Genomic DNA, 57,671 nt, shown 5'->3' on the forward strand with positions numbered 1-57,671 from the left:
TGCCGTCGATAAGGTGACGATGGTCATCAGCCTGCACCAGATCGATTTTGCTTTGCGCTATTGCCAGCGTGTCGTGGCGATGAAGCAAGGCCACATCATTTTCGACGGGCCCCGCGACCAGTTCACGCGCCACAAGATCGTCGACGTCTATGGCAGCGATGCCGAAATGGGCCGCGTATGACCTGGCGCCCCACCCTGCAACGACTTCACTCCCCGCGATCTAGATGGAGAAAACCAGTGACGGGACTGACGATCAAGCGGCTCATCCTGAGCCTTGCCATCACCGGCATCAGCCTTGGCACTTCTTTCGGCACCGCTGCCGCACAGGATGCGCAGAAGCTGGAAAAGGATCCCGATGTCCTGAATTTCGGCATTATTTCCACTGAATCCTCGGAGAACCTGCGCGATCAATGGGAGCCCTTCCTGAAGGAAATGGAGCTGGCGACCGGCCTGCGCGTCAAGCCGTTCTTCTCGACCGACTATGCCGGCATCATCGAGGCGATGCGTTTCGCCAAAGTGCATATCGCCTGGATGGGCAACAAGGCTGCCATCGAAGCGGTGGACCGCGCCAATGCCGAAGTCTTCGCCAAGCTCACCCGCAAGGACGGCAGCGACGGTTATTACTCCTACATCCTCACCAATGCCGACAATAGTGGCGCCAATTCGCTGGGCGATATGTTCAAGCAATGCGGCACCGGCCTCAATTTCGGCATCGGCGATCCCAATTCCACCTCCGGCACGCTGGTGCCGACCTATTACGTCTTTGCCCAGAACAAGATCGATCCGCGCAGTTGCTTCAAGACGGTGCGTGCAGGCAGCCATGAAGCCAATTTCGCCGCCGTTGCCAATAAGCTGGTCGATTACGCCACCAATAACAGCGAAGAGCTGAACCGCGTGAAAGCCAATGATCCGGCACTGGCGAAGAAGGTCAAGGTCATCTGGACCTCGCCCGCCATTGCCAATGATCCGATCCTCTATCGCAGGGATCTGAGCCCCGATCTCAAGGACAAGATCCACGCCTTCTTCCTCAGCTTCGGCCACATCGGCACACCCAGCGAGATTGCCAAGGCGCGCGAGATCCTGGCCAAGATGAATGACGGCTATGGTCCCTTCACGGATTCCAACAACACCCAGCTTTACGAGACCAGGGAACTCAATCTCTTCACCAAGAAGCTGGCGGTGCAGAATGATGGCGGCCTCAGCGACAGCGAAAAATCAACCAAGCTCGCCGATCTCGACAAGCAGCTCGCCACCTTGAAGCTTCTGGAAACCCAAACACACTGAGGCTGCCATGATGAGCCAGGCCCGGGAAATGGGGGAAATCAGTCGGCAGGAGAATAACGTCGCGGAAAAGCGGCGTTGGCCGGTCTATTTCATTTGGGGCGCAGTCCTTGTCCTGCATGCCTGGGCCTGGCGCGGCACCGAAATGAATCCGGTGGCGCTGATCGAATATAGCGGCAACATGGCAAGCTTCGCCGCCGGCTTCTTCCCGCCCGATTTCCACAATCTGTCCCGCACCCTTCACGAAATGCTCATCACCTGCCAGATCGCCCTCTGGGGCACGACGCTGGCGGTCCTGACATCGGCACCACTAGCCTTTCTTACCGCCGGCAATGTGGCGCCCTGGTGGGTCGTCCAACCGGTGCGGCGATGCATGGATGCCTTGCGCGCGATCAACGAGATGGTCTTCGCCATGCTCTTCGTCGTGGCGGTGGGTCTTGGTCCCTTCGCCGGCGTTCTGGCTTTGTGGCTGCATACGACAGGCGTTTGCGTGAAGCTGTTCTCCGAAGCGGTCGAAACCGCCGATCCGCGGCCGGTGGAAGCGATCCGCATGGCCGGCGGCGGCTTCATCGCCCGGGCCTTGCATGGCCTGCTGCCCCAGGTCATGCCGCATTGGATCTCGCTCTCCCTCTATCGCTTCGAATCCAATGTGCGATCGGCGACGGTGATCGGCATCGTCGGCGCCGGCGGCGTCGGCGACCTCCTCTGGGAGTATATCCGCAGCTTCGATTACGGCCGCACCGCCGGCGTCATCGCCGTCATCGTCCTGGTCGTCTGCGCCATCGATGTCCTGTCACAGCAATTGCGCCGGCGCATCGTCTGACCGGCGGCGCTGCGCCAGCCGCTGTCGCACCGCGCCAACCTTTGCAACAACTCGCTTGTCACCCTCGGACTCGATCCGAGGGTTGTCCACCGGAGAGACTGATGCAAAGACACTCGTTCAGCGCCGGGTTCATCGTCCTCATCTGACATCCTACGGGGCCTCAACCGTGGACCCTTGGATCAAACCCGAGAGTGACAACCTTGTTTGTTGCGGGTGCCGTGCGACGAACTTCAACAGAGTCGATAGAAGCCTCGCTTAACCTATCGACAAGGTAAATTCGTTACGTTATAACATTACATATGAAAGATAGACTCAGCTCTTCCGGCCGCGCCTCGTTCGGCTCCCCTTTGATGCTCGGCGTTCGAGAGCGGCTTGCCGCTGCGGCCTTGTTGATCCTTGGGCTCTGGAGCGCAGTCGGCCTGGCTTTGGGATGGTGGGGTTGAGGCATGACACCAGATTCCAATCCCGCCGCGGCAGCTGTGCCGGCGCACGCGCCACCGATATCGGCGGGCCTCCTCACTTTCGACAATCTGACCATCGGCTATGACCGGCATCCGGCCGTCCATCATCTCTCCGGCAGTTTCCGCCCCGGCAGCCTGACGGCAATTGCCGGGCCGAACGGGGCCGGCAAGACCACCTTGCTGAAAACGGTTACCGGCCTGTTGCGGCCTATCCATGGCGAAGTGCGCTTAACGGCAATCTCCCGCCGTGACATCGCTTATCTGCCGCAACAGGCGGAGATCGATCGCAGCTTTCCGATCTCCGTCGCCGATGCGGTGGCGATGGGTCACTGGCGAAAGATCGGCGCCTTCGGCGGCATCACCGGGGCACTCATGCGCCAGACCCGCCTCGCCTTGAGCGCCGTTGGTCTGCAAGGCTTCGACAAGCGACCAGTGGGCAGCCTGTCGGTCGGTCAGTTTCAACGCATGCTGTTCGCCCGCCTGCTGCTGCAGGAAGCGAAGCTGATCATTCTCGACGAGCCCTTCGCCGCCATCGATGCCAAGACCACGAATGACCTGCTCGGCTTGGTCCTGCGCTGGCAAGGCGAAGGACGCACCGTCATCGCCGTCCTGCATGACCTGGAGCAGATCCGCGGCTTCTTTCCAGAAACGCTGTTGCTGGCGCGCGAGCCGATCGGCTGGGGGCCCACGGCGGAGATCCTGACCCCTGATAATCTGGGCAGGGCGCGCGCCATGATCGAGGCCTGGGACGAACAGGCGGAGTGGTGCCGCCGATGACTCACCTGCGCGATTTCCTCTTCGGCCCCTTCATCGACTTCGCCTTCATGCGCCAGGCCCTCGTCGCCTGCCTCGCTTTGGCGCTCGGTGCGGGTCCGGTCGGCGTTTTCCTCATTCTGCGGCGCATGAGCCTGGTGGGTGATGCCATGTCCCATGCGGTCCTGCCGGGTGCCGCCATCGGCTTCGTCATTGCAGGCCTGTCGCTGGTGGCGATGGGGATCGGCGGCTTGATCGCCGGCCTATTGGTGGCGCTACTCTCCGGCCTCATCTCGCGCTACACCGCTTTGCGCGAGGATGCCAGTTTCGCAGCTTTCTATCTCATGTCTCTCGCCCTCGGCGTGCTGATCGTCTCGACCCATGGCAGCAATGTCGATCTCATTCACGTGCTGTTCGGCACCATCCTGGCGGTCGACAAGGCTGCCTTGATCGTCATCGCCACGGTCACCAGCCTGACCATTCTCTGTTTCGCCGTGATCTACCGGCCCTTGGTGATGGAGTGCTTCGATCCCGGCTTCCTGCGCGCGGCGGGTCGTTGGGGCGCTATCTGCCATGGGATTTTCCTGGTCATGCTGGTTGCTAATCTGGTGACCGGTTTCCAGGCGCTTGGCACATTGATGTCGGTCGGCTTGATGATGCTGCCGGCCGCCGCCGCGAAATTCTGGGCGCGCGATGTCTGGTCGCTGATGCTGACGGCTGCCGCCATTGCTCTCGCCTCGGCCTATTGCGGCCTGCTGATCTCCTATCACGCCGGCATCGCTTCCGGTCCCGCCATCATCCTGGTCGCCGGCGGCACCTATCTCGTCTCCCTCCTCTTCGGCCGCGCCGACAGCCTGCGCAGCCGCTATCTCCGCAGCGCACATCTCACAGCCTGATTGAAAGGATCATCATGCGTCTCTCCTTCGGGTCGACATCCGTCGCCTTGGGGCTTCTGCTCCTCGCCCCTCCCGCCATGGCCGCCGACCAGCTGAAGGTCGTCACTAGCTTCACCATCCTGCAGGACATGGTGAAGGAGATCGGCAGCAATCATGTCGAGGCCAGCACCTTGGTCGGCACCGATAGCGATCCGCATGCCTTCGAACCGACGCCGAACGATGCCAAGAATCTGGCCGCTGCCGATCTCGTCATCGTCAGCGGACGCGGCCTGGAAGGCTGGATGGATCGACTGATCATGGCTTCCGGCTATAAGGGCCCGATCGTGATCGCCAGCACCGGCGTGCCGGAGCGCACGATGGTCGATGAAGAAGGCGAAGATAGTGGTGAACCCGGCAAGGTGATCCCCGATCCGCATGCCTGGAACAGCGTGCCCAATGGCAAGATCTATGCGACGAATATCATCGCCGCTTTGAGCAAGGCCGATCCTGCCGATGCCGCTTATTATCAAAAGGCCGGCGAGAAATATCTGCAGCAGTTGACCGATCTCGACAACTGGGTGCGCCAGGAATTCGCCACCATTCCGAAGGACGAGCGCAAACTCATCACCTCGCATGACGCGCTGGGTTATTTTGCCGATGCCTATGGCCTGCAATTCCTGGCGCCCGCCGGTCTCAGCACAGAAAGCGAGGCATCGGCCCAGGATGTCGCCAAGCTGATCCAGCAGATCAAGGCGGAAAAGATCAAAGCCGTCTTCGTCGAGAATTCCATGAACCAGTTACTGGTCAAACAGATTGCCGATGAAACCGGGGCGAAGATCGGCGGCACGCTCTATGTCGAATCGCTCTCCAAGGGCGATGGGCCGGCGCCGACCTATGTGAAGATGGTCCGGCACAATGTCACGTTGATGGTCGCGGCCCTGCACGGGCAATAAGCCGCGCCCCCACGCGGCGCCGTCGGAGGTCATATCGCCAGGCCTCGATCCTCGGCGTTGCCGCTTGGCGGTGGATCGGCCCATCATCCGATCCACCGCCATCCTATTCCGTCGCGAAGATACGGATGCCGGCCACTGACGCCTCTCTGTCTCGCTCCTGACCGGCTTCCCCAGCAGCGGCGTCATCACCATCATCGATGCGGCAACGGGTTGAAGACGTTAGAACGGCATGCCGAGGCAGCAAAACAAAGTGCCGTCGCCGGCCGCCTGCTGCTCAGCAAGATCAATCTTGCCGGCAAAACGCCGCCGCCGAGACTGAGGAATAAAGGCAGTCATCGCCGAGCTGCCTACGGGGGCCTTGTTTTCGATAGAATCAAGCTGCCTGGGCGCTCACCGCCTATGCGGGTCGATCCCGGCGGCCTCGGCCGAGACCGCCGCCAGCATGGCCGACATGCCGTCCACCGAAAGGAAGGCGTGCGGCGCCACGCCCTGTCCCGCCAGGATGTCGCGGGGTTCGCGATAAGCGATGCGGACCTGGCCTTCGGCTGTTTCATAGACCAAGGCGCGCAACGGCAGGTCGAGGCCCAGCGTCTGGTGCGCCTGCATCAGAGGCGTGCCGGCCTTAGCCCCGCCGAACGTCACCACCGTCGTGCGGCCAAGCGTAAGGCCTGCGCCCTGCGCATTGGCGGCATGGTCGACCATGCCGAACACCTCGACCTGCCTGTGCTTCACGCTGGCGACCAGCGCATTCAGCGTGTCCTCGAAAGGGCGGGAGGAAACGACGACGACCAAGCCTTCAGACATGTGTCACCTCATCGCAGCGGTGCAGGTGCCGGGATTGAGTCCGGCGACACCTCTTTGTCAATATCCAGCTCGCGAGGCTGCGTGCCAATTTACTGCCGCCTGGATTGCGCCATGGCAGCCAGCTACGCCTTTGCCGATGGCGGCGCGGCTATACTGTCTATAGTCCTTCGTACACTAGCTTTGTGAAGAATTTCGAATCGATCACAAATCTTCCCCATTTATCGTCGAAGGCCGCGGTCGGCCGCGCCGCTATGACATCATCCAGGGATTTCCCTTGTGACTTCAGTGCAACGACCTTATCGCGCACCGTGACCAGCATATCGCGAAATTCGATCAGTTGGGCGCGGTTGCCGACCGGCCCATGACCAGGAACCAGGATTGTTTTATCTGTGGAGCGTTCGATAGCCTTGTTGGCCCAGGCGATGGCCGAATTGACGCTGCCGCCGTCTTCGTTGTCGATGAACGGATAGTTCCCGTTCCAGAACGTGTCGCCGAGGGCCATTACATCGGCCTTTTCGAAATACACCAACACATCGCCGTCGGTATGGCCGGGGCCGAAATGCTCTACCTTTATGGAATCGCCCGCAAAGGCGAAGTCCCTCTCATTTTCCACGATGATCGTCGGGCGCGCGCCGGCCGGAACGGGAGCAAACGTCCAATTCCAATCATCGACGTGGGTGGTCTGAGAAAGATGCTTCAGCGTATTTCTCTGAGCAACGATTGTGGCGCCGGCTGCATGCATCCACTCGTTTCCGTCGGTATGATCCCAGTGCCAATGGGTGTTTACGACGTATTTCAGCGGTGATGGACCGATCTTATTGAGAGCCGCCTGCAACTTTTCTTCCGACGGCTTAATGCCGGCATCGACGAGGAACTTGCCCTCGCTTCCGGACAAAACCACGATGTTAGCCCCGGATCCCATCAGGACATTGATGTTGTCGCGCAAGGGCACGGTGACGATGTCGCCCTTGGCGCGCTCCAGATATCGCGTGCCAGCTCCGGTATGGAAATAGTCTCCTTTTACTGGCCCCGTGGCGGTTGCCGTGGCGACATATCCAAAAGCAAGAAAAGCTGAGCACAGGAATACGGCAGTCGATGGAATCCAAGGCAGGTCTATTGGCATGATCCGGATATCCTCCCCCGCACATATTAGTCAGCTGTGAAATAGGCTCGGCGCTGTCTCACGTAAAACGGAGTGTTTCGCGCTTAACCGCAATTAAGCAGTCTATTTCGCACCTTTGATGGTGACAAGATAGGCGACGATTGCATCGACGTCTTTGGCGTCGACGGGCGCCTTGTAGGTCATGCGCATCTTGTTGACCTCAGCCTGCCATTGCGCCTTCGATAGCGCCGGCTGATTAAGCACCATGCTGGCGGAGTGACAGGCGAGGCAATTATTGTTGGCCGCATCCGCACCGGGTCTGTCCGGGAACATGCTGTCGTCGTCGGGCAGATTTACATTGACGGACTTCAGCGCCAATTTGTCCTCTGCCTTAGCGTAGAACGGCGCAAGGACGATGCCCGCGACGAGTGCCGTCAACAGCATCCTGTGTAACATGCTTTCCTCTTCAGGCGACCACGACGGCGGTCTGCTCGATGACGTTGCGCATGAACCCAGCCGGGTTCCAATTGGGCGTGTCGGGTTGGGTCTCGCCGCTGCTGCTGGTGCAGCGGGCCATCAGTACCTGTCCTCCCGCGACCGGTGGGGTGAAGGAGATCTGCCATTGGCGGAAGCTGTACTTGCCTTCGTCCTTGCCAAGCTGCGCCGGCTGCCAGCTCTTGCCGCCATCGCTGGAGAAATCAACCCGCGATACGCCTGCATCGCCACCGAACGCGATGCCCCGCACCAGCGTCGGGGCACCAGCCCGCAGCGTGTCGCCCGCCTTGATGTTCGTGATGAAAGACCGCGGGACCAAGCGGCTAATCGGCACGGACTTGAAGCCGGTCTCTCCAGGCTTGACGCTCGCATGCGGTGTGTCCGGAATCGTGTAGGCGGTCTTCATCCAATAGTTCGTATCCGGCTGGTCCAGCACCTCGATGTCGTTGAGCATCTTGACCCAATAGGTCGAGTACCAGCCCGGCACGATAAGGCGGAGCGGGAAACCGTTGAGCAGCGGCAACTGCTCACCGCCCATCGCATAAGCGAGCATCACCTCGCCGTCGCGCGCATGATCGATGGCAAGCGACTTCATGTAGTCCGGTGCATCCGCGACGACCGGCTCGTCCATCCCCTTGAAGCGGACCTGGAGGGCGCCCGCCTTTACCCCGGCGCGGTCGAGCACGTCCTTCAGGCGGACGCCGGTCCAGCGTGCGTTTCCCATGGCGCCATGCGACCACTCTCCTCCGGGAACGCGCGGCTCGAAATAGCCGCGCGAGTTGCCGGAGCATTGATTGACCGCAACGAGTTCCACCTGCGGCAGGGCAAGAATCTCATCAAGGGAGAGCGACAGGCTCTTCTCGACGTGACCGTGCACCGCCAACCGGAAGGAACCGACGTCGATCTCCGTGGGAATGACCGCCCAGTGCCAGCGCACGAAAAACCGGTCGTTGGGTGTGAACACCGATTGATCGAACACGTCGAACGGCGTTTCGAGCAAAGGCGGGCGCGTGCGCTGAAGAATGAGCGCACCCTTTTCAGGAAAGGCCGTGGTAATCGGTCGTTCCTCCGGGCCCCCTGGCAGAGGAAGTTTGATCATCGCGTCGGCGAAAGCGGGCGCTGAGGCCAGCGCCAGAGTGGCAGCCCCGGCTCCTCCAAGAAACTGCCGCCGCGATGCGAGAGCGCGAAAGCAGAGCATCTTGTTCATGGCCGCATCTCCGACATAGCTCGAACTCCAAGCGGAAGGTACGCCATCTCTGGAGAAACCTCAATCTGACCATGAAAGCGATCGAAGCGATGAAAAGATGGAGGAGATATGATCGGCCCCAAGGTGGTTGCCTTCGATGGCGTGTTCGTCACCGTGCTGGATTGAACCCGAACTACATGGATCGCCTGTTCGAGGCCTTCTACACGACCCCGCCTAACGCCATGCGATATCGCCGCGTTTGAAATGTGGCCGCGCACCAGACTGGCAAGGGCTAGAGACTGGCAAGGGCTAAGCATGTAAATCGTTAAAATGATAAATAAATACCGACCCAAATAACGGCAAAGCGGCTTTCGTGTACAGAAACATTAACCTGGGGCGGTAATCGCCATAGTTGCAATCTTTCGTTAATCCTTGGCGGCTAACTCTAAACTCCGGCGTACAGTGTCGCCGGTGCCGAACATGATTTCGGGAAGCCGACCCACTGTGATCTTGAGCGATACGGGCTGGGGCCGGTCGACACGATGCATCATGTCACGACGTTTCACGATCCGACCTTGGTCGCCATCTCCGTCCTGATCGCGATCTGCGCCTCGTTCACCTCTCTACAGCTTGCCGAACGCATGGTTGCTTATCGGGAAAATGTTCGGCTGGCCTGGCTCTGCGCTGCCGCGATTGCCCTGGGCGGCGGCATCTGGGCGATGCATTTCGTCGGCATGATGGCTTTTCACAGCTCCGCGGGCATACTTTACGACGTCCAACTGACCCTCGGCTCCCTGCTCCTGGCCATTATTGCCGCCGGCATCAGCTATCGCATCGTGGTCAGCAATCCGGCGAGTTTCTGGCGACTTGGCATCGGTGGCGTGATCGCCGGATTTGGCGTCGCCGGCATGCATTACACCGGGATGGCGGCGATGATCACCACCAGCCGCATCCTCTACAATCCGTTGCTGGTCGGCTTATCGATCCTGATCGCCATGGCCGCTGCCACCGCCGCCCTCTGGCTCAGTTTCAATCTGCACGCCCTGTGGCACCGTGCAGTTGCGTCGCTGATCATGGCGGTGGCGATTGCCGGCATGCATTATACCGGCATGGCGGCGCTGACGATGACCGCGACGGACCGGGCGCCGCTTGCAATCGGCAGCGGTCTCGATCAGCCGATGCTGGCCGTGGTGATCACGTCCACCAGCCTGCTGATCCTGGTCTTTGGGCTGGGCAGTTCGATGTTTGACCGGCGCATGGCCGATCAGGTGGCGCAGAAGGCACTGATTCGCCAGCGCAGCGAAAGACGGCACCGCTCGTTGCTGCGCAACAGCACCGATATTATCCTGGTCCTCGATGGGGAAAACTGCATCCGCTACGACACGCCAGCGGCCGAGCGGATTCTCGGCTATCGCTCCGAGGTGTTGACCGGGCAGTCTTTCCTTGGCTTCGTCGACCCCCTGCATCAGGGCGATCTGCGCGAACAGCTCGCCAATCTTCGGCGCGGCGACAAAATCCAATGCGAGATTCCCATCGCCGATGCCGGCAGTAACCGGAAATGGCTGGAACTAACCGGCATCGATCTGACCGCCGATCCGGATGTCAACGGAATCGTGCTGAACCTGCATGACATCACCGACCGACGCCGGATCGCAGCCGAGCTGACTGCCGCAAAGGAAAAGGCGGAAACCGCCGACCAAAGCAAATCCGCTTTCCTGAAGAATATCAGTCATGAATTGCGCACACCGCTGAACGCCATCATCGGTTTTTCCGACCTGCTGGTGCAGCAGCCCTTCGGATCGCTGGGCGATCCGCAATATGTCGGCTTCGCGCGGGACATCAATGCCGGCGGCAAAAAGCTGTTGAGCGTCATCAATACGATCATCGACTTCACCAAGGCGGAAAGCGGGGACCATCGGGTTGAAAGCACATTGCTGGATCCGATCACCGAGATCCGCCTGTGCCTCCGCCTGGAAGAGGAAACCATCCAGGGCAAGACGCTGAGCATATTGATCGAACCGGAAATGGCGCCGCTCGCCCTCTTCGCCGACCGGCGCAAGCTCCGCCAGGTCCTGTTGGCGGTCCTTTCCAATGCCACAAAATTCGCGCCCGATAACGGCAAGATCGCCATCACGATCGAGAAAGAGCCGGATGGCGGCTGCACGATCGGCATCCAGGATAATGGCATCGGCATGACCGAGGCGGAAATCGCTATCGCTTTGCAGCCTTTCGCCCAGGTCGATAACAGCCTATCACGACGCCATGAGGGAACCGGCCTTGGTCTGCCCATGAGCCGCGCGCTGATGGAGCTGCATGGCGGACATTTGACAATCCAGAGCGGCCGCGGCGTCGGCACGCTGGTCCATCTGTTTTTCCCTGCCGAACGGGTGCGTGCGCCACTGCCCGTGACGCAACCCGTCGCCCTTATTGTCAATCAAGCCGCGTCGGGTTGACGGCCGGTTATTCGGCGGCCTTCGGTTGCTGGAACTGCAATTCCGCCAGGCGGGCATAGAGGCCGCCCTGCTTGATCAGTTCCGCATGGCTGCCGATGGCATCGATACGGCCATGGTCCATGACCACGATCCGGTCGGCCTTCAGCACTGTTGCCAGGCGGTGCGCGATAATGATGGTGCTGCGGTCGCGCATGATGTCGTCCAGCGCCCGTTGCACGACCAGCTCGGATTCGGCATCCAGTGCGCTGGTCGCTTCGTCGAGCAACAGCAATGAAGGATTGCGCAAAAGAGCGCGGGCGATGGCGATGCGCTGTCGCTGGCCTCCAGACAAGCGCAGACCGCGCTCGCCTAAATAAGTGTCGAAATCCTCCGGCAAGCGTTCGATGAATTCGGTTGCATAAGCGGCATCGGCGGCGGCGCGGACCTCGGCATCGCTGGCGTCGGGGCGGCCGTAACGGATATTTTCCCAGGCGTTCATGCCGAAAATCACCGGTTCCTGGGGCACCAGGCCGATCGCCCGGCGCAGTACGCCGGGATCCAAATCGCGCAGATCGCGACCATCGAAGGTGATGGTGCCAGCGGCCGGATCGTAGAAGCGCAGCAGCAACTGGAACATGGTCGACTTGCCGGCGCCGGAGGGCCCGACCAGCGCCACGGTTTCGCCCGGGGCCACCGAAAGGGAGAAATTGTCGAGCGCTGCCGTCTCAGGCCGCGACGGATAATGGAAGGTGACATTGTCAAAAGCGACGGCGCCGCGCGACGGCTGCATCAGGGGCTTCGGATTGGCTGGCGCGGCAATCGTCGGCTTGGTCGCCAATAATTCGAGGATGCGTTCCATCGCGCCGGCGGCGCGCTGCAGATCGCCAACGACCTCGCTGATCGAGCCGGCTGAGCCCGCCACTACCACGGCGTAGAAGACGAAAGCCGAGAGATCGCCGGCCGACATGCGTCCAGCCACCACATCCATCCCGCCGATACCGAGCACGGCGCTGATCGACCCGAAGACCAGGAGGATGACGATGGCCGTCAGCAGCGCCCGCGCCCGCACGCGGGAAACGGCCGCCCGGAAGGAATCTTCATTGCGGCTGCCGAAACGCTGGCGCTCGTAATCCTCATGGGCGAAGGCCTGAACCGTGCCGATGGCATAAAGCGCCTCGCTGGCCTCGGCACTGACGTCCGCCACCTTATCCTGGGACAAGCGGGAAAGACCGCGCACCTTCCGCCCGAAGAAGATGATCGGCACGATGACGATTGGCACGACCAGGAAGACCAGTCCGGTCAGTTTCGGGCTGGTGATAAACAGCAGGACCGCCCCGCCGAACAGCATCAGCGTGTTGCGCAGAGCGACCGAGATCGAGGATCCGACCACCGCCTGCAGCAAGGTGGTGTCTGTCGTCATGCGCGACAGCACCTCGCCCGTTCGGGTCGACTCGAAAAAACCGGGATCAAGGTTCAGCAGATGATTGAACATGGCACGGCGGATATCCGCGACGACCCGCTCTCCTACCCAGGAGACGAGATAGAAACGCGCATAGGTGCCGAGGGCCAGCAAAGCAGCGACGCCGAACAGCACCAGGACCGAATGTTCCAGCAGCGTCTGGTCACCGCCGCCGAAGCCGCGATCGATCAGATGCCGCAAGCCCTGGCCGAGCGCCAGCATGGTGCCGGCGGTAACGATCAGGGCGATGGTGGCGCCCAGCACCTGCCAGCGATAGGGCATGGTGAAGCGCACCAAATGGCTGAGTTGGCGCAGATTGCGCGATTTCGGGCGGTCGATCTGGCGGGCGTCGCGGATATTGGCCATGTCGTGGGGTCAGTCCTCGAGGTCGACGTCGCCGCCGGTGATTTCGCTGAGCTCGGCCGTCAGCAAGCCGTGTAAATTGTCCGGCCCCTCACCGGCCGACCGCGTGGAACGCCACAAGCCAGCACCTTCATCCCAGGCATAATGCCAGGCACCGCTGACTGGTGAGGACAACCAGATTTCCCGGTTCGGCCCGTGCTTATTCAGGAGATAGGTCCGGCCGTCGGACAGTCTGAGGGTCAGGATGCCGCCCTCGTAATCTGCGTCGATCAGATCGCCCAGTTCCTCGTCGATCCTGTCGAACAGGTCCTCCAGCACCGCCGAAGCCTGCCGCTCGAACGTCCCTTGATCCATCGTCCTCTTCCGCTTATCCGGCTCTTCCGGCAGGTCCAGCCCCGCCGGCGCCGATTTCGACAGGACCACTGCATAGACATCTTGCGTTTGCCTTGCAATCGCCGAAGAAATTTACGGCGACAAGCCCTAGCAAGCACCAAAACGACCGGGATACCGCGCAACCGGTCGATCTACTTCCAAAGTTTGCGCGGAGAAGCCTTTCAACTCAATAAGTTAAATATCAGAGGGACGAACGGCCACAGCCGTCCCAGGAAACTTCCCCGTTTTCCCGCAAGGACTTGCGCCCTGAGATGGGCTTGGGTATAACCCGCCCCGAGATTCGAGGAGTTCTATCATGAAGTCGAACATTCATCCCGATTACCACGAAATCAACGTGGTCATGACCGACGGCACGAAATACGTGACCCGCTCGACCTGGGGCAAGCCCGGCGACACCATGACGCTGGACATCGACCCGAAGTCGCATCCCGCCTGGACGGGCGTGCATCGCCTGCTCGATACGGGTGGTCAGTTGGCCAAGTTCAACAAGCGCTTCCAGGGCCTGTCCCTCAAGAAGTAAGCTTGATCGATCAGAAGCGGCGAAAGCCGATCGATACAGCCGCCCCTCACCGGGCGGCTGTTTGCTATTGCGCTTCCCGTTGCAACTGGGGGTTCGCGACCGTTCGCCTTGTAAATAACTCAATGGTTGTGTATCGTAACGATATACATCTATTGAGAGTGACAAAGCATGAACCGTCGTCTGTGGCAGATCGCACTCCTTTTGGGTGTTTCGCTCGTCTTAGTCGGCTGCACCTTCCGCGATTATCATGCAGAGAGATCCCGGGCAGCCTTGGAGAATATCTCCAACAAGCCGATCGCCGAGGCGATCAGATATTTGGGACCGCCGGACAGCACGATCACCGTTTCCGGCAAGACCTATTACTCGTGGAAGCATGACGACGGCTACACGACCCATGACTCGACGCCCGAATATGTGCCACTGACCTGCAAGCTCTCGCTGCGTGTGGGGCCGGACGATATCGTCGAAACGGCCGTCTTTCGCGGCAATCGGGGCGCCTGCGCCTTTTTCCTGGATTACCTACCGTAACAGGGCCGGAAGCTTCGTAGGGTGGCGCTCGCCGTGGCTCAATGCAGCTTGGGGCGTTCGCCGCTCACCCTGCCCTGCGGTTCCATCTCTGCCGCGCGGGCCGCTTGGATATCGAGGCGTGAAACCCGCTGATAGAGCGAGAGACTGCGCTGCAACAAACGACGCAGCTCATCCGGCAGATCCGGGTCTTCGTCGCTGATATCCTTGTTGCAGAGCGTATGGCCACCGAGGCGCCGCTCCGGCCGGGTCGCTTCCCACAAGGTCATTTCGCCGACATGCACGGCACGATGGGTCAAAAGCCAGGCCAAGACTTGGGTCAATCGGGCGACCAGCCGCATGGTCTCCATGCTGCTGACCAGGCCATGTTCTACAGGTCGGGATTTCGTTTCGCTTTCGGCGCGATCGATGAGGTAACGGCGCGACTCTGCCAGAAGAGCCATCGTTTCCATCATCGTCCGATCGAAAAATTCTACGGTCGCCATGCCCGTTCGTACCGATCCGGTTATCCCCGACGCCCCAGCCTAGGCCGAAACCCGACCACCCCGCATCACTAATACGTGTTAGCTCTTAACAAAAATTTGCCAGCCGGCGTGGCAGCGCTTTTCGCACGATATTTGCTCAAAATTTGATCGATAAGTTGCAAAGTTTCGCGCCGCCCTCCTGGCGAAATCGAACCCAACCAAGCGCTTGGACTCCCCCTTGAAACGGCGATCACTGCTGACCATCTGCACTCATGCCGGATGACCATGATGGTGCCGGCAACTAATCGAGGCAGACCATTTGGTGGCCTCATCTATCAACCATGTTGCTCAATGGAGAATGTGGCATGCGTAACTTCGACCTTACTCCCCTTTTCCGTTCCTCTGTCGGTTTCGATCGCCTTTCGCGCGTGATGGATAGTGCGTTGCGTATCGATGAATCGGCTCTTTCCTATCCGCCCTACAATATCGAGCGGACGGGCGAAGATACCTATCGCATCACCATGGCGGTCGCCGGTTTCTCTGATGCCGAGCTGACTGTGACTGCGCAGGAAAATTCGCTGTTGATCGTCGGCAAGCCGGCGAAGGAAGAAAAGGAACGCAGCTTCCTTTATCGTGGTATCGCCGGGCGCGCGTTCGAACGGCGTTTCGAACTGGCTGACCATATCCGCGTTGCGGGCGCCAGCCTGAACAACGGCCTGCTGCATGTGGAATTGGTTCGCGAAATTCCCGAGGCAATGAAGCCCCGGACCATCGCGATCACCAATGCCTCGCAGGACACTCCGAAGGCGCTCGACAAGGCCGCCTAAAAGCGGCCTGGTTATCGGACGACCCGATACAGTCGCCTGATTGATCGGCCCCATTATGGCTGATCACGTCTGATGCATGCCGGCCGGATAGCCTGCTATTCGGCCGGCAGTGTTTTGAATTAACGAATTCCGGCGACGAATCTCGACATAAGACATGGTCAAAATACGGAAGGCCGCTCGACCGGTTACGCCGGCGGCGGCCTTCTCTTTTATAAGCCTCAACCTGTCTAACTTGCCCTCAGGCTACAGAAAATTACGAGTGACTGTTTTTGGCGTCAAGCGGCAAAAAAATCCGCGCAAGCGACAAGCTGCATTCTTTATGCAACTTTTTGATACAGGCATGTGTGAAGATTGAGAAAATTTGGTCACCGAACTGTCAATAAAAAGCCGCCGAAACGATCCGGCGGCAAGTTAGACAGGGAGGCATGAAACTGGACCAACGGAACGGGCCCAGAGAGGAAAGATGCATTAACCATCTTTCCGAAGGCATATTAACACAGCGAGATGAACAGAGTGTTAATTCCGATGGTTTTTTTGCCTTTGCAGACCAGGTTCCTGGTTTTGCCATGGAAATCCGGCAATTTACAGGAACATATTGCTCAGCCATTCTTGAACAAGCCGGACGCCGCCGAGAGATGCGCCTTCTTGGCGGCGATTTTTTCTTCGACTCGCGTGATTTCCGCTTTCATTTCGGCAATGTAGCTTTCCAACTCCTCGACCGATAACGGGTCCAAATTGCGTAGCTGGGGTTTCTTCTTGCGTGGCTCCAGATCGTCCAAATCCATTCCCGCCTCCTCGACTCGATACATTTTAACTGTCGGTTGATCGGAGTTCAAAGTGATGCGGAAATCGACTAGACCAATCTCATCCCGTCCCGTTTAACCGAGGAGCGCGCCGTGACACTGCCCAGCCAGATGACTGCCATCGAAATCACGAAAGCCGGCGAGCCTGAGGTTCTTCAACCCGTTGCCCGGGCGGTGCCGATCCCGCAATCCGGCGAAGTCCTGATCAAGGTCGCGGCGGCCGGGATCAATCGCCCGGACGTCCTGCAGCGCCAGGGCAGCTATGCGCCACCTCCGGGTGCCTCGGATCTTCCGGGGCTGGAAGTGGCCGGCACGATCGTCGCCCTCGCTAGTGATCAGGCCAGCAGCAATGGCGCGACATGGAAGGTGGGCGATCAGGTCATGGCGCTGACACCGGGGGGCGGCTATGCCGAATACTGCGTTACCCCGGCTGCGCATTGCCTGCGCGTTCCGACGGGACTCGATATGGCGGCGGCGGCGGCCATCCCAGAGACTTTCTTTACGGTCTGGACCAACGTCTTCGAGCGGGCACGGCTTCAGTCCGGCGAGACTTTCCTGGTACATGGCGGTTCTTCCGGGATCGGGACGACCGCAATCCAGCTGGCGCATCAGTTCGGGGCCCGGGTCTTCACGACCGCCGGGAGTGACGATAAATGCCGCAGCTGCAAAGAATTAGGAGCTGATATTGCAATCAATTATAAAAGTGCGGACTTTGTCGAGGTGATCAAGAAAGAAACCGGCGGCGCGGGGATCGATGTGATTCTCGATATGGTAGGTGGCGATTACATCCCGCGAAACCTGAAATCCCTGGCGGTTGACGGGCGCTTGGTCCAGATCGCCTTTCTGCAAGGCAGCTCGGCCGAGATCAATCTGGCGCCGCTCATGGTCAAGCGCCAGACCATCACCGGGTCGACCCTGCGGCCCCGCTCCGTGGCGGATAAAGCGAAAATCGCCGCCGCCCTGTCCGAGAAGGTGCTGCCCCTGATCGATGCCGGCAAAGTGCGGCCGATCCTCTATAAGACCTTCCCCCTCCGCGAGGCTGCCGCGGCCCATCGGCTGATGGAAACCAGCGCCCATACCGGCAAAATCGTGTTAACTGTCTGACTGCGGAATCGCCGTTCGAATGCATAATCTCTTGCTTTAATTACAAGAGATTAGCCCTATATAAAGAGCTGAGGCGGCAGCATCCCATCGGGCTCTAAGTGATTGCCCGATTGGAACTTTCTCTTTGCAGGGAAAGGCCATTGATGGTAATTGGCGGGTGACTTTCGAGCAGGTTTCTCGATTACCGGCCGCCGGGTGCGCGCCGGCATTTTTATCGATTAGAGGATGGCCGAGGCAAGCCTTGGCCCGACTGCGGGGTGAGCCGAGCGCGGCTCCCCGCGGCCGAGAAGGAGGAATTCATGGCGCAACTTCTGATGCCGAAAGCCACGGCGGTATGGCTGGTGGAAAACACCGCTCTGACCTTCGAGCAGATCGGGGCCTTCTGCAATTTGCATCCGCTCGAAGTCCAGGGGATCGCCGATGGCGAAGTCGCGGTCGGCATCGTCGGCCTTGACCCGACCAGCAATGGCCAGTTGACCAAGGAAGAGATCGCCCGCTGCGAGGCGGACCCGGCAGGACGCCTCAACCTCGCGCGGGCCAGCATCCCCTTGCCCGTCACCCGGACCAAGGGGCCCCGCTACACGCCGATTTCCAAGCGGCAGGACAAGCCCGACGCCGTCGCCTGGCTGGTGCGCCACCACCCGGAACTGAGCGATGCGCAGATTTCCCGCTTGATCGGCACCACCAAGCAAACCATCGCGGCGGTGCGCGACCGCAGCCACTGGAACTCGGCCAATCTCCGGCCGCGCGATCCGGTGTTGCTGGGTCTCTGCTCGCAGACCGATCTGAACGCCGCGATCATCAAGGCGCGGAAGGCCGCCGGCAAGCCCGCGACCCTGGATCCGCTGCCGCCGGAAGACGACCACCACGTTCATCAGGAAGATGAGCACAGCACGAGCCGCCTGCCCGGCGGGTTCGATGTCAGCTTTTTGACCAACAAGAACTGAAGTTGGTGGCGCTCGCCGCAAGCGGCCGAGAACGCGCCTCCCTCTTTCAAAGATGAAATCAGCCACCGGACCGAAATCCGGTGGCTGATTTTTTAGCTTCAAGAAGAGAGCTAAGCCAATTGCTGGGCATTCAGCACTTCGGCATTGGTGAAGACGGTGACGGAATCGGCGCCATTGGTGAATGTATGTGCCGTGAGCCCGGCGACCGAAATGCCGGCGGCCACGGCCGTCGGTCCCAAGGTCGAATTCGCCGCCGCTGCACTCCAGCCGCCGGTGAGATCGACATTGAGGCGATCGGTACCGGTGCCGAGATCGGCCACGAATTGGTTATCGGCGGTATCGGAGAGAACATCGTTGAGGCTGAGCGTCACCGTGTCATTACTGCTGCCCGTCAGCACCCGCTCAACATTTACAAAGCCAGCGCCACGCATATCGAACGTGTCCGAGGTCGACCGGGCGGCGTCCACTGTGTCGAAGCCAACACCGCCATCGAAGGTATCGGCATTGTCCCATTTCAGCGTATCGTGGCCATCATCGCCGAAAAGCTGATCGATCCCCGCGCCGCCGGTCAGCGTATCATTGCCGCCACCGCCATGGAGCGTGTCGTCGCCATTATTGCCCTCCAGCGTATTGGCCGCCGCATTGCCCGTGATGGAATCCTTGAAGGCCGAACCGAGGACGGTTTCGATATCGATCAGCGTGTCATTGCCGTCGCCCGTCGCGGTTCCGGCGAGCAGATCGACTGTCACAGCAGCGGCGGCGCTATAATCAACCTTGTCGACACTCGACCCGCCATCCATGTGGTCGTCACCTAATCCGCCGATCAGGGTATCGCCGCTGCCGCCACCGAGAAGCGTGTCGTTGCCGTCGCCGCCCTCCAGCCTGTCCTGCCAGCCAGCACCATCGAGATGGTCATTTCCCTCACCACCTCTCAAAGTGTCATCCCCATTGTCGCCGACGACCTGATCATCAAGCTTGCCGCCATTGACGATGTCATTGCCTTCACCGCCCCGGAAGATCTGCAGTGGATCGAAGCCGGCCGCCGCCGCCGCTGCGGCATCGGTTGCCAGGGTTACCGTATCGTCGCCGGCTAGGCCGTTATATTGCGAGCCCGCCTGATAACTGCCGGCCGTGATCTGGTTGAAATTCACCGTGTCATTGCCTGCGGTGAAAAGCGGTCCTGTCGGTGCGGACAGAATTTGCACCGTCTCGGCATTGCTGAAAATCGTGACCGTATCAGTTCCGTTGGTGAAGGTGCGGGCCGTCATGCCGGAAACGGAGATGCCAGCAGCTACACCGGTCGGGCCCAGGGTTGAATTAGTCGTCGTCGCCGTCCAACCGCCGGCCGGGTCGATGTTCAACGTATCTGCCGCATTGCCGAGATCGACGACGAATTGGTGGTCTGCGGTCTGCGTCAACACTTTGCTGAGGCTGAGCGTCACCGTATCGGTCCCGTCCCCAGTGAGGATGCGTTCCAAATTTGCAAAGCCGGTGCCACGCAGATCGATCGTGTCGCTGCTGGACAAATTGGCATCGAGCGTATCGAAACCCGCACCACCATCGACGCTGTCAGCACTGTCCCATTTCAGGGTGTCATGGCCGGTATCGCCGAAAAGCTGATCGGTGCCACTGCCACCGGTCAATGTGTCATTGGCATCGCCACCGCGCAGAACATCATTGGCGCTGCCGCCATTGATCGTATCGTTTCCACCATCGCCATTGATCTGATCCGCCAGGCCGCCGCCGGTGATATTGTCCGTGCCGTCGCCGCCATGGAAAATCTGCGCCGGATCATAGCCGGCGGCGGTGGCCGCTGCGGCACTTGTCGGCAAGGTCACCGTGTCATTTCCGCCGAGCGCGTCATATTGCGTGCCAGCGAGATAGCTGCCGGCCGTGACCTGCGCGAAATTCACGCTGTCATTGCCGCTGGTGAATAAAGGCTGCGGCTGCTGTGATCCCGTGTCCCCCAACTTGATTTCGAAGAGCTGTCCATCCATGAACTGGTCGGTGGCGTAATCGGCGACCCAAAGGGACATGATTGACGGATCGTCATGCGTGTCGCTGCTGGGCGCCAGGACCAATCCCTTCGGCTTGACGCCGACACCACTGTTTACATTCCTGACGTCATCGAGCAGCGTAAGCCTGTCGAGGACGGTCTGGCCGTCCCGGGAGAGCACCAATATGTCATCGGATCGATGGCCGCAGACGTAAAACACGTTGCGGACTGGATCATAGGTAAAGCCTTCGGGATCACCGACGGCTAATGGCATTTGGATCCTGTTGATCACCGTGCCCGTCGTGGTCACTTCGACGATGGTACGGGGATGCAGGGTGCTCTGCTCGCCTTCGGACAGCAGAAGATGTCCGGTTACCGGATCGAAAACGATGTCCTCGACATCGTCCAATTCGATCGTCCTGGTCGAAAAGGACGAAATCAACACGCTGGGATTGCTGGGATTGACTTCAAAAACTTTACGGGCGCTATCGTCGCTGATGAAAAGGTGCCCGTTGAGGGGATTATAGGTGACACCGGTCGGCTCGGAACAGAAAGCGCGGAGACTGGCGGCGTGGTCGAAAGCACCTGTTTCCGACAGGAAAAATAGATTCTGCTGGCGGAAAAACGGCGACTCGTCGATTTCGGAATCCGACACCAGAAGCTGCCCTGTGCCCGGCGTCGCACCCGGTATCCAGGCCATACCGGCTGGATTGGCTGATGGAACAGCCCATTTGGTCGTATCGATGGTCTGAACGATCGAGGGGTCGAACGAGGGTGTCGCGAGGGCTGTTACGGTTGCCCCCGGTTGGGGTGCTGCGAGAGCGGCCAGGGTGGTGGTGTCGGTCTCACTGGAGCCGGCGCTGGGGGCGGTATTTTGCGCCCGTCCAGTTCCTTCATCGCCAAGATTGCCTCGATTAGCCGGTAGCAGGTCATCATCGGAGGCGGCATCTGCCAATTCGGCGCGCTTTTGCATGGCTGAAATAGACAAAGCCGGCGCACGCGCATGTGGATTTTCCGGGGGTGGCGAATTCGGCGCTGCAGCAAGCGAGGAGACTTTTGCCGCCTCGCTCTCGCTACCGGCCTCGCTGCCCGCGGCCTCGTGGCGGGCGGGCGGAGACGAGCGGACCGAAGCATGTGATATTTCTTCCTGGTCGTCCTTCTGCGGCGGCGGCACAGCCGCACCAGTCGTCTCCGGCGTGTCGTGCACCAATCCCCACATCTGTCCTAATCCAGCGCGGGGTTTGCTGTTATTTGCCGCTGTCATGTCGCTACCTCCTTTTCGAGAGAGCTGCGCAGCGGCGATGTGAGACCAATCGACCGTCGCTTGGAAACGCTCGCTGCAGCTGATGCCGGCGAAGGGGCGCGCGTTCGATCGTCTTCGCGCTTACTGGCGAAGAAAGGTCGGTGACAGCCAAAATGCCGTAAAGTTCCAAGCGCTATCCTTGCACGGATCAGCCGGCAGAATCGCCAGGAGTGGCGGCGGTGTCATCATCGAGACGGATGATGCGAAGAGATTTGATGCGCCTAAAGCGACCGGCTCCCTTCGCTTAGCCCTGGTCATTAACCCTGGTCACCAGCCACTATTTTCGATCTCCCACTATCATTCTTATTGCGCTGCAGGTGCATAGGCAGCGCCGAGCTGGCGTGCTACCAGGCGGGCATAAAGCCCCGCTTTGCTCATGAGGGCGATATGGGTGCCGATTTCGGCCACCCGGCCGCCATCAAGCACGATGATCAGATCGGCATCGCGAACGGTCGAGAGACGATGGGCGATAATGACTGTTGTCCGATCGGTTTGGAGTAGCGCCAGCGCCTGCCGCACCGCTTGTTCATTCACCGCATCGAGATGCGATGTCGCCTCGTCGAGGATGAGCACTGGCGCGTCTTTCAGGAAGGCGCGGGCAATGGCGACACGCTGGCGCTGTCCGCCGGAGAGACCAGTACCGCGCTCACCCACCTGGGTATCGAGTCCGTCCGGCAGCACTTGCACCAAATCGGTCAGCGAGGCATGAGCGATTGCCGCCTGCAACTCTGCCTCGCTCGCATCCGGCCGCGCGATCATGATGTTGTGCCGCAGGCTGTCATTGAAGAGATAGGTGTCCTGCGCCACGAGGGCCATGCGGTGGCGCAGATCGTCCAAGCGATAATCGCGCAGATCGGCGCCGTCCAGGGTGATGCGGCCGTCATCCGGATCCCAGAAACGCATTAGTAATTGCGCTATGGTCGTCTTGCCGGCACCCGAGGTTCCGACCAGCGCGGCGGTGCTACCTGCCGGAATCGTCACGCTGACCTCATGCAAGGCGGCCCGCGCCTGCCCTGGATAGGCGAAGGTGACCTGCTCCAGGGACAAGGTCGGCGCGGTTTTCCGACCGGTGCCAGTGCTGCTCATCGACTGCCCTGTTTGCTGGCCGTCCCGCACCGTCACCGGCTCGTTGAGCAGACCATAGATGCGCCGCGTCGCACCCAAGGTATCGGCGAGCTGGCGGCCGACCTGGGCAATTTCCGAGACCGGCAAGAAGGCCGCCATGGCGAGCAGGGTAAGCAGCGGCAGCCAGGCGGCATCGATCCCGCCTTGCGTGGACACGATCGCGCCGGTCACCACCACCGCCAGGCCTCCAAGACCCGTGAAGATTTCCAACAGGCTCGATTGCAGTGTGAGATCGCGGAAAAAAGGCAGGCGCAGGGCGATATGCCGGTCGGAGAGATCATCCAGCTTCCGGCCGTGGGCCGCTTCTTGCTGGAAGGTGACGATCTCGCCAAGCCCTTGCACACAATCCACCGCCACGGCGCCGAATTCACCTGCGGCTTCCCGTGCCGCCGAACCCAGGCGGTCGGTGCGCTTGCGCATCAGGAACGGACAAAGGCCGACCAGCAGTAGGAACGGTACCAGTGCGAGCGCAATCCACGGGCTCGCCACTGCCAGCACCGCCAGCACCACGGCCGGTACCAGGATGGCAACGAAAGCCGGCGCCACGGTATGGGCGAAGAAATACTCCACCAGCTCGATATCATTGGTGACAAGCGCCATCAGATCGCCGGTGCGACGCCGGACCAGATAGGCCGGCGCCAGGTCGTCGAGCTTGCGGAAGACCGCGATACGCATTTCCGCCAGCAGCCGGAAGGCCATGTCATGGGCGACCCAGGATTCCAGCCAATGCACCGCGCCGGATAAGGGCGCCAGCACAGCCAAGGCCCACAGCCAGGACGCATAATCCAGCCCGTTCTTCAAATCATAAACCACGAACGCACTGCAGACGCCGATGCCTATGAAGGCAATGACCCGTAGCACGCCGAAGATAAAGGTCAGGGCCAGCTTGCCCTTCCAGGGCATCGCCAGTTTCATCAGGGCGCCGGTGAGCTGCCACCAATTGAGGCCATCAGCCTTGAGGATGCCCTCGGTCACCTGCTTGATGCCGCCAGCGAGCAGCGCACTCTCGCCGCCAGCGGGGGCCGTGGGTTCGTCGGGCATCGCTTCAGCGACGGCATCGCCGGAGCGTACCTGCCCCGCCATCAATCGGGCATAGACGCCGCCGGCTTGCAACAGCGTTTCATGCCGGCCGCTTTCCACGACACGCCCGCCATCCAGCACCAGGATCCGGTGGCAATCGATGATGCTGGACAGGCGATGGGCGAGGACCAGCGTGGTGCGTCCCTGCATCAGCCGGTCCAAAGCCTGCTGGATCACCGCTTCATTCTCGGCATCGACGGCCGACAGAGCCTCATCCAGGACCAGGATCGGTGCGTCGCGGAGGATCGCGCGGGCGATGGCGACGCGCTGACGCTGGCCGCCGGAAAGCTTTATTCCCTTCTCGCCAATTACCGTACGATAACCCTGCGGCAAGCTGGCGACGAAGCCGTCGATATTGGCGGCCCGGGCGGCGGCCACGACATCCTCATGGCTGGCATCGGGACGCCCCATGCGGATGTTGTCTTCGATCGTGCCATGGAACAGGAAGGTATCCTGATTGACCACGGCGATCATGCCGCGGATCTGGTCGAATGAAAGCGTCCGGATATCCTTGCCGCCTAACCGGATCGTGCCTGCTTCCGGATCATAGAAACGCAGCAAGAGGCGCACGATCGAGGACTTGCCGCCACCGGAGGTGCCGACCAGGCCGATGCGTTCGCCGGGTGCGACGTCGAAATCCAGCCCGTCATGAATGATGCGCTTGGTTCCGGGATAGCGAAACCGCACCTGTTCGAAGCCGATGCTTGGCGCCAAGCCCATGGAGGATGTTGCGGGTGCTGCATCCCGGACCAGCGGCTCGGCATCGAAAATCTTGTAGATGCCTTGGGCCGCCGACATGCCGACCATGCCCTGATGCAGCACCGAACGCAGTTCCCGCATCGGCCGGTAGATCTCAACACCGAGCATGAGGATCACCAGCAAGGCCGGGAGCGACATGGCGCCGCCTTCGACACGGTAAGCACCCAGCGCCAGCGCCGCTGCCGCACCGCAGGCGATGGCGGAATCGGTGATGCCACGCGACAGCGAATTGGTCGCCAGGACCCAGAGCGTGCGCTTGTACAGATTCTGCGCTTCGACCTGCAATTTGTCAGCCCGCGCCTTGCTCTGGCCGAAGGCTTTCAGCGTGGCAAGCCCTTGAACGGAATCGAGGAATTCGGCAGCGAAATCGGCATAGGCATCCTGCCGTTTCATGGAATTGGCGGCGTCGTGACGATGCCATAAAGCCGGGGCAAACAAGGCGATCAGCGCGAAGACCAGCATCATGGCGGCCACCGGCAGATCGATCCAGGCGATCGCGGCGAAAATCAAAACCGGCGTCAGCAACGCGATCAGGAATTGCGGCAGGAACTGACCGAAATAAACTTCAAGCTGTTCGACACCGTCAATCAGCGACAGCGTCAGGGCGCCGGACCGTTGCTTCGCCACGGTGCCAGGGCCTAAAGCGGCGATCTTGTCATAGATGGCCCGGCGCAATTTCTTTTGTACCCACGCCGCTGTTTCATGCGCCGTCATGACGCGAAGATGTTCCGCGCCGCCGCGCAGGATCATCAGCGCGGCAATGCCAAGGACCGGCCAGAGGAGATCATGCAATCCGACACCGGCAAAGACGAGGCCGATCAGCCAGCCGAGCAGTGCCAGCCTGGCGACGCCGAGCCCTACCGAAACCAGCCCAGCCAAAACAGCCCCGAGGATGCGCAGCCGGGCACCGGCGGTGAAAATCCAGAGGCGCGGTTCGAAATGCATTTAAACTCTCCTGCTTCTTATGCTGGCAGAATAGCCTGAACAATATCGTTCGCCATTCGACAAATCAGAAAACCCACCGTACATTTTCGTTCATATGGAAAGGCTGGAGACAAAGCATGCAGGCCGATTGGGACGATCTCAGGGTGTTCTTGACCTTGGCGCGAGAGGGCAGCCTGACGGCGGCCGCCCGGAAGTTGGAGGTCAGCCACCCGACCATCGCCCGCCGGGTCAAGGCGCTGGAAATGGCAATCGGCGCCCGGCTATTCGACCGGCTGCCGGATCGCTTCGTCATCACCCCGGCGGGCGAAGGATTGCTGGCGGATGTGCAGTCAATGGAACGGGCGGCGGAATCCATTCATCGCCGCAGCGCCAATCTGGGCGATACGGCGCATGGGGTGGTGCGCCTCTCCGCCGGCGAGGCAATGACTGCCTTCCTCGCCCGCAGCCTGCCGCTCTTGCGCGACAATTTGCAATGCATCGAATTCGAACTGAACGCCAGCCATATGCTGGCCAACCTCTCGCGCCGGGAAGCGGATCTGCTGATCCGTGAACAGGTGCCCGATCTTGGCAGCATCGTCAGTCGCCGCCTCGGCCGGGCTGCCTATGCGATCTATGGCGCGGCGACCCTGCCTGCCGCGAAGGGAGAAGCCGCCGACGATCGGCTACGCGCAATGACCTGGATCGGCTTCGACGACGATCACGCTTACATGCCGGGCCAGGCCTGGATGCGCGACTTGCTTGATGGCAAAAAGCCGATCATCCGCGTCAATAACTGGCTGGTACTGCAGGAAGCCGTGCGGTCAGGAACAGGCGTCACAGTATTGCCCTGCTATCTTGGCGATGCCGATCCCGGCTTGCGCCGGATCGGCGGCGTTCTGGAGGATGTCGCCGCCGACCAGTTCCTGCTGGTGCATCGCGACCTGCGCTCCCTGCCCCGCATCCGGGCTGTGATGGATGCGGTCATTCGTCTCTTTCACGAACAACGCCCTGCGTTGGAAGGCAAAGCGCCAAAGGCCGCGCGCCGGCCAGGCAGCCGCGACGCTGCCTGACGCAGAGCCTGGCGGCCGCTACCATACTGCCTCCCCCTCCATCGCGATGGGCCCGCCTTCCGCTTGCGTGAAGCATCGCAGCGACTGCGCGGCAGGCTGGAGCCGCACATGAAACACCTGCCCGGCCGCCAGCGGCGCCAGACCCCGACAAGTGAAACGACGAGGCACGGAACGGCGGGTCGCTGCCGCCAGATTGAGCATCAGCGTTGCCTGCATCGGCCCGTGGACGAGCAGGCCGGGATAACCTTCACCCCCTGTTGCATAGGGATGATCGTAATGAACGCGATGGCCATTGAAGGTGACTGCCGAGTAGCGGAACAACATTGTCGGCGTCGGCGTGACCGTCCAACCATGCTCCAGTACATCGGGCGGAACGACTGCCTCGCCGGCGGTTGCGGGCGAGGCAGCGCCCTGCTCCTTCGACGGCGCCTCGCGGTAGACGATGTTCTGCAAGTCGGAGATCGCCAAGCCGCGTTCGGTCAGATAATCGATACGGACGCCAACAAAGCATAGCGGACCGCTGCGGCCATGCTTGAGATCGATGCCGGCGATGGTCAAACGGCGCCGGACGTGATCGCCCGGCCTTAGCTCACCGTGATAGTCGACGGTACCGCCAGCCCACATGCGCCGCGGCAAAGGTACGGGCGGTAGGAAGCTGCCTTTGGCGGGATGCCCATCGGGGCCCAGCTCATGCATCGGCGCGAGCAGCGGGGATAGACACCAATGGAAACCGAGCGGCACTTCCAGCTCCGGCAGATCCGCCAGGAACGGATCAAAAGTCACGCGATATTCGTCGAGCAGACGCGGCGTGACGATATCGACATCTTCACTCGATCTGCCGATCCACTCCTTGCAAGATTCTATATCGATCGCCGTCATCACATTGCCCTACAATGGCTGATGGCAGGAAGGATACCTATGTATGCGCGTGCCTGGCGGGCCGCGACGACATCAGTACCAGATGGCCGGCCACGGCCGCGGTTACGATGATACCGCCGATGAATGTCAGCGTATCGATTTTCTCACCGAAGAAAAGCCATACCCAGTAAGGCGATAAAGCGATCTCCAATGTGACGATCAAACCGCTCGTCGCCGCGCTGACATAGCGCGCTCCCTTGAGGAACAGCAGATAGGCCAGCACCATATTGCTGAAGCCATAGACAGTGACGACACCGATGTTCCAGGCATCGAGCCCCTTCGTGCTGGAAAAGGGCAGAAAGAGCAGGAAGGTGAAGAGCGCGCCCAGGATGGTGATTTCAAGTATTTTAAGACCGGGATACGCTTTCGAGAGAACGATGATGATGGCGAACGATATGGTCATCAGAAATGCCACCGCATCGCCCAAAAGCGTGCTCGACCCCGTCGCTCCGGCGACCGCGAGAACCACCCCGCATATCGATGCAAGAATGGCAATGGCGGTCATCCGCGGAATGGCCTCGCCCAACCAGAACTTGGCGATGAGCGCGGCCACGAAGGGACAGGTCGCATAGATCACGGAAACATGGGCGACGCTGGTCAAAAAGAGGCCGGCCGTTGTCGCGGCCTGGGCGACAATGCTGAGCAGGACGACAATCCAGCCAACCCGACCCACCCCAACCAATTGGCTGAAAGCCGCCCGGCGGCGCCGTATCAGCCAGTAAGCGAAAAGAAAAAGCCCGCCGGCTAAAGCCCGCAGGGCAACAGCGGTCGCGACGTCGATCGACAGCATGCGGGTCAATAAACCCGCGAAACTCCAGGCCAGCGTCGCCAGGAGGATCATGGACGAACCTCGGGCCGAGGCGTTGAACCAGAAAGACGGTATCACCCGGAACCCCCGCGGCGGTGCATCATCGGAGCGGGAGTTTAGACCGGCGATCTTATCATGGCCAGCGTATCGGCGACCTGCTTAACTGCGTGACGCTTGAGGTCACGCACTAAGCGCGCGCGAGGCTTCCTTCACGCGGCGGGTGGAATCGTCCGCCGATCGCGCCGCCTCGGCGATGGCATTCATGCTTTCGCTGATGATGCTGACGCCGCTTGCCGCCGTATGCAGGTTGGAGGAGATTTCGCGGCTGACGGCATTCTGTTCTTCCGATGCGGCGGCGATCGCTTCGGAAATCTCATTCATCCTCGAAATCGTCTGCGAGATCGCAGTGATGGCGGTGACCGCTTCATGGGTGGCATTCTGGACCTGGGCGATCTGGCCGGAGATTTCATCCGTCGCCCGCGCGGTCTGAGAGGCCAGGTTCTTCACCTCATTGGCGACGACGGAGAAACCCTTGCCGGCATCCCCTGCGCGCGCCGCCTCGATCGTGGCATTGAGGGCGAGCAGATTGGTTTGGGCGGCGATATCGGTGATCAGTTTCACCACTTCGCCGATCCGGCTCGTCGCATCGACCAGGCTGGCGACGATATCGCTGGTATGCTGGGCCTGGCTCACCGCCTCAGCGGAGACGGTGGAGGCATTGGCGGTCTGGCGACCGATCTCATCGATCGAACTCACCAATTGCTCGGCACCTGCCGCGACGGCCTGAACATTGGTCGAGGCTTCGACTGAGGCGCTGGCGGCGCTGCTCGCCTGTTCGTTCACGGTCGAGATGGCGAGACTGACGGCGCCAAGATCCTCATCGACATGACGGCCGATATCCGTGCGGCGCTGTCGATCGGCGACCTGCGCAGTGATATCGGTGGCATATTTCACCACCTTGTAAGGCTTGCCGCTGAAATCGAAGATCGGGTTGTAGGAGGCCTGAATCCAGATCTCCCGGCCGCCCTTGCCAATTCGATGGAATTCACCGGCCTGATAGTCGCCGCCCCTTAGCTTCTGCCAAAAGCTCTCGTATGCCGCGCTGTTCTTCGTTCCGGCATCGACAAACATGCTGTGATGCTTGCCTTTGACTTCGGCCAGGCCATAGCCCATCGCCTGCAGGAAGTTGTCATTGGCATCCAGGATGGTGCCGTCGAGATCGAACTGGATGACGGCCTGCGAGCGACCGATGGCGGCGATCTGGCTTTCGTGGTCGGCCGCCTGTTTCTTCACGGCGGTGATATCGGTGGCGAACTTCACCACCTTATAGGGCTTGCCGTTGCGGCCGAGAATCGGATTGTACGAGGCCTGGATCCAGACCTGCTTGCCACCTTTTCCATACCGCAGATATTCGGCCGCCTGGAATTCCCCCCGATTGAGCGCATCCCAGAATTGTTTATAGGCAGGGCTGGCTTTCAGCGCCGCATCCACGAACATGCTGTGATGCTTGCCCTGGATCTCAGCCAGGCTGTAGCCCATCGTTTTCAGAAACTGCTCATTCGCAGTGATGATGGTCCCATCCATCTTGAATTCGATGACGGCCTGTGAAGCATCCAGGGCTTTCAACTTGGCCTTCATATCGCGGCTTCCGCCTAACATCGCGCCGAACATCCTCTCGCTCCCACCAATGAATGCTGAATCATTATTGGTGCCGTGCTCCGCATAATGACCATATGCCTATTACGGAGGAGTTAATAAAGGCGCTGCAATTCGCGACGTATCGCACAATCTTTCATTTACCATCCGCAAAGTCTTAACACCGCATGAACAACTATTTGGCGAGCCAGGTGAGCCGGCCGAGCGCTGTTCAATGCCGGCTGATCGGCATAAGAGCGCCAGCAATTGTCCATGCCATCGCCGAAGGTTGTCCGCGAAACTGCAATATTCGGCAGATCTGGCGCAAATCACCACATCATATTGTGCTGTCCTTTCCCGTAGGCGGGGAAAAGACCGGGAATTCGCATTAATTACCTATCAAATTCAACTAATCCTTTTCATCCAGGTGAAATCTCGGTATATCAACCGCCGCGTTATAAGCGTGCCGCTGTTGCGTGCCTTGGGGGCTCGAATGCAACACCGAACACCGGACCAGTCCGAGATTACGGAACCACCCTTTCTGACCGTCTGCCACGAGTCAGTTCGAGCGCTCTATCGCTATTGGCATAGCAAGCGCCACGGACGGCTTATGCCCAGCCGGCGCGACATCGATCCTTTAGAGATGAAGCCCTGGCTCGCGCATGTCGTGCTGGTCGATGTGGCGCCGAGCGAACCGCGCTACGTCTATCGCCTGGTCGGCACCGGCGAAGTTGCACAGCGCCACCGCGATCCGACGGGCCGGCCCGTCAGCGAGGCTTTCTTTGCCGAAACGGCGGAAGAAGCGCTGATCTGCTATGACACAGTGGCGCAAAGCCGTAAGCCATATTTCTTCAATTCGCCTTTCATGACGCCGCATGGCAAGATGGCGCATGACGACATCATCTTCCTGCCCTTGTCGGATGACGGCGAGGTGGTCAACATGATCCTCGTCTTCACCTATATGCGGATCAGGGATACCGATTGAGACGGCCGCCTAAGACAGCTGGGATGACGCTGTCGGGCGCATAGCGCGGCGCGCGGGAAGCTGCGCATGCTGGCTCAGCCAAACGCTGCCGATGACGATCACGATGCCGATGATCTGCAACGGACCCGGCTGCTGATCGAGGATCGCCCATCCGAGAATGACGGCCATGGCGGGGCTAAGGAATCCGAGCGACGACACGACCGATGGCTCGATCCTGGAAACGCCGCGGAACCAGAGAATATAGGTCAGGGCCGCGCCGATCAGGCCCAGATAGGTCAGGCCGAACAGGTTGGCCGTTGTCAATGGCGGCAAAGCCGGTTCCAGGAAGAAGGCGACCGGCACCAGCAGGAGCCCGCCTGCCGTCAATTGCCAGGATGTGAAAGTCAGCGGTGAAACCGGCGGCTGCCAGTGGCGGCTGAGCACCGTTCCGGCCGCCATCGAGGCAGCGCCCGCGAAAGCAGCGATTATGCCGATCATATCGAAGGCCGCGCCCGGTTTCAGCAGCAGCAGAGCCACACCCCCCAATCCCGTGAGAGCCGCAACGATCGCCAGCGGCCGGATCGCCGTACCAAAGACCGCCCGCGCCAGAAAGATGACGATCAACGGCTGCACCGCGCCGAGCGTCGCTGCCACGCCGCCCGGCAAGCGATAGGCGCCGATGAACAGCATCGCCCAGAAGAAGGAAAAATTCAGCGCGCCGAGAATGAAGACGCGCCACCACCACAGGCCTTTCGGCAATTGGCGTACGAGCAGAAGAAGCAACAATCCCGCCGGCAATGCGCGCAACATGGCCACCGTCATCGGGTAGCCGGCCGGCAACAATTCGGTGGTGACGATATAGGTGCTGCCCCAGATGGCGGGTGAGATGGCCGTCAGCAGCAGATCCACGGAACGTGTCTTGACGCGGCCTTCACCCTGGCTCCCCTCGCCGCTTTGCATCGAATCCTCCCTCAGACAAGCGCCCAGACATCCGTGACCGCCCCCCTGGTTTCTGCGGCCGATTGCCTTTCGGCGCAAGCGGACAGCCGCCCTCCAACGGGTCTTTACCGACAGAGCTAAACCATTGCGATCTAGTTTATAATATGCATTCTGGTCTCTTCACTATTCACTATTGGTGAATAATAATGGATCACATGACGGCATTGAGAGTTTTCCGCCAAGCCGTGGAATTGGGCAGTTTTGCGGAAGCGTCGCGGCAGCTGCGGCTCTCCCCGGCGGCGATCAGCAAGAACATCAATGAGCTGGAGGCGCGCCTCTCGGTGCGTTTGATCAACCGGACGACCCGCCGCATGAGCTTGACGGAAGCGGGAACGCTCTATTACCAGCGCGTCGTGCGTATCCTGGACGACCTCGACGATGCCGACCGGTCGCTCGGTCCCTTGCAGCATCAGCCCGGCGGTCTGCTGCGGGTGAGCGCCCCGATGACCTTGACCCTGACGCGGCTGTCCGCCGCCCTTCCTGCTTTCCTCAGCCGCCACCCGCATCTCTCCCTTGATTTGCAGTTGGAAGATCGGCGCGTGGATATCATCAAGGAAGGCTATGACCTCGCGATCCGCGGCAGCGACAATCTCGAGGATTCCAGCCTGATCGCCCGTAAGCTGATGACCTTGCGGCACGTGGTCTGCGCAGCACCCGCTTATTTCGAGCGCCACGGCAGGCCGCAAAGCCCGGCGGAGATCGCCAAGCACAATTGCATCCAATTCACCTTGTCGGGTCATGTCGATGAATGGCTGTTCCGCAAGGCCGACCGGTCTGTCCGCGTGCCGATCAAGGGCCGCTACCGCGTCGCTTCGAGCCTGGCTGTGCGCGATGCTTTGCGCACCGGCTTCGGCCTGACATTGATCCCCTGGCTCTATGTGCAAGAGGATGTCGCCGCAGGCAGGCTTGAAACTGTGCTCGACGACTGGTCAACGGTCGAGACCTCAGTCTATGCCGTCTATCCGTCCAGTCGCTATGTCGTGCCGAAGCTGCGCGCTTTCCTTGATTTCCTCATCGCCGAACTCGGCGATGGGCGTGAAACGTGAGAGGACAGGACGGCGACAGATGCCCCTTGAAACAGAAACGGCGGCCCGTGAAGGCCGCCGTTCCGTTACCGATCTAAAGCAGTCTCAGCCGACGTCGAATTTGATCCCCTGGGCCAGCGGCAAGCTGTCCGAGTAATTGATCGTGTTCGTCGCGCGGCGCATATAAGCGCGCCAGGCGTCGGAACCGGATTCACGGCCGCCGCCGGTTTCCTTTTCGCCGCCGAAGGCACCGCCGATTTCGGCGCCCGAGGGTCCGATATTCACATTGGCGATGCCGCAATCGCTGCCCTGGGCCGAAAGGAAGGTCTCCGCTTCGCGCAGATCCTGGGTGAAAATGCAGGAAGACAGACCCTGCGGCACGTCATTCTGCAGCGCGAGTGCATCTTCGAACTTCTTGTAGGTGACGACATAGAGGATCGGCGCGAAGGTTTCCTCCCGCACGATCTCGGTCTGGCCCGGCATTTCCGCGATCGCCGGCTGCACATAGAAGCCGCCTTCGCAATCCTTCACCTTCACGCGCTGGCCGCCGGTGATCTTGCCGCCCTGCTCCTCCGCTACTTTCAGCGACGACTGCATGCGGTTGAAGGAGGCTTCATCGATCAGCGGGCCGACCAGCGTCTTGCCGTTCAGCGGATTGCCGATCGGCAGGTTGCCGTAGATCTTCTTCAGGCGCGGCAGCAACTTGTCCTTGATGCTTTCATGCACGATGACCCGGCGCAAGGTGGTGCAGCGCTGGCCCGCCGTGCCCACCGCCGAGAAGGTGATCGCGCGTACGGCCAGTTCCAGATCGGCACTGGGGCAGACGATCATGGCATTGTTGCCGCCCAATTCCAGCAGCGACCGGCCGAAACGCGCAGCGACGCGCGGGCCCACTTCGCGGCCCATGCGGGTGGAGCCGGTGGCGCTGACCAAAGCAACGCGCTTGTCATCGACCAGGACTTCACCGATCTCACGGCCGCCGATCAGCACTTCGAGCAAACCCTTCGGCGCATTGCCAAATCTCTTGGCTGCCTTTTCAAAGATTTTCTGGCAGGCCAGAGCCGTCAGCGGGTTCTTGTCGGAGGGCTTCCAGACGACACTGTTGCCGCACACGATGGCGATGGCGGTGTTCCAGGACCAGACAGCGACCGGAAAATTGAAGGCACTGATGACGCCGACGACACCGAGCGGATGCCAGGTCTCCATCATGCGATGGCCCGGCCGCTCCGAGGCAACGGTCAGGCCGTAAAGCTGGCGCGACAGGCCGACGGCGAAGTCGCAGATATCGATCATCTCCTGCACCTCGCCCAGGCCTTCCTGGACGATCTTGCCGACCTCATGCGAAACCAGGGCGCCGAGCGCCTCCTTATGGGCGCGCAATTCCTCGCCGAACAGACGGATCAGCTCACCACGCTGCGGCGCCGGCATGGCACGCCAGGCTGAGAAGGCTTCGGCCGACCGCGCGATCTTTTTCACAGCGCTCGCCTTGCTGTCGCTTTTGACCTTGGCCATGACCCGGCCATCGATCGGCGACCGAGCGATCAGATCGCCACCCTTCAAGTCTTTGGCATTGAGGCCAAGCTGCTTCAGGACCTTGGTAATCGACATGTAAGCTCCGTTCTTGCAAAAACCGCGTCATAGAATGATGTCATGCATGCGGGAAAGCTGGACCACCTGTCAACCGGCGGATCGCCGGAAGGCCTTGCGACCCGCCGGGGCTTGGGGCAGCATGCCGTCGGAACGCGACAAGATCCGCCAACAGTATCGGAGAAAGTGCATGATCGGCCATCGGAGCCGCAAGACTCCCCGGAACAACGGATATAACGGCGGTCGCCTTCCCAGACAGTTCACCCGGTTTTCCTCTCTCTCTTTGTTGGCAGCATCGGTGTTCATGGCCACCATCGCCTCCCCGACCGTCGCCCGGGCCGATGGCCTCCTCGATATCGAGCCGATCCAGCAGAGCCAGCCTGGCTGGAGCTGGGCGGCGGTCGGCGAAATGGTGATGCGCTATTACCGCGCGCCAGATACCAGCCCCACGGATGATTACCAATGCGGCCTGGCGAATTTTCTCGCCGGCAAGGAAAATGCGGCGGATTGCGTCGCGCCCGGGAAGATCGGCGCCTATCAGGCAGTGTTGAAGATCGTCTCCAGCTACGAACCCTATGCTTATAAATTCTTCAAGGAAACGCCCAGCGAGGAAGACCCGGCAGTCATGCGCTATGAGCAGACGAAGGTGTTGCCCCCGGACGAGTTGATCCACGAGATCGAATTCGAACGACCGATCATCGCCGCCATCGAACCGCCGAGGGTTAAGGATACCGAGAAGGATACGAAGCAGGTCGCGCTCATCGTCGGCTACAAAGGCACGGCGGATAATCTGCAGATCATCGTCAACACGCCGGAGGCCTATGAGGTCGGGGCCGATCCTTATCTGGATGCCGGCGGAACCGCGCTCGATACAGGCCAATACCAGATCGGCTACCAGGACTTCATCAAGGAGATGCGCTGGACCTCGACGATCTACCGCATCAAGCCGGAATAGCCGTCACATTGCATCGGTGTGACTGATGGAGATATCGCGGATTCCGCGGAGCTATCGCGTACCGGACGCGGAGGTAATGCGGACTCGTTTGGAGTACAGTAAAACTCCAGTCCAGAGCGTCATATCCCGGCCGCTGTCCGCACCCCTAACATTCCCCTCTTTCTTCGAGTCGCGTCGGATTAACTCGGAAGATATTCCCCGCTCCAAGTCTCGCTGATGATTTTTCGGTCTCGCAGTGCATCGATACGGTCTTCGGAGTATCCCAGGGACGACAATACCTTTCTCGTCGACGTTCCATATTTTTCGGCGGGTTTTGGCGCGTAGATTTTGGCCTCTGTCGGCCGTATCCCGTATGGATCCAACTGAGTCACCCGGTGACCGCTTGGATGCTCGGAATAGGTGGAGAAGGAATAGCTGCCGCGGTCCGTTCCCGGCGTCCCATTGAAGGCGTTCGACGACCGGATGCGGATCATTTCGATATTGTCGCAGATTGCTACGCCAAGATCGGCTGCTTCAAGACGTTCCAGCCAGATCGCGGCCGGTGCTGACCGAATGGCCGCTTCTACTATCCGCTCCCGCTCATGTGGGGCGACATCCGGAAGATGTTCCAACCCCTGAACCGTCCGAAAGCGAGGCAAGTCCTTCTCTGACGCGGCAAGAACGATCCACCTGTCTTCAGCCTCATAAAGGCGATGTAGCGCGCCGTATCCCTTTGCCCCAGGACCGGACGGCTCATCGAACGGAGGCCTTCCTTGATAGTCGTAACAGAAAGGGATTTGGGCGAGGCCACTCAGCGCCGAAAGCGAGGTCCGTGCCCGGCCGATCTTGCCTGTCTTTGTCTTCTGGTAGAGAGCAGCCGCTACACCTAGAGCTGCACCGAACCCGCACATGACGTCGATCGTGCCAACGTGCGCGTGCTCTTCCGGTGTTTTCATTGAACCGCCGAAGCGAAGCATGATCCCCGTGGCTGCTTGAACAAGATCATCATAACCAAGATAATCGGTTCGCGGTCCCCGCCGGATGCCACCGAAACAGTCGAGCTGGCAGAAGATCGCCTTGGGATTGATACGTCTGAGCCCTTCCGCATCGAGATCCAACGACTTCACCTGACGGTCAGTCGCATTCCATACGACGACGTCCACCGACCGGATCAGAGCCTCGAATACCTTGCGCCCATCGGGTGCCTTAACATCGAGAAGTACCGACTGTTTCCCTCGCATATGGGTCATGCCGAAAATGACCGTGTTCCAGCAATCGAACAGCGGTTCTGCCGGATCGACCTTGATCACCTCCGCGCCGAAGCGAGAGAGATATGAAACGGAATGAGGGCCAGCGATGACATTACAAAGGTCGAGAATCCTGACACCGTCAAGCCATCCGGCCGACGCCGTCGAACCCGAAGCACTCGAAGGATGTGATGCCGAGATGGCGTTTAGGGAGGCGAGCGCTTCTTCAAAATCGACTTCGCGGCGCAGCATTGGCCTCAGCATGGCTTCGCCGCTTTCCTCGAGCCAAGCCATCGGAGCAGGCTGAATCATCCGCCCATAGACCGGATCGTCGACTTCAATCATCAGGCCCGCGATCTCCGCGTGATCGTCACTCATCCATTCTTGCAGCCATCGATGCGGCGCGCCCGGAAACTGCCCTTTGCCAAAGATCCGCTCCCATTCCTTGGCAGTCCGCGTGAGAAAAACCCCCTTCATCTTGGCTGTGATCTTATCGGCCCAAGATTTCGGAAGAGGATAGACCCCAAGTGACACATCGGACCGCCACTCGGTTACGGGTAGATAGGTATCTGGTTCTTCCTGGAGCCCCTCTGCTACCAACTCGTCATAGATACCGAGCGTCTGAAGACAACGCTTGGCATGATGCTTATGGCTGGGACAAACGACGTAGAAACTTCGTCCGTCCTTGCATTGATAGCTCCGATAGAACGGATCGAGGAAATTTTGCAGATCGTCATATGAGACGTCCATAGGGATCCCCCGCGAGCGTCGGCGTTCGATCTCTTGTTCACGTTGGGTCTTATAGCGCAGCGGATATTCGTCGATCTTGATCGAATTGTAGCTGAGGCCCTCCATCACGGCACTCGCCAAGGGTACTTCTATATGATCGCCTCTTCCTGTCCGCTCCCTCGCTTGAAGAGCGAGCGCCGCTGAAGAGACGGCCATCATGGCCCCATAGGCGGATGCAAGCGGCAGCGGCGAGAAAGATGGATTAACGCCCATCAGAACGCGATTTAGCCCCATATCCGTGAAAACACCGGATGCCGCAGCGATAATGGACTCAAAGGCGCGCCACTCCCGGCGTAGGTGGTCATCCGAGGCGAAACCGGGTATCGAAACGGTGATTAAGTCGGGCTTATCCTTCCGGATACTTTCAAAATCGATGCCGAGCCGCTTCATGACGCCAGGTCGAAAATTTTCGATGACGATGTCAGCTTCCGCGATCAACTCAAGAGCGCGTTCTTGTCCATCGCCGGATTTTAAATCGAGCTGAAGGAGTTGCTTGTTGCGATTGAGCGTTGCGTTTGCCGGGCTTGACCACAAAGGACCAGATGGCGGATCTATATGCACAACGGTGGCGCCAAGGTCCCCCAGGATCATTGCCACCGCAGGCCCGGCGATGTATTGCCCGAAATCGACAACCTTCACACCTGACAATGGGAGGGTATCACGCTGCATTGCTTTTCTCTTCAGAACTGGTTGTTGGCATCAGGTCCGCGCGGCATTCCGGGCGTCTTCGGCTATGAAACGGGCCGCCTTTTCAGCGATCATCAGAGTTGGTGAATTGGTATTGCCGCTGACGATCCTGGGCATAACGCTGGCATCAACAACGCGAAGACCATTGATCCCGAAGACACGCAGACGACTGTCGACCACCGCCATAGCGTCGCTCTGCTTGCCCATTTTCGCCGTGCCAGTCGGATGGAAAATAGTGCTGGCGATGTCACCGGCAAGCTTTAGCAAATCGGCGTCCGATTGGAATTGGTTACCTGGCTTCCACTCTTCAGGTCGATATTTTGCAAGTGCTGGCTGGGAGGCGATCCGTCGCACCTGGCGAATGCTCTCGACCGCAACCATTCTATCCTCATCAGTGCTTAGATAGTTCGGCATGATCGCCGGAGCGTCGACAGCGCGGCCAGACCGTATATGCACCGACCCTCGGCTGGTCGGGTTCAGATTGCAGACGCTGGCAGTCAATGCCGGGAACCCGTGTAGCGGCTCTCCGAAAGCGTCGAGGCTCAGCGGCTGGACATGGTATTCGAGGTTCGCATGCGGTCGCGAAGGATTTGACTTCGTGAATGCTCCTAATTGGGAGGGCGACATACTCATTGGACCTGTGCGTCTTAGGGCATACTCAAGGCCAATTCGCGCTTTCCCAAAGACGCTATTTGCCAAGGTATTCAGGGTGCGTGCGCCACTGACTTTATAGACAGTCCTGATCTGCAAGTGATCCTGCAGGTTCTCACCGACACCCGGCATATCGCGGAGCACCTGGACGCCATGCTTGTTCAAAAGTGCGCCCGGTCCAATGCCCGACAACTGCAGAATATGAGGAGAGCCAATCGCACCGGCGGAAAGGACGACCTCGGAACGAGACCTGTATTCCACTGTCTGTCCATTGCTGCGAACAGCAACGCCCGCGCAAAAGAGGTTGCCATCAGCGGCGCGTTCGATGATGAGGTGCTCAACAAGTGCCTCTGTCAGGATCTGCAGATTTGGGCGCTCTCGAACGGGACGGAGGAACGCCTTCGATGCATTCCAGCGCAGACCCGACCGTTGATTTACCTCGAAATAGCCGACGCCTTCGTTGTCGCCACTATTGAAATCCTCGGTTCGGCGCACACCGGCTTGGACGGCAGCATCGGCAAAAGCTTCCAGGATTTCCCATCTTAACCGCTGCTTCTCGATGCGCCACTCTCCGCCATGTCCATGCATGTCGGAGAAGCGGCTGTTGCCGCCAGTGACAGGGTCGACACCACCATCCATTCGATAATGGTCTTCGTGCGCCTTGAAGTCGGGAACAACGTTCTCCCATGACCATGCATTGTCATCAGTTTCAGCAACCCAGCCTTCGTAGTCTCTGGCCTGGCCGCGCATATAAATCATCCCGTTGATCGAAGAGCAGCCTCCAAGCGTCTTCCCGCGGGGATAGCGCAGGGCCCGGCCATTCAGTCCAGGGTCGGCTTCGGTGCTATACAGCCAGTCGGTGCGCGGGTTGCCAATGCAATAGAGGTAGCCGACCGGTATGTGAATCCAGGGATAGTTGTCCCTTTTGCCCGCTTCCAGCAGCAGAACGCGTTTATTTACATCCGTGCTGAGTCGGTTCGCCAAAAGGCACCCCGCAGTTCCTGCGCCGACGATGATGTAATCGAACTTTAGATCTTCCATGGAAAGGCAATCCACAAATCCGACGTCCTGATAGTCGGTATTATTTTCTCATGGGGAAAATTGCGCGGGAAGGGCGGAAAATTTGATAAGGCCATTATTTTTTTTGATGACATAAGGTAAGAATTGATCCTGAGGAAGGAAAAACGCCGATGCGCGATCTACCACCTATGAAAGCCATTCGTGTATTTGAGGCCTGCGTGCGCGTGGGGAGCTTCACGCAGGCGGCTAAAGAATTGAATGTGGGACAGCCCGCCGTGAGCCATCAAATGCAATCTCTCGAAGCCGATCTTGGGGTCCAGCTTTTTGAGAGGAAAGGCGGCCAATCGTTACCTACTGCCGAGGCTCTGGCCTATTATCGGACGATCTCCAGTGCACTCGGAGAGATAGCGCGGGCAACAAGAGGTCTGCGTCAGCGTGCCAGCCAGCCAGGGCTAACGCTGGCTACTTATCCCGGTATCGCCATGTTCTGGCTCATGCCCAAACTGGCCGAACTGAAAAATGTCAATCCCAGCTTGGCGGTGCGCGTTGTGACCTCGGAACGAGATCATGACATGCCGCTTGACGATGTTGATTGTGCCATCCTTTTCGGCGACGGAAATTGGCTAGGTTACGAAAGCCACCTGCTCATGCCGGAAATCGTATTTCCGATCGCCTCACCGTCGTTATCCATGAGCTGCGCCGGCCGTTCACCCGAAGAGTTGCTAGAAAAGGGACCGCTTATCCACCTCGATCATCGAGACCAGCGTTGGTTCAACTGGCAGGATTGGCGCGCCCAACGGGCCCCAAAGGCGCGCCACATTGATAGCGGCGTCGAAGTGACCAATCATGGCATCGCGATTCATCAGACCCTGATGGGACAGGGCATCGCACTTGGTTGGAAAGGCGTCGTGGACGAGTTGCTCATAAATGGTTTGCTTGTCGCGCTTGATTCGGCGCCGATAACGTCGTCCAGGGGCTACCATATCGTCGGATCTTCAGCGTTTTTTGCGTCGACAGTCGGACAAACCCTATTGCTTTCGCTCAAGGTGTAATGAGGTCTTCGAGAAAAATTCCGGCGCGTTGTCCCGGAAGCCGGCATGGTCGCCATCGACAGCTCAATCCAGAAGGTCCATTTCATTGTGCAACGCATCACGATCTAGCTCCAGAACTCGCCAGCATCGACGAGCACTGTTTTGCCAGTGCCCCGTGCGCGGACCATCATTAAGGTGGTCGCGACCGCGGCCTCGGCATGGCGAGTTGTTGCACGGAAGGTTGGAGCCCGCTCTGCGGAAGTCACTCGGATGGCCAGTGCTTTTGGGCACAACGAGCTCAAATAAGCACTGGCTCCGTAGCTCCTCCACTTGCTCTTATCCTGTCAGCAAAACACCCCAAAACAAGAACAATTGGCAGCGGTGCTTCAGAAATGGCAACTAAACCTAACAGTTCGCGTTATCGCGGCGATTTTCCCACTCAGTACGCCTTATAGCTGCGATTAGTACGAAATAGCGGCGCGCGAAGTTTAGCTAAATAATTGATAATACATTTTTCTCGATCCGCGATATCTTCGCGAGTCACAATCGGATGCCGTGATTGCCGCCCCGTCCCCGCAGGCGTACTGTATCTGTCTTCAGTCGATTGCCTTTTGCATGGGAGCAGGAACCTAGGTCCATCTGCGCGGGAGAGACGCCATGGCTTATGTCGATTGGAAGATCAGGACCAAGCAAATCGGCACCTGCAGCTGCGATTACGGTTGTCCATGCGAGTTCAACGCACGGCCGACGCGGTTACCTTGCGAGGGCGTCATGGCGATGGAAATCACCGAAGGCTATTTTGACAAGATCCGGTTGGACGGCTTGCGGATTGCCGGCGTCTACCGATGGCCTGGCCCGGTTCATGAGGGAAAGGGCATTTGGTGGAGCATTATCGACAAGGTCGCCACGGATGAACAGGCCGAGGCGCTATTCACGATCTTCGGCGGCAAAGAGCAAGAGCCGACGACCGGTTTTTCGATTTACGCGTCGACCATCGAGACAGAACCCGAACCGCTACGAGCCACAATCGGTTTCGAATGGGATCTTCAGGGTCGGCGCGGACGTTTCGTGGTTGAAGACGTACTTGCGGCGGAGATCGAACCTATCCTGAACCCGGTGACCGGAAAGCCGCATCTCAGCGCCATACGTTTACATGAGGGATTCGAATTCCGCGAAGCAGAGATGGCGAGCGCCACCTTCTGGAGCAAAGGCGCGCTCGAACAGAACCATGCCAAGCGTTATGCCGCCATCAGTTACGTGACCTATGGTCCCTTTGGCATCGTCCCGGAAGAGAGCCATCCGAGACGTAGCGCCTGAAGGTTGTCACGGCCCTCGATACGGTGCCGTATCAGATGAATTTCAAAAGCTGCGTCAAGGAGATGCGCTGGATCGCCACCATCTATCGCATCAAGCCGGAATAGACGCGAATGAAAGGAAAAGCCTCCGGGTCAATCGGAGGCTTTCGCAGCATGGGAGCAATGACCTAGAGCCCGCCTGCCTGGCGAAGCCTACGATGCGCGATCCATCAGCACGGTACGAGGCGGATGATGAGCAATGCAGCAGCCGGCTTTATCGGCAAAATCCCACAGCATTACGAACAGGATCTCGGCCCGGTCATTTTCACCGATTTCGCCGAAGAGATGGCCCAGCGTGTGGCGCGCTCCAATCCCAAGCGCGTTCTGGAAACCGCCGCCGGCACGGGCATCGTTTCGCGCCGACTGCGCGATGTGCTGACAGCGGAAGCCGCCCTCACCTCAACCGATTTCAATCCGCCGATGCTCGAAGTGGCGCGCGGTAAGTTCAGCACCGCAGAACGCATTTCATTTCAGCAGGCCGACGCGACCGCTCTTCCCTTTGCCGATGGCGGTTTCGACACAGTGGTCTGTCAATTCGGCCTGATGTTCTTTCCGGATAAGCCGCAATCCTACCGCGAGGCTTTTCGCGTCCTTACGCCGCAAGGCCACTATTTTCTCTCGACCTGGGATTCCCACCGCTACAATCCCTTCGGCGCAATCGCGCATAATGCGATGCTGCATTTCTTCCCGCAGGATCCGCCGCAATTCTATCTCGTGCCGTTCAGTTGCTATCAGATCGACCCGATCAAGACCGATCTGCTCGAAGCCGGCTTCAGCGATATCGAGATTGCGGTCGTCACCCGTTACAAGGAAATCGCGGATTTGCCGGCATTCGCCCGTGGCATGGTTTACGGCAATCCGCTGATCGACCAGATCCAAGCCCGCGGCAGCATTGCACCGGACCGGATCGTCGAAGCAGTGACCCAAGCTTTGAGTGATGCTTTCGGGAACAACCCGGCCCGGATGCCATTGCAGGCTATGTTCTATTCCGCCGTAAAACCTTAGCCGGCTTTCGCGGCATAGGCATCCATTACCCGTGCCGAATAGACCAAGGCAGCGCCGGCATTGAGCGCAACCGACACGCCTAAAGCCTCGGCGATCTCCTCCTTGCTGGCGCCGGCCTTGATCGCTGCATCAGTGTGCACCGTGATGCAGCCGTCGCAACGCGTGGTGATGGCGACGGCGAGCGCGATCAACTGGCGGGTCTTTTCGTCGAGATGTCCCGTCTGCTTCCCCGCCCCGGAAAGGGTCTGATAGCCTTTCACCGTATCCGGCGACAATTTCGCGATATCGCCAATCGTGCCCATAAGCTGTTTATGGTACTCGTTCCAATCAAGCATCATGAGATGCCTCCCTTTGTTGTCAGGCTGGAAAATCGGCAGGATTCGGCCCAAGAAACGACGAGCCGAAGCAGCAGCATAACCCCCTATTTAGGACGGCAAATCGATTTCCTTGACATTGCAACGCAGCATAGGTAAAAGAGGCTGTCATTTCTCGCGACCGCGCGCAGACGCCTAGTATGACAAGCGCTTGAAACAGCGCCTTTTTTGACCGGCGTCGCGTCCTGAGATCCATCGACAAACCCATTGGTCCCGCGCTTGCGCGCAGCAGGATCATGAAGCCGGCCTATGCTTGGGCCCGCTTGTCGATGCATCCCTCGCGGCCAATCCGCCAAGATGCCTTTCGACCTGCGGTACCTCCTGGCCGCCCGTAAGGACATATTTGGATTATGACCACCTTTAACGACCTCGGCCTGATTGCACCTCTCATGCAGGCGCTGACCGAGGAAAATTACACGACCCCGACGCCGATCCAGGCGCAGTCGATCCCCCATCTGCTGGCCGGCCGCGATCTCTTGGGCCTGGCGCAGACCGGCACCGGCAAGACCGCTGCCTTCACCCTCCCCACCCTGCAGCGCCTGATGGAAAAGAAGGCCCGGCCGGCGGCGAAATCGACCCGCGTGCTGATCCTCTGCCCGACCCGCGAACTGGCCGTGCAGATCCAGGAATCGATCCGCACCTATGGACGTCACTTGCCGGTCCGCAGCACCATGATCTTCGGCGGCGTCACACAGTTCTCCCAGGTGCGGGCCATGCAGCGCGGCGTCGACCTGTTGGTCGCGACGCCGGGCCGTCTGCGCGATCTCATCAATCAAGGCCATGTCGATCTGAAAGGCGTCGAAGTGCTGATCCTCGACGAAGCCGATCGCATGCTCGACATGGGCTTCCTGCCGGAAATCCGCAAACTGGTCGCCTTGGTGCCGAAAGAGCGCCAGACGCTGCTCTTCTCCGCCACCATGCCGCGGGAGATCACCGACCTCGCCTACAGCCTGCTCAATAATCCGGAGCGGGTCGAAGTTGCGCCGGTGTCATCGACAGCCGAGCGCGTGGAACAGCGGCTTTATCATGTCGCCAAGAACAACAAGCGGGCCTTGCTTGCCCATGTGCTGCGCACCAATCAAGTCGATCGCGCTTTGATCTTCGCCCGCACCAAGCATGGCGCTGACCGCATCGCCCAGAACCTGGAGAAGGACGGTTTCGAAACTGCCGTCATTCATGGCAACAAGTCGCAGAACGCCCGTCAGCGCGCCATCGGCGATCTGAAGAGCGGCCGCCTCAACCTGCTGATCGCCACAGATATCGCCGCGCGCGGCATCGATATCGATGGCGTTACCCATGTGATCAATGTCGATCTGCCGAACGAACCGGAAAGCTATGTGCACCGTATCGGCCGTACGGCGCGGGCCGGCGCCTCGGGCATCGCGCTTTCCTTCTGCGACGCCGAGGAACGCGCTTTCCTGCGGGATATCGAGAAGATCACCCGCCAGCAGATTCCCGTGGTCGAGGATCATCCCTATACCGGCGATCTGCCGCCACTCAATGTCATCGGCCCGAAGCCGAAGCGCGGCGGTGGCGGTCGGAGTGAAGGGCGCCAGGACCGTGCGCCTCGTCCGGGCCAGGCCCAACGCAAGCGCCAGACCTCACGCGAGGATCGCGCAGCCGTTGCGGCCGAACTTGATCATAGCGACATTCGGCGCGAGCCACGCCGTGACAACAGTCGAAGCGATGAGCCTCGTCGCGACAATCGGCAGGAACGCCGTGATAGCGGCAACCGGCATGGCGGCGATCGGGCCAATCGGCATCTCTCCCAGCCGGCGGCCATGATCCGCGAATTGGAAGCCCGGGAAGAGCGCCGCTCGCACGGGCAGTCCCGCGACGGGCAACGTGATGGCCAGTCCCGTGATGGCCGCCGTCAGGAAACCCGTGGCACCGAAAGCCGCCATGGCGAAGGGCGCAATCGCGAGGATCGCCATCATCACCATGCCGGCAAGGGCGGCAAACCTGGGAACCGCAACCATCGCCAGGACGGTCAACAGCGCGGCCCGCGCAATGCCGGCGCCAACAAGCCGAAGCAGCAAGGCGGCGGACAGCGTTTGAAGCGCAACGAAGGCAACCACGCCCGGTAAACTCTCTCTCGGCAACGGGCCCCCTTGGGGGCCCGTTTTCGTGAGTCGCCACGATGGACCCTCGGATCAAGTCCGAGGGTGACAGCCTTGCTTGTTCTAACTGGTGCGCGATGACAGGCACCATCGAAGCGTCGCTTCATCGCATCAACATATCGCACTCTCATCCGTCGCCAACCGTCTCGCACATTGACCACCATCCCCCGCTTGTCACCCTCGGACTTGATCCGAGGGTCCATGGCAAAAGCCAGGCACGACACCAACTGAGAGACGATGGACAGTGCAAGTCCGGCGACGCTCATCAGTCGCCCCGATGGACCCTGGGATCAAGTCCGAGGGTGACAAGGGAGAATGGCATCCGCACCTTGCGATAGCCCCCAACAGCAGAAGCCAGGCACGATATCCGCACCGGTAAAACTCGGCATAAGCGCGTCGGAGCCCCGTTATGCTTCCCGCGCGTAGCCGATCTTCTGTAGCGCCGCCTTGATCTCGTCCAAGATCATCGGGTCGTCGATCGTCGCCGGCATCTTGTAGGGCTTGCTGTCGGCGATCTTCTGCATGGTGCCGCGCAGGACCTTGCCGGAGCGCGTTTTCGGCAGGCGATGCACCACTGTGGCGGTCTTGAAACTGGCGACCGGACCGATGCGGTCGCGCACCAGTTTTACGGCTTCGCTAGCGATCTCTTCATGCGGCTTGCTGGAGCCCGCTTTCAGCACCAGGAACCCCAAGGGCACCTGCCCTTTCACCTCATCATGGACGCCGATGACGGCGCATTCGGCGACATCCGGATGGCGCGCCAGAACCTCCTCCATGCCGCCGGTGGATAGACGATGGCCAGCCACATTGATGATGTCGTCGGTCCGCGCCATCACGAAGACATAACCGTCCTCGTCGATATAGCCGGCATCGGCAGTCAGGTAATAGCCGGGGAACTGCTCGAGATAGGATTTGAAATAGCGGTCCTCGGCCTGCCACAAGGTCGGCAACGACCCCGGCGGCAGCGGCAAGCGGCAGACCAGGCTGCCGATCTCACCGGCTTTGGCTTCATGCCCGCCCTCATCCATCACCCGCACATCCCAGCCCGGCACCGGCTTGGTCGGCGAGCCGTGCTTCACCGGCAGATGTTCCAGGCCCAGGCAATTGCCGGCAATGCCCCAGCCGGTCTCGGTCTGCCACCAGTGATCGATCACCGGCACTTTCAAGTGATGTTCCGCCCATTCGAGAGTCGGCGGATCGGATCGCTCGCCGGCCAGGAATAGCGCACGCAGGCTGCTGAGATCGTATTTATGCAGGAGCTTCGCCTCGGGGTCGTCGCGCTTGATGGCGCGGAAGGCAGTCGGCGCGGTGAACAGGACCGAAACCTTATGCTGTTCGATCACCCGCCAGAACGCGCCGGCATCGGGCGTTCCCACCGGCTTGCCTTCATAGACGATGGTGGTGCAGCCGGTCAGCAGCGGCGCATAGACGATATAGGAATGCCCAACGACCCAGCCGACATCGGATGCCGACCAGAAGACCTCGCCCGGCTGGACGCCATAGAGATTCGCCATGGTCCAACGCAGAGCAACCGCATGCCCGCCATTGTCGCGCACGACACCTTTCGGCTGGCCCGTGGTGCCGGAAGTATAAAGGATATAGAGCGGATCGGTCGCCTGCACCGGCACGCAATCATGCGGCTTCGCCGTCTGCATCGCCACCTGCCAGTCGATGTCGCGACCGGCGATCATCCGCGCCGGTTCCATCTCCCGCTGCAGGATGATGCAGCAGGCCGGCTTTGCCTGGGACAGCTCGATGGCCTCGTCGAGGAGCGGCTTATAGGGGAGGATTTTCGTGACCTCGACACCGCAAGAGGCGCTGACCACCACCTTCGGCTTGGCGTCATCGATGCGGCTGGTCAATTCGCGTGAGGCGAAGCCACCGAAAACCACGGAATGCACGGCGCCGAGACGCGCGCAGGCCAGCATGGCGACGAGGGTTTCGGGAATCATGGGCATATAGATGATGACCCGGTCGCCTTTGGCGACACCTTGCGCTGCCAGGACGCCGGCGAACAAGGCGACCTGATCGCGCAATTCGCTATAGCTGATATGGCGGATCGTCTGGGTGACCGGGCTGTCATAGATGATCGCCGGCTGGCCGCCCCGCCCCGCTTCGACATGCCGGTCGACACAGTTATGGCAGGTGTTGAGTTCGGCACCAGGGAACCAGCGATAGAAAGGCGGCCGGCTGTCATCCAGGACGCGGCTCCAGCGTTTTGTCCAGTCGATCGCTTCGGCAGCCTCGCCCCAGAAAGCGGCAGGATGTTCGATCGACTGCCGATGCGCCGTGGCCCAAGTCAGACCCGTGCTCATGCTCACCCTCCCAAATCATTTCGCCTTCTTTTGGGTCATATTGAGGAAGCCCCCGCGGAAGGACAAGAAGGATTTCCGATCGAGGCCGGAGGTGGAAATTCGGCGCGGCAGATGATCGCCGTCACAGCCGAGTTATGCTATCGAGGGTAGAAGTTGAACAGCTTCGACTTCAGGATTCGGCTTTTGGAGATCAACATGCGTTATCTGCCCGTCACAGCCTTTGCCGCCTCGGCTCTTGTGATCGCTGCTCTGGCACTAGGCTCGGCCCAAGCCCAGGAGATCAAGCCCGGCAAATGGCAGGTTACCGTCGAAGGCGTTTCCGAGATCGGCGGCCAGAAGACAAATCTGCCGACGAACCAGATGGAAACCTGCATTACCGCGGAACAGTCGAAGCAGATCGCGGAACAGGCGACGCTGCCGCAGATGGAGGGCTGCAAGGCCGATATCCTCTCGCGCAACGCCAGCGGATTGACGGTGCGCGCCAATTGCCAGGGCGTCGTCAGCACCTCCACTATCACCACCGCCGGCGACACCTATAAGGCCGTCACCCATATGGAGATGACCCAAGGTGGCGCCAAGATGATCACCGACATGACATCCACCGGCACGCGCATCGGCACCTGCGCCCAGTAAGATCCGCGCAAAGAAAAACGCAGCAGAGTTGATACTCCGCCGCGTTTGCTGTGAGACGATCAGGCGAATCAGGCCTGGGTATCGCGCACCCGGTTGGTGGCAACGCGGTTCGCCGCGCTGACGATCGCCATCAACGAGGCCTTCACAATATTGGAATTCATGCCGACGCCGAAAACCGACCGGCCATCCGGCAAGCGCGTTTCCAGATAGGCGACAGCCGAGGCATCATTGCCGAGGCCGACCGAATGCTCCCGGTAATCGACCACTTTCAGGTCGATACCCGTATGCTTGCGCAGCGCATCCATATAGGCATCGATGGGGCCGTTGCCGCGTCCTTCGATCGTCACTTCCTTGCCGTTTTCCTTCAGCTTGGCCGTGAGATTGCGCATCTCGCTGGCATGGCCATCAGTCGCGGTGTGGTACGAAACGAATTCATAGGGCGTCTTCAAGCTGAGATATTCGTCGTTGAAGGCCGTCCAGATTGTGTCGCCGGAAATCTCCTTGCCGGTTTCATCGGCAATGTCCTGCACCACCTGGCTGAATTCCATCTGCAGGCGCCGCGGCAATTGCAGGCCGTGGTCCTTTTCCATGAGATAGGCAACGCCGCCCTTGCCGGACTGGCTGTTGATGCGAATGACCGCTTCGTAATCGCGGCCGACATCCTTGGGATCGATCGGCAGATAAGGCACCGCCCATTCCGGATCGTTCGCCGTCTTCATCGCCGCAAAGCCCTTCTTGATCGCATCCTGGTGCGAGCCCGAGAAGGCGGTGAAGACGAGATCGCCAGCATAAGGATGGCGCGGATGCACCGGCAACTGGTTGCAGTATTCGGCCGTCCGCATCAGATCATTGATATCGGAAAAATCGATCTTCGGATCGACGCCCTGGGTGAAGAGATTGAGGCCCAGGGTAACGAGATCGACATTGCCGGTCCGCTCGCCATTGCCGAACAAAGTGCCTTCGATCCGGTCGGCGCCGGCCATGACGCCCAGCTCCGCCGCCGCAACGCCGGTGCCCCTGTCATTGTGCGGATGCAGGGACATGATGACGCTGTCCCGCCGCGTCATATGACGGCAGAAATACTCGATCTGATCGGCATAGATATTGGGCGTCGACATCTCCACCGTTGCCGGCAGATTGAGGATGCACTTGTTCTTCGGCGTCGGTTCCCAGACATCCATCACGCCCTCGCAGACTTCGATGGCATAATCGATCTCGGTCCCGGTGAAGCTTTCCGGCGAATACTGGAAAACAAATTCGGTATTGCCCGTTTGCTTCTCGGCGAATTCGCGCACCAGCTGGGCGCCGTGAACGGCAATCTGCTTGATACCCGCCATGTCCTGGCCGAAGACGACGCGGCGCTGCAGCGTCGAGGTCGAGTTATAGACATGCACGATGGCGCGGCGTGCGCCGATCAGGCTTTCATAGGTCCGCTTGATGAGATGATCGCGCGCCTGGGTCAGCACCTGGATGGTGACGTCGTCGGGGATGTGGTTTTCCTCGATCAACTGGCGCACGAAATCAAAATCGGTCTGCGAGGCGGAGGGGAAACCGACCTCGATCTCCTTATAGCCGATGCGGCAGAGCGTCTTGAACATCCGGAGCTTGCGTTCCGGCCCCATCGGCTCGATCAGCGCCTGATTACCGTCCCGCAAATCGACGGAGCACCAGATCGGCGCCTGGGTGATGGTCTTGGTCGGCCAGGTCCGGTTCGGCAAATTGATCGGCTGGAACGGACGGTACTTGACGGCTGGGTCGACACGCATAATGAATTTTCCTGTCAGTCAGTTTCGGTCTTGGCTGGTGACGACGCGAAATACAGCCGCCGGGCGGTCGCCGAGGGACAGAGATCCACGGAGGATTGCCCCAAGACCCGACGACCGCGTCGAAGTCGCAGTTCAAGCGCGCACAAAACCAGGCCGGACACAGAAGGTGTTATGGAAGCAGCGGGGATCACGATCAACCCCTAAACCCATTTGGCAGACGACGGTGGAGGTCCAGCGGAATTCAGTTCCAGGGACCGGCCCATAGGGCCATGCCCGGCGCGATCAGCACGCCGGGGTCGTAAGTCGCAGTAGCTGCGCCCAAATGGTCAGGTTCGTAGACATAGGGATTAATTAACCAGCCGATTCCAGGGAGGTCAAGGCTTAATGCGGTAAAATTAGGCCGATAATCTCATCAGGCCCCTCATCGAGCCACTAATGTGGGGTGGAAGCAGGGCTCGACCTCAATGGTCACATGGCTTAGCCCCGGCAAGCCGGCGAGACGCGCCTTGTAATGACCCGGCCGTGCGGGATGGTCGGAGACAATCGTGATCACTGCCGCATAGTGGCTGGGCCCGATCCGCCATAGATGCTGATCCGCCACCCGGTCGCCCTCCACTTCCAGCCGGCCGCGGATAGTATCGGCCAAATCGTCGTCCGGCACGGTATCGAGCAGGGCGGCGCCCGCCGCCCGAATGAGCCCGTAGGCCCAGCTCAGGATCACCGCTGTTCCGACGAGCCCAACCAAGGGATCGATGAACCGCCAGCCGAAGAACCAGGCCGCCAGCAAGCCGGCAATCGCCAGAACAGACGTCGCCGCATCCGCCAGGACGTGAATATAGGCGGCGCGCAGATTGAGATCGCCCCCTGCGCTAGCTGCGTGATGGTTCCCGTGATCGTGCTGATGGTCATGATCGTGGTGGTGGTGATGGTGATGGTGATGGTGGTGGCCGTGATCATCGCGCAGGATCCAGGCGCTGAGCAGATTGACCGCCAGGCCCACGACCGCAATGCCGATGGCCTCGCCATAGGCAATATCCACCGGATGCAGCAGCCGTTTTATACTTTCCCACCCAATTGCCACCGCGATCATGGCGAGGATGACCGCGCTCGCGAAGCTGGCGAGATCGCCCAGCTTGCCTGTGCCGAAGGAAAAGCGCCGGTCGCGCAGATGGCGCCGGGCATAAAGATAGGCCAGTGCGGAGATCGCCAGCGCAGCCGCATGGGTCGACATATGCCAGCCATCGGCGACCAGCGCCAAGGAACCGAACACCGTGCCGCCAGCGATCTCCACCACCATCATCGTGGTGGTCAGCGCTACCACGAGCCAGATGCGCTTTTCATTCCGGTGGTGGTTCTCGCCGAGAAAGACGTGCTCATGTGTCCAGGCATCGAGGGAATGCGTATGCATGACCCGCTTTCCGATCGTCAGAGATATTTCGCCAGTTCGCCGAGCGTCGCCAGTTTTGCCCGGGCCTCGCGCGGCAGCGGGCCTACCGTCTCTTCCAAATGATGCTCGATGTGATCGAGAACCAGGGCGCCCTTGGCTTTCTCAAGTGCTTGGATGACGGCGGCCATCTGCTGGGCGATAGCGAGGCCGTCCTTGCCATCCTCGACCATGCGGAGCACGGTCGCCAGATGCCCCTGGGCCCGTCGCAGGCGGTTCAATATCTGCGGATTGTTGGTGTGGCTCATATGATTGATATATCCCCTCCCCCCGGATAGGTCAATCGTAGTAGGTCAATCGGGTTTCAGCAGGTAATGGCGCAGCATGTAGCTGAGGCCATGTTGCCAGGATTCATCGGTGTTGCCGCGGATATCGACACTTTTCACGAAGGTCAGTTCCCCGGTCTCCACATTTTCCATATAGAGGTTGATGTTGAGGATGAGGTTGCTGACCTTTTGCACCGTGCCCCAGGCCGCAAGACTGGCCCCGGCCTGCCGGGCGTAATTCCGCTCGCAGCCATTGCAGTTGCGGATATCCGCCTCGGCGTCGATTTGCTGCTGGAGGTCGGTCGGGATATCGACCACCGCATAGCGGCCCGACGCGCTCAGCTGCTCCCGAAGCTGCTCATCCAGCTGGCGCAGGCGCGCCATCTCCTCAGGCGAGGTCGGTTGCAGCGAGCTGTTGATCAGATCGAAGCCAAGAAGCGCGATCCGGGTTGGTGCCGCCTCGCCAAGCGCATCACCGCCGGCCATCAAGCCGGGGATACAGGTCATCCCGATCGCAATAGCGATAACAGACCATCTGCCAATTGCCATCCCTCATCCTTGCGGTGCGGCGCCGAGGCGGCAACTGTTCCTTGGGCCAAGAGGCGGTCGAACCAGCAGCATCGCTAGATCTTTTTGAGATTGCGCCTGGCCGTTTCCAGGATCGACGGGACCAAGCCCGGAAAGGCATCGTCGACATCCTGGCGCAGTGAAACGAAGCAGCGCGTTCCCTCCTTGCGGCAGGTGATAACACCGGCTTCGCGCAGGATCTTGATGTGATGGCTGAGCGTCGAATTGGCGACCCCCACGTCGAAGTCGCCCCATCCGATTTCCTCGCCCCGGCTAAGACGGCACACCACCGACAACCGCACCGGGTCGCTGAGCGCGCCCAGAATGCCGGTCAGGGTGATTTCCGACTGCGAGGGATGCCACAACTGCTTCATGGCGAAACGCTCGATGCTCCTTGTTTTGCCCTTGGACCCGCCTATATTCAATGTTCGTCGAACATCGAACATTGGTCAATCCATTTTGATCGGATGTGACTCAACTCAATGATCTAACAGCAAAAAGCAGATTGCGATGTCAAAACTCTTTGATCCGATCACCGTCGGTGACCTGAAGCTGCCGAACCGTATCTTCATGGCGCCCCTCACGCGTCAACGGGCCAGCGAGGGCCGCGTGCCGAATGAGTTGATGCGTGAGTATTATATCCAGCGGGCCTCTGCCGGGTTGATCCTGTCCGAAGCCACCGCGGTTACGCCGATGGGTGTTGGATATGCCGATACCCCGGGTATCTGGTCGGACGAGCAGGTCGAGGGTTGGAAGCTGGTGACCAGGGGCGTGCATGATGCCGGCGGTCACATCTTCCTCCAGCTCTGGCATGTCGGCCGCGTTTCCGACCCCCATTTTCTCGATGGCCAGTTGCCCGTGGCGCCGAGCGCCATTGCCGCCGAGGGTCATGTCAGGTTGTTAAAACCGCAGCGCCCCTATGTGACGCCACGCGCCCTGGACCACCGCGAAATACCCGGCATCATCGCAGCCTTCCGCAAGGGCGCCGAAAATGCCCAGCGCGCCGGCTTCGACGGCGTCGAAATCCACGGCGCCAACGGCTATCTGCTGGACCAGTTCCTGCAAGACAGCACCAATAAGCGGATCGACGATTACGGCGGGCCGGTTGAAAACCGCGCCCGCCTGATGCTGGAAGCCACCGATGCCGCCGTCTCCGTCTGGGGTGCCGATCGCGTCGGCGTGCATTTGGCCCCGCGCAGCGATTCCCAGTCGATGGGCGACAGCGATCCGCTGGCCACCTTTGGTTATGTGGCTCGCGAACTCGGCAAGCGCAAGATCGCCTTCATCTGCGCCCGCGAACATGTCGGCGTCGACAGCCTGGGACCGAAACTGAAGAAGGAGTATGGCGGCATCTATGTGGCCAATGAACAATTGACCAAGGAAGCCGCCGAAAAGCTGCTGGCCAGCGGCGATGCCGATGCGGTCGCTTTCGGGAAGGCTTTCATCTCCAATCCCGATCTGCCGAAGCGGTTGCGCCAGGATGCGCCGCTCAACGGCTGGGATTCCGCCACTTTCTATGCGCGGGGCCCCAAAGGCTACACGGATTATCCGGCACTCGCCTGAGCTTCCGTAAGCGACCCCGCGAAACGACAAACCCGGCGGTGCCAATGCATCGCCGGGTTTTCACGGAACCTGTGATTGGCAATGCCTGTTACCTTTTCATCCAATGGCAGAAAGGCAGGCCATGGCCGAAACAGCCGATGTCAGAACCGGGCAAGGTCAACCGAAGCTCGATCGGGAGGCTTTCGCCGAGAGATACCGCCAGCATTTCAAAGACCCGATTTTCGATCATGCTCAGGCAGAGATCGAGCGCCTCATCGATCGCCTGGGACGGTTATCGTCAAGGCCGAAAGGCACCGGTGACGCGCAAGGCCGGCCCCGGCTTTACGGATCCCGACTACGATCTTTCGGTCGATTGGCTAAAGGCACATGACGCGATCATCGAAGCCGGACGCCGCCAGCGCGATCCCGCATCGCCCACGCGCATCCTGCTGATCTGCGGCTCACCGCGCACCGACGACACCTGCCCCAGCGAGATGTCGAAAAGCTTCCGCCTCGTCTCGCATTGCCGCGACGCGATGATCAAGGCCGGATGCGAAGTCGATTTGCTGGATCTCAGCCGCGTCACCGCCGAATACGGGCGGGTCATCTATCCCTGCAAAGCCTGCGTCTCCACCTCCATGGCGCTCTGCCATTGGCCGTGCTCCTGTTATCCCAATCACAGCCTCGGCCAGGTCAATGACTGGATGAACGAAATCTACCCGCGCTGGATGGCGGCACATGGCGTGATGATCGTGACGCCGGTTCACTGGTATCAGGCGCCCAGCGTGTTGAAATTGATGATGGACCGATTGGTCTGCGCCGATGGCGGCAACCCCGATCCGACCAGCACCCATGGCAAGGATGCTGCGCGCGCCAAGCAGATCGAACTCGCCGGTTGGCCCTATCCGCGCCATCTCGCCGGACGTGCCTTCAGCGTGCTGGTACATGCCGATAGCGAAGGCGCCGATGAATTGCGCCGCGCTCTAACCGACTGGCTGTCCGCTATGCATCTGGTCGAGGCGGGTAGCGCCTCGATCGGCAGGTATATCGGCTATTACCAACCCTATGCGACCAGCCATCAGGCACTCGACCAGGAAGCCGCCTTATTTCTGGAAGCGCAAAATGCCGCGGCGGCGCTGATCAACAAGATTTGTCAACTCCGTAGCGGGCAAACAGAACCCGATGCAGGACTGACCGATCCGCGTCCGAAGTAACATGCGAAGTCGAGATATGGGGAAGGCTGATGTTTTATGCCCGGCCCGGGGGCCGATCAAAAGATCGGCCCGGCGGACCGGTTATGGCCGTCTTTCCTGGCCGTAACGGATCGTGCGATCCCACTTGCCAGCGTGGCGGCCGCCGGACCAGAACCGTCCGGCTGGGTATTCGACGGCGCCGCTACGGGCAGCGCCTGGCTAAGCGACTAAGTGCGGTAGACGGGCATTGCTGCCATAGCATCTTTTAGCCGGAGTTTTTGCTTCTTTAGATCGCTCAGAAACGTTTCATCAGGATGGGGGCGTCTTTCTTCATCCGCAATGCGGATCTCCAGCTCGGAATGCTTTGCTTTCAGCGATTCCAGATGCGACGCAAGAGCCATCGGCAATTCTCCCTAACGGTTGGAGTGGCAGAGGCCGACATTCCCGCCCGGCGGCAAATGGCAGCCCCCAAAGGAAGCTCACGAACGTTAATGAACGCTTGTTGCGCTCATTGGAGGAAACTGCAAAACGGATGGTAGTCCTGTTCCCTTATCTAGTAAATTGGAGAAATATCAGTCGAATCAAGAATCGACGGTAAATGACTCGTTAATGCAGCAATAGGATTGACCTAATGGCGCCCCGGGGCAGTGCCGCGCGTACAACCACGCCGTCTTCAAGCTCGCTATCTGCACCATCGCAGCATGTTCCGCCTCGCTTGATCGTCGGGATTTCCGGCGCATCCGGCGTTGTCTACGGGCTGCGTCTCCTTGAAATGCTGCAAGACAGCATGATCGAAACGCACCTTGTGATGTCGCGCACCTCGGAGGTGACGCTGGCGCACGAAACCGATCGCAAGGTGAAAGCGGTGAAAGCGCTCGCGGATTATTGCCACGATGCGGAAGACATGGCCGCCCCGATCTCCAGCGGCTCGTTTCTCACCATGGGCATGGTGGTCGCCCCCTGCTCGGTAAAGACATTGGCCGAGATTGCCACCGGTGTTACCACCACCCTGACCTCACGCGCCGCCGATGTGGTGTTGAAAGAGCGTCGCCGTCTTGTCCTTATGGTGCGCGAAACGCCACTCCATGCCGGGCATCTCAAGAACATGCTGGCGGTGACGGAGATGGGGGGCATCATCGCACCGCCGGTCCCTGCCCTCTATGCCAAGCCGCAAAACATCGAGCAGATGATCGATCACAGTCTCGGCCGCGTGCTCGACCTTTTTGGCATCACCAGCGAGCGCGTACATCGCTGGGGCGAAGAGAAGCTGGCGAAGCGGCGGCCAAATAATAATGCGTAACCGCGCAGGCGGCGCGGCTCTTTTCACAATTCTTTGAGGATCGCTGCGATATCGGCTTCGTCCTGCGCATCGGGTTCGTTCGACGTGCTGATGCGCGGCAGAAAATCGAGATAACCGCGCAGCACCGGCAAGGCGAGTTCCGCTGGCGGCAAGGCGGAAAGCTTCGTGCAATGCGGCTCCGCCGCCGCGGCAATCTGGCGCTGGGCGATACGTTCGCAATCCAGCTCAGCGCCGAGCAAGGTATGTTTCAGCGATTGCTGATCGATCTTGCCGATCTCCTCGGCGAAATCCGATTTGATGCGGCGACGCACCTGGCGCAGCGGCACCACGACCTTTTCCCGCCAAGATGAAACGGCCGCATCGATCGACTGCACGCCATCGAGCGGCAGGCGATAGCCCAAGGTCGCCAGCCAGCAGATCCCCAGCAACATGTTCACATCCGCATTGCGGCGATCCTGCAGCGACAGCAAAGCGGCGGCCACATTGGGCTTGCAGTAAAAGGCCAGGCTGAATTCCCAGAAGCCATCCGCATTGAGTTTGATCACCTGCCCAACCTCGCCCCAATTGCCGATGCGTCGCTACCCGGCCCGGCCTTCCCAGCTGGATGACAAACAGGTTCCAGCACTTGGCCGCAACCTTATCCGAAATCGCGATTCGTCCCAAAATGCG

50 protein-coding genes (1 of these 50 running past the window's edge) are annotated in these 57,671 nt (G+C 60.0%); 24 read left to right on the plus strand and 26 right to left on the minus strand.

All coding sequences use genetic code 11. The features are described from left to right. The 6 genes from phnC to SMD27_RS11340 form a co-directional block, all read left to right on the plus strand. Positions 1 to 181: the final stretch of a phosphonate ABC transporter ATP-binding protein gene (gene phnC / locus SMD27_RS11315; protein ID WP_320508470.1), read on the plus strand. It extends 641 nt beyond the left edge of the window; 181 of the gene's 822 nt are visible here — the last part of the coding sequence; its start codon lies off the left edge, out of view; it ends in the stop codon at positions 179 to 181. 56 nt (positions 182 to 237) lie between these two features. Next, positions 238 to 1,284, plus strand: a complete 1,047-nt coding sequence (gene phnD / locus SMD27_RS11320) for a phosphonate ABC transporter substrate-binding protein (protein ID WP_320508471.1) — start codon at positions 238 to 240, stop codon at positions 1,282 to 1,284. A gap of 7 nt (positions 1,285 to 1,291) precedes the next feature. Beyond that, positions 1,292 to 2,104 carry a phosphonate ABC transporter, permease protein PhnE gene (gene phnE / locus SMD27_RS11325; protein ID WP_320508472.1) on the plus strand — a complete coding sequence of 271 codons (813 nt, stop codon included), beginning with the start codon at positions 1,292 to 1,294 and terminating at the stop codon, positions 2,102 to 2,104. Between the two features lie 446 nt (positions 2,105 to 2,550). Continuing rightward, on the plus strand, positions 2,551 to 3,342 hold the full coding sequence (locus tag SMD27_RS11330; RefSeq protein ID WP_320508473.1) for a metal ABC transporter ATP-binding protein: 792 nt from the start codon (positions 2,551 to 2,553) through the stop codon (positions 3,340 to 3,342). Further along, a complete protein-coding gene (locus SMD27_RS11335) occupies positions 3,339 to 4,214 on the plus strand; it encodes a metal ABC transporter permease (RefSeq protein ID WP_320508474.1) in 876 nt (291 codons plus the stop codon). The genes SMD27_RS11330 and SMD27_RS11335 overlap by 4 nt, the downstream gene beginning before the upstream one ends. A 14-nt stretch (positions 4,215 to 4,228) precedes the next feature. Further along, positions 4,229 to 5,146, plus strand: coding sequence for a metal ABC transporter substrate-binding protein (locus tag SMD27_RS11340; protein WP_320508475.1), 918 nt, complete (start codon positions 4,229 to 4,231; stop codon positions 5,144 to 5,146). Between the two features lie 390 nt (positions 5,147 to 5,536). Here SMD27_RS11340 and SMD27_RS11345 read toward each other — a convergent pair whose 3' ends face one another. From SMD27_RS11345 to SMD27_RS11360, 4 genes are all read right to left on the minus strand, one after another. Further along, positions 5,537 to 5,950: a DUF302 domain-containing protein gene (locus tag SMD27_RS11345; protein WP_320508476.1), complete on the minus strand. Its 414-nt coding sequence runs from the start codon at positions 5,948 to 5,950 to the stop codon at positions 5,537 to 5,539. Between the two features lie 157 nt (positions 5,951 to 6,107). Further along, positions 6,108 to 7,073 (minus strand): MBL fold metallo-hydrolase, encoded by a 966-nt coding sequence (locus SMD27_RS11350; protein ID WP_320508477.1) that lies wholly within the window; start codon positions 7,071 to 7,073, stop codon positions 6,108 to 6,110. A 102-nt stretch (positions 7,074 to 7,175) separates the two neighbouring features. Further along, positions 7,176 to 7,508 (minus strand): c-type cytochrome, encoded by a 333-nt coding sequence (locus SMD27_RS11355; protein WP_320508478.1) that lies wholly within the window; start codon positions 7,506 to 7,508, stop codon positions 7,176 to 7,178. Between the two features lie 10 nt (positions 7,509 to 7,518). Then, positions 7,519 to 8,754 carry a molybdopterin-dependent oxidoreductase gene (locus tag SMD27_RS11360; RefSeq protein WP_320508479.1) on the minus strand — a complete coding sequence of 412 codons (1,236 nt, stop codon included), beginning with the start codon at positions 8,752 to 8,754 and terminating at the stop codon, positions 7,519 to 7,521. A gap of 521 nt (positions 8,755 to 9,275) precedes the next feature. Here SMD27_RS11360 and SMD27_RS11365 point away from each other — a divergent pair. Beyond that, positions 9,276 to 11,186 carry an MHYT domain-containing protein gene (locus SMD27_RS11365; RefSeq protein WP_320508480.1) on the plus strand — a complete coding sequence of 637 codons (1,911 nt, stop codon included), beginning with the start codon at positions 9,276 to 9,278 and terminating at the stop codon, positions 11,184 to 11,186. A gap of 7 nt (positions 11,187 to 11,193) precedes the next feature. On the opposite strand, the gene SMD27_RS11370 is transcribed toward SMD27_RS11365, so the two are convergent. Further along, positions 11,194 to 12,990 (minus strand): ABC transporter transmembrane domain-containing protein, encoded by a 1,797-nt coding sequence (locus tag SMD27_RS11370; protein WP_320508481.1) that lies wholly within the window; start codon positions 12,988 to 12,990, stop codon positions 11,194 to 11,196. A gap of 9 nt (positions 12,991 to 12,999) precedes the next feature. Then, positions 13,000 to 13,341 (minus strand): iron donor protein CyaY, encoded by a 342-nt coding sequence (gene cyaY / locus SMD27_RS11375; protein ID WP_320508482.1) that lies wholly within the window; start codon positions 13,339 to 13,341, stop codon positions 13,000 to 13,002. A 334-nt stretch (positions 13,342 to 13,675) separates the two neighbouring features. On the opposite strand from cyaY, the gene rpmE reads away from it, so the two are divergent. Continuing rightward, a complete protein-coding gene (rpmE, locus tag SMD27_RS11380) occupies positions 13,676 to 13,900 on the plus strand; it encodes a 50S ribosomal protein L31 (RefSeq protein WP_320508483.1) in 225 nt (74 codons plus the stop codon). 168 nt (positions 13,901 to 14,068) lie between these two features. After that, the gene (locus SMD27_RS11385; protein ID WP_320508484.1) at positions 14,069 to 14,428 is read left to right on the plus strand and encodes a hypothetical protein; all 360 of its coding nucleotides are present in this window, start codon (positions 14,069 to 14,071) and stop codon (positions 14,426 to 14,428) included. 38 nt (positions 14,429 to 14,466) lie between these two features. Here SMD27_RS11385 and SMD27_RS11390 read toward each other — a convergent pair whose 3' ends face one another. Continuing rightward, positions 14,467 to 14,910, minus strand: a complete 444-nt coding sequence (locus SMD27_RS11390) for a DUF1465 family protein (protein ID WP_320508485.1) — start codon at positions 14,908 to 14,910, stop codon at positions 14,467 to 14,469. 344 nt (positions 14,911 to 15,254) lie between these two features. Here SMD27_RS11390 and SMD27_RS11395 point away from each other — a divergent pair, with 344 nt between their 5' ends. After that, complete coding sequence (locus SMD27_RS11395) at positions 15,255 to 15,716, plus strand: Hsp20 family protein (protein WP_320508486.1); 462 nt, start codon at positions 15,255 to 15,257, stop codon at positions 15,714 to 15,716. A gap of 599 nt (positions 15,717 to 16,315) precedes the next feature. On the opposite strand, the gene SMD27_RS11400 is transcribed toward SMD27_RS11395, so the two are convergent. Beyond that, entirely contained in the window at positions 16,316 to 16,501 is a 186-nt protein-coding gene (locus tag SMD27_RS11400; protein ID WP_320508487.1) for a DUF1192 domain-containing protein, read from the minus strand. A gap of 129 nt (positions 16,502 to 16,630) precedes the next feature. On the opposite strand from SMD27_RS11400, the gene SMD27_RS11405 reads away from it, so the two are divergent. Then, the gene (locus SMD27_RS11405; RefSeq protein WP_320508671.1) at positions 16,631 to 17,623 is read left to right on the plus strand and encodes an NAD(P)H-quinone oxidoreductase; all 993 of its coding nucleotides are present in this window, start codon (positions 16,631 to 16,633) and stop codon (positions 17,621 to 17,623) included. A 299-nt stretch (positions 17,624 to 17,922) separates the two neighbouring features. Beyond that, complete coding sequence (locus SMD27_RS11410) at positions 17,923 to 18,570, plus strand: DUF1013 domain-containing protein (protein WP_320508488.1); 648 nt, start codon at positions 17,923 to 17,925, stop codon at positions 18,568 to 18,570. Positions 18,571 to 18,680: 110 nt separating this feature from the next. Here SMD27_RS11410 and SMD27_RS11415 read toward each other — a convergent pair whose 3' ends face one another. Both SMD27_RS11415 and cydC read right to left on the minus strand, forming a co-directional pair. Then, on the minus strand, positions 18,681 to 21,830 hold the full coding sequence (locus SMD27_RS11415) for a hypothetical protein (protein WP_320508489.1): 3,150 nt from the start codon (positions 21,828 to 21,830) through the stop codon (positions 18,681 to 18,683). Between the two features lie 342 nt (positions 21,831 to 22,172). Beyond that, positions 22,173 to 25,778 carry a thiol reductant ABC exporter subunit CydC gene (cydC, locus tag SMD27_RS11420; RefSeq protein WP_320508490.1) on the minus strand — a complete coding sequence of 1,202 codons (3,606 nt, stop codon included), beginning with the start codon at positions 25,776 to 25,778 and terminating at the stop codon, positions 22,173 to 22,175. A 116-nt stretch (positions 25,779 to 25,894) separates the two neighbouring features. On the opposite strand from cydC, the gene SMD27_RS11425 reads away from it, so the two are divergent. Further along, positions 25,895 to 26,827 (plus strand): LysR family transcriptional regulator, encoded by a 933-nt coding sequence (locus SMD27_RS11425; RefSeq protein ID WP_320508491.1) that lies wholly within the window; start codon positions 25,895 to 25,897, stop codon positions 26,825 to 26,827. 18 nt (positions 26,828 to 26,845) lie between these two features. Here the strand turns inward: SMD27_RS11425 and SMD27_RS11430 are convergent, their stop codons facing one another. From SMD27_RS11430 to SMD27_RS11440, 3 genes are all read right to left on the minus strand, one after another. Further along, on the minus strand, positions 26,846 to 27,706 hold the full coding sequence (locus SMD27_RS11430) for an FAS1-like dehydratase domain-containing protein (RefSeq protein WP_320508492.1): 861 nt from the start codon (positions 27,704 to 27,706) through the stop codon (positions 26,846 to 26,848). Between the two features lie 37 nt (positions 27,707 to 27,743). Continuing rightward, positions 27,744 to 28,586, minus strand: coding sequence for a DMT family transporter (locus SMD27_RS11435; protein ID WP_320508493.1), 843 nt, complete (start codon positions 28,584 to 28,586; stop codon positions 27,744 to 27,746). Between the two features lie 147 nt (positions 28,587 to 28,733). Next, positions 28,734 to 30,212 (minus strand): methyl-accepting chemotaxis protein, encoded by a 1,479-nt coding sequence (locus SMD27_RS11440; RefSeq protein WP_320508494.1) that lies wholly within the window; start codon positions 30,210 to 30,212, stop codon positions 28,734 to 28,736. A 469-nt stretch (positions 30,213 to 30,681) separates the two neighbouring features. Between SMD27_RS11440 and SMD27_RS11445 the strand changes: the two genes are divergently transcribed. Further along, positions 30,682 to 31,173, plus strand: a complete 492-nt coding sequence (locus SMD27_RS11445; protein ID WP_320508495.1) for a PAS domain-containing protein — start codon at positions 30,682 to 30,684, stop codon at positions 31,171 to 31,173. A 9-nt stretch (positions 31,174 to 31,182) separates the two neighbouring features. On the opposite strand, the gene SMD27_RS11450 is transcribed toward SMD27_RS11445, so the two are convergent. Next, positions 31,183 to 32,112 (minus strand): EamA family transporter, encoded by a 930-nt coding sequence (locus SMD27_RS11450; protein WP_320508496.1) that lies wholly within the window; start codon positions 32,110 to 32,112, stop codon positions 31,183 to 31,185. Positions 32,113 to 32,306: 194 nt separating this feature from the next. Here SMD27_RS11450 and SMD27_RS11455 point away from each other — a divergent pair, with 194 nt between their 5' ends. Further along, positions 32,307 to 33,197, plus strand: coding sequence for a LysR family transcriptional regulator (locus tag SMD27_RS11455; protein ID WP_320508497.1), 891 nt, complete (start codon positions 32,307 to 32,309; stop codon positions 33,195 to 33,197). An 84-nt stretch (positions 33,198 to 33,281) separates the two neighbouring features. On the opposite strand, the gene amaB is transcribed toward SMD27_RS11455, so the two are convergent. Beyond that, the gene (gene amaB, locus SMD27_RS11460; RefSeq protein ID WP_320508498.1) at positions 33,282 to 34,784 is read right to left on the minus strand and encodes an L-piperidine-6-carboxylate dehydrogenase; all 1,503 of its coding nucleotides are present in this window, start codon (positions 34,782 to 34,784) and stop codon (positions 33,282 to 33,284) included. A gap of 283 nt (positions 34,785 to 35,067) precedes the next feature. On the opposite strand from amaB, the gene SMD27_RS11465 reads away from it, so the two are divergent. Beyond that, positions 35,068 to 35,718: a hypothetical protein gene (locus tag SMD27_RS11465; protein WP_320508499.1), complete on the plus strand. Its 651-nt coding sequence runs from the start codon at positions 35,068 to 35,070 to the stop codon at positions 35,716 to 35,718. 179 nt (positions 35,719 to 35,897) lie between these two features. Here the strand turns inward: SMD27_RS11465 and SMD27_RS11470 are convergent, their stop codons facing one another. Both SMD27_RS11470 and SMD27_RS11475 read right to left on the minus strand, forming a co-directional pair. Next, complete coding sequence (locus SMD27_RS11470) at positions 35,898 to 38,402, minus strand: CoA transferase (RefSeq protein WP_320508500.1); 2,505 nt, start codon at positions 38,400 to 38,402, stop codon at positions 35,898 to 35,900. Positions 38,403 to 38,432: 30 nt separating this feature from the next. After that, complete coding sequence (locus tag SMD27_RS11475) at positions 38,433 to 40,112, minus strand: GMC family oxidoreductase (RefSeq protein ID WP_320508501.1); 1,680 nt, start codon at positions 40,110 to 40,112, stop codon at positions 38,433 to 38,435. A gap of 149 nt (positions 40,113 to 40,261) precedes the next feature. Between SMD27_RS11475 and SMD27_RS11480 the strand changes: the two genes are divergently transcribed. From SMD27_RS11480 to SMD27_RS11490, 3 genes are all read left to right on the plus strand, one after another. Beyond that, positions 40,262 to 41,143 carry a LysR family transcriptional regulator gene (locus tag SMD27_RS11480; protein ID WP_320508502.1) on the plus strand — a complete coding sequence of 294 codons (882 nt, stop codon included), beginning with the start codon at positions 40,262 to 40,264 and terminating at the stop codon, positions 41,141 to 41,143. 636 nt (positions 41,144 to 41,779) lie between these two features. After that, positions 41,780 to 42,439, plus strand: coding sequence for a DUF1326 domain-containing protein (locus SMD27_RS11485; RefSeq protein ID WP_320508503.1), 660 nt, complete (start codon positions 41,780 to 41,782; stop codon positions 42,437 to 42,439). A gap of 227 nt (positions 42,440 to 42,666) precedes the next feature. Further along, a complete protein-coding gene (locus tag SMD27_RS11490) occupies positions 42,667 to 43,482 on the plus strand; it encodes a class I SAM-dependent methyltransferase (protein ID WP_320508504.1) in 816 nt (271 codons plus the stop codon). Here the strand turns inward: SMD27_RS11490 and SMD27_RS11495 are convergent. Further along, entirely contained in the window at positions 43,479 to 43,820 is a 342-nt protein-coding gene (locus SMD27_RS11495; protein WP_452094327.1) for a carboxymuconolactone decarboxylase family protein, read from the minus strand. The two genes, SMD27_RS11490 and SMD27_RS11495, sit on opposite strands and share 4 nt — an antisense overlap. A gap of 386 nt (positions 43,821 to 44,206) precedes the next feature. On the opposite strand from SMD27_RS11495, the gene SMD27_RS11500 reads away from it, so the two are divergent. Continuing rightward, on the plus strand, positions 44,207 to 45,943 hold the full coding sequence (locus SMD27_RS11500; RefSeq protein WP_320508505.1) for a DEAD/DEAH box helicase: 1,737 nt from the start codon (positions 44,207 to 44,209) through the stop codon (positions 45,941 to 45,943). 440 nt (positions 45,944 to 46,383) lie between these two features. Here SMD27_RS11500 and SMD27_RS11505 read toward each other — a convergent pair whose 3' ends face one another. Next, the gene (locus SMD27_RS11505; protein ID WP_320508506.1) at positions 46,384 to 48,291 is read right to left on the minus strand and encodes a propionyl-CoA synthetase; all 1,908 of its coding nucleotides are present in this window, start codon (positions 48,289 to 48,291) and stop codon (positions 46,384 to 46,386) included. Positions 48,292 to 48,486: 195 nt separating this feature from the next. Here SMD27_RS11505 and SMD27_RS11510 point away from each other — a divergent pair, with 195 nt between their 5' ends. Beyond that, positions 48,487 to 48,924: a DUF3617 domain-containing protein gene (locus tag SMD27_RS11510; protein WP_320508507.1), complete on the plus strand. Its 438-nt coding sequence runs from the start codon at positions 48,487 to 48,489 to the stop codon at positions 48,922 to 48,924. A 68-nt stretch (positions 48,925 to 48,992) separates the two neighbouring features. Here the strand turns inward: SMD27_RS11510 and leuA are convergent, their stop codons facing one another. The 5 genes from leuA to SMD27_RS11535 all read right to left on the minus strand — a co-directional run bounded on the left by leuA (position 48,993) and on the right by SMD27_RS11535 (position 53,413). After that, positions 48,993 to 50,690 carry a 2-isopropylmalate synthase gene (gene leuA, locus SMD27_RS11515; protein ID WP_320508508.1) on the minus strand — a complete coding sequence of 566 codons (1,698 nt, stop codon included), beginning with the start codon at positions 50,688 to 50,690 and terminating at the stop codon, positions 48,993 to 48,995. 421 nt (positions 50,691 to 51,111) lie between these two features. Further along, a complete protein-coding gene (dmeF, locus tag SMD27_RS11520) occupies positions 51,112 to 52,098 on the minus strand; it encodes a CDF family Co(II)/Ni(II) efflux transporter DmeF (protein ID WP_320508509.1) in 987 nt (328 codons plus the stop codon). Positions 52,099 to 52,115: 17 nt separating this feature from the next. Then, entirely contained in the window at positions 52,116 to 52,382 is a 267-nt protein-coding gene (locus tag SMD27_RS11525; RefSeq protein ID WP_320508510.1) for a metal-sensing transcriptional repressor, read from the minus strand. Positions 52,383 to 52,427: 45 nt separating this feature from the next. Beyond that, positions 52,428 to 52,949: a DUF3280 domain-containing protein gene (locus SMD27_RS11530; protein WP_320508511.1), complete on the minus strand. Its 522-nt coding sequence runs from the start codon at positions 52,947 to 52,949 to the stop codon at positions 52,428 to 52,430. A 74-nt stretch (positions 52,950 to 53,023) separates the two neighbouring features. Next, positions 53,024 to 53,413, minus strand: a complete 390-nt coding sequence (locus SMD27_RS11535; RefSeq protein WP_320508512.1) for an ArsR/SmtB family transcription factor — start codon at positions 53,411 to 53,413, stop codon at positions 53,024 to 53,026. 64 nt (positions 53,414 to 53,477) lie between these two features. On the opposite strand from SMD27_RS11535, the gene SMD27_RS11540 reads away from it, so the two are divergent. Continuing rightward, a complete protein-coding gene (locus SMD27_RS11540; RefSeq protein WP_320508513.1) occupies positions 53,478 to 54,530 on the plus strand; it encodes an alkene reductase in 1,053 nt (350 codons plus the stop codon). A 227-nt stretch (positions 54,531 to 54,757) separates the two neighbouring features. After that, positions 54,758 to 55,723, plus strand: coding sequence for a flavodoxin family protein (locus tag SMD27_RS11545; RefSeq protein WP_320508514.1), 966 nt, complete (start codon positions 54,758 to 54,760; stop codon positions 55,721 to 55,723). Positions 55,724 to 55,929: 206 nt separating this feature from the next. On the opposite strand, the gene SMD27_RS11550 is transcribed toward SMD27_RS11545, so the two are convergent. Next, on the minus strand, positions 55,930 to 56,103 hold the full coding sequence (locus SMD27_RS11550) for a YdcH family protein (protein WP_320508515.1): 174 nt from the start codon (positions 56,101 to 56,103) through the stop codon (positions 55,930 to 55,932). A 230-nt stretch (positions 56,104 to 56,333) separates the two neighbouring features. Here SMD27_RS11550 and SMD27_RS11555 point away from each other — a divergent pair, with 230 nt between their 5' ends. Next, the gene (locus SMD27_RS11555) at positions 56,334 to 57,002 is read left to right on the plus strand and encodes a UbiX family flavin prenyltransferase (protein WP_320508516.1); all 669 of its coding nucleotides are present in this window, start codon (positions 56,334 to 56,336) and stop codon (positions 57,000 to 57,002) included. A gap of 23 nt (positions 57,003 to 57,025) precedes the next feature. On the opposite strand, the gene SMD27_RS11560 is transcribed toward SMD27_RS11555, so the two are convergent. Beyond that, positions 57,026 to 57,547, minus strand: a complete 522-nt coding sequence (locus SMD27_RS11560) for a TIGR02444 family protein (protein ID WP_320508517.1) — start codon at positions 57,545 to 57,547, stop codon at positions 57,026 to 57,028. Positions 57,548 to 57,671 lie beyond the last annotated feature (124 nt).

Origin of the sequence: Dongia soli (assembly GCF_034044715.1) — a bacterium.
Classification (GTDB): Bacteria; Pseudomonadota; Alphaproteobacteria; order Dongiales; family Dongiaceae; genus Dongia_B; species Dongia_B soli.

Bases quoted from the DNA above. Each gene is read 5' to 3' on its own strand.
- cyaY (WP_320508482.1), bottom strand. From the start codon at position 13,341: ATGGATCAAGGGACGTTCGAGCGGCAGGCTTCGGCGGTGCTGGAGGAC.
- SMD27_RS11430 (WP_320508492.1), bottom strand. From the start codon at position 27,706: ATGACGGCGATCGATATAGAATCTTGCAAGGAGTGGATCGGCAGATCG.
- SMD27_RS11390 (WP_320508485.1), bottom strand. From the start codon at position 14,910: ATGGCGACCGTAGAATTTTTCGATCGGACGATGATGGAAACGATGGCT.
- SMD27_RS11415 (WP_320508489.1), bottom strand. From the start codon at position 21,830: ATGACAGCGGCAAATAACAGCAAACCCCGCGCTGGATTAGGACAGATG.
- SMD27_RS11370 (WP_320508481.1), bottom strand. From the start codon at position 12,990: ATGGCCAATATCCGCGACGCCCGCCAGATCGACCGCCCGAAATCGCGC.
- SMD27_RS11490 (WP_320508504.1), top strand. From the start codon at position 42,667: ATGATGAGCAATGCAGCAGCCGGCTTTATCGGCAAAATCCCACAGCAT.
- cydC (WP_320508490.1), bottom strand. From the start codon at position 25,778: ATGCATTTCGAACCGCGCCTCTGGATTTTCACCGCCGGTGCCCGGCTG.
- SMD27_RS11435 (WP_320508493.1), bottom strand. From the start codon at position 28,586: ATGATCCTCCTGGCGACGCTGGCCTGGAGTTTCGCGGGTTTATTGACC.
- SMD27_RS11340 (WP_320508475.1), top strand. From the start codon at position 4,229: ATGCGTCTCTCCTTCGGGTCGACATCCGTCGCCTTGGGGCTTCTGCTC.
- SMD27_RS11450 (WP_320508496.1), bottom strand. From the start codon at position 32,112: ATGCAAAGCGGCGAGGGGAGCCAGGGTGAAGGCCGCGTCAAGACACGT.
- SMD27_RS11535 (WP_320508512.1), bottom strand. From the start codon at position 53,413: ATGTTCGATGTTCGACGAACATTGAATATAGGCGGGTCCAAGGGCAAA.
- SMD27_RS11510 (WP_320508507.1), top strand. From the start codon at position 48,487: ATGCGTTATCTGCCCGTCACAGCCTTTGCCGCCTCGGCTCTTGTGATC.
- SMD27_RS11480 (WP_320508502.1), top strand. From the start codon at position 40,262: ATGCGCGATCTACCACCTATGAAAGCCATTCGTGTATTTGAGGCCTGC.
- SMD27_RS11505 (WP_320508506.1), bottom strand. From the start codon at position 48,291: ATGAGCACGGGTCTGACTTGGGCCACGGCGCATCGGCAGTCGATCGAA.
- SMD27_RS11385 (WP_320508484.1), top strand. From the start codon at position 14,069: ATGAACCGTCGTCTGTGGCAGATCGCACTCCTTTTGGGTGTTTCGCTC.
- SMD27_RS11465 (WP_320508499.1), top strand. From the start codon at position 35,068: ATGGCCACCATCGCCTCCCCGACCGTCGCCCGGGCCGATGGCCTCCTC.
- SMD27_RS11335 (WP_320508474.1), top strand. From the start codon at position 3,339: ATGACTCACCTGCGCGATTTCCTCTTCGGCCCCTTCATCGACTTCGCC.
- SMD27_RS11365 (WP_320508480.1), top strand. From the start codon at position 9,276: ATGCATCATGTCACGACGTTTCACGATCCGACCTTGGTCGCCATCTCC.
- SMD27_RS11470 (WP_320508500.1), bottom strand. From the start codon at position 38,402: ATGCAGCGTGATACCCTCCCATTGTCAGGTGTGAAGGTTGTCGATTTC.
- SMD27_RS11330 (WP_320508473.1), top strand. From the start codon at position 2,551: ATGACACCAGATTCCAATCCCGCCGCGGCAGCTGTGCCGGCGCACGCG.
- leuA (WP_320508508.1), bottom strand. From the start codon at position 50,690: ATGCGTGTCGACCCAGCCGTCAAGTACCGTCCGTTCCAGCCGATCAAT.
- SMD27_RS11400 (WP_320508487.1), bottom strand. From the start codon at position 16,501: ATGGATTTGGACGATCTGGAGCCACGCAAGAAGAAACCCCAGCTACGC.
- SMD27_RS11485 (WP_320508503.1), top strand. From the start codon at position 41,780: ATGGCTTATGTCGATTGGAAGATCAGGACCAAGCAAATCGGCACCTGC.
- dmeF (WP_320508509.1), bottom strand. From the start codon at position 52,098: ATGCATACGCATTCCCTCGATGCCTGGACACATGAGCACGTCTTTCTC.
- SMD27_RS11440 (WP_320508494.1), bottom strand. From the start codon at position 30,212: ATGTTAGGCGGAAGCCGCGATATGAAGGCCAAGTTGAAAGCCCTGGAT.
- SMD27_RS11360 (WP_320508479.1), bottom strand. From the start codon at position 8,754: ATGAACAAGATGCTCTGCTTTCGCGCTCTCGCATCGCGGCGGCAGTTT.
- SMD27_RS11445 (WP_320508495.1), top strand. From the start codon at position 30,682: ATGCAACACCGAACACCGGACCAGTCCGAGATTACGGAACCACCCTTT.
- SMD27_RS11545 (WP_320508514.1), top strand. From the start codon at position 54,758: ATGCTCAGGCAGAGATCGAGCGCCTCATCGATCGCCTGGGACGGTTAT.
- SMD27_RS11455 (WP_320508497.1), top strand. From the start codon at position 32,307: ATGACGGCATTGAGAGTTTTCCGCCAAGCCGTGGAATTGGGCAGTTTT.
- SMD27_RS11405 (WP_320508671.1), top strand. From the start codon at position 16,631: ATGACTGCCATCGAAATCACGAAAGCCGGCGAGCCTGAGGTTCTTCAA.
- SMD27_RS11495 (WP_452094327.1), bottom strand. From the start codon at position 43,820: ATGATGCTTGATTGGAACGAGTACCATAAACAGCTTATGGGCACGATT.
- SMD27_RS11475 (WP_320508501.1), bottom strand. From the start codon at position 40,112: ATGGAAGATCTAAAGTTCGATTACATCATCGTCGGCGCAGGAACTGCG.
- SMD27_RS11540 (WP_320508513.1), top strand. From the start codon at position 53,478: ATGTCAAAACTCTTTGATCCGATCACCGTCGGTGACCTGAAGCTGCCG.
- SMD27_RS11410 (WP_320508488.1), top strand. From the start codon at position 17,923: ATGGCGCAACTTCTGATGCCGAAAGCCACGGCGGTATGGCTGGTGGAA.
- amaB (WP_320508498.1), bottom strand. From the start codon at position 34,784: ATGTCGATTACCAAGGTCCTGAAGCAGCTTGGCCTCAATGCCAAAGAC.
- SMD27_RS11355 (WP_320508478.1), bottom strand. From the start codon at position 7,508: ATGTTACACAGGATGCTGTTGACGGCACTCGTCGCGGGCATCGTCCTT.
- SMD27_RS11425 (WP_320508491.1), top strand. From the start codon at position 25,895: ATGCAGGCCGATTGGGACGATCTCAGGGTGTTCTTGACCTTGGCGCGA.
- SMD27_RS11500 (WP_320508505.1), top strand. From the start codon at position 44,207: ATGACCACCTTTAACGACCTCGGCCTGATTGCACCTCTCATGCAGGCG.
- SMD27_RS11350 (WP_320508477.1), bottom strand. From the start codon at position 7,073: ATGCCAATAGACCTGCCTTGGATTCCATCGACTGCCGTATTCCTGTGC.
- SMD27_RS11550 (WP_320508515.1), bottom strand. From the start codon at position 56,103: ATGGCTCTTGCGTCGCATCTGGAATCGCTGAAAGCAAAGCATTCCGAG.
- SMD27_RS11555 (WP_320508516.1), top strand. From the start codon at position 56,334: ATGGCGCCCCGGGGCAGTGCCGCGCGTACAACCACGCCGTCTTCAAGC.
- rpmE (WP_320508483.1), top strand. From the start codon at position 13,676: ATGAAGTCGAACATTCATCCCGATTACCACGAAATCAACGTGGTCATG.
- SMD27_RS11525 (WP_320508510.1), bottom strand. From the start codon at position 52,382: ATGAGCCACACCAACAATCCGCAGATATTGAACCGCCTGCGACGGGCC.
- SMD27_RS11395 (WP_320508486.1), top strand. From the start codon at position 15,255: ATGCGTAACTTCGACCTTACTCCCCTTTTCCGTTCCTCTGTCGGTTTC.
- SMD27_RS11530 (WP_320508511.1), bottom strand. From the start codon at position 52,949: ATGGCAATTGGCAGATGGTCTGTTATCGCTATTGCGATCGGGATGACC.
- SMD27_RS11345 (WP_320508476.1), bottom strand. From the start codon at position 5,950: ATGTCTGAAGGCTTGGTCGTCGTCGTTTCCTCCCGCCCTTTCGAGGAC.
- phnE (WP_320508472.1), top strand. From the start codon at position 1,292: ATGATGAGCCAGGCCCGGGAAATGGGGGAAATCAGTCGGCAGGAGAAT.